Here is a 56495-nt window from a genome sequence, read left to right as displayed (position 1 = left end):
ACTGCTGACTCTAAAGCTGAAATCCGGATCGTCCCCAGATCCCTCCAGTTTGCGAAAGAGGCTGCGCGACAATATGCTGACTGGCCTTTTCGAGCGGCAGGCGGGACAGGTCGCAACCACCACAACCAACAGACTCTTAGAATCAGAAAACTCTTTAAAATAGATCTTTGGTTTAAGAGACAGCGCATGACCCCGAGCCGGAGGTTCGGAAAGGATCATGCGCCAGATGATAAGTGCTACAGCGTCCTTTGCGCGTCTTAGGACGCGCGGCGCTGTAGAGAGAGAGAGAGAGAGAGAGAGAGAGAGAGGGCGAGCGCTGAATGCCTGGGAAACGGATCATGCTGGACGTCCTCAAGGGCAAGGCGCTCTCTCCGCCGCCGCTCTGGATGATGCGTCAGGCCGGTCGTTATCTTCCTGAGTATCGCGAGACCCGGAAGCGGGCCGGATCCTTCCTCGACCTCTGCTACGATCCAGACCTTGCCGTCGAAGTGACGCTGCAGCCGATCGAACGCTTCGGCTTCGATGCTTCCATCCTGTTCTCCGACATTCTTGTCGTGCCCAATGCGCTGGGACGCGAAGTCCGCTTCGAGGAAGGACACGGGCCGATCCTGAAGCCGATTGCGGCTGCCGAGATCCCGGCGCTGAACGGCGAAACGTTTCACGTGAATCTCGAACCGGTCTACGAGACGGTCCGCCGGCTGCGCGCGAAGCTGCCGGATGAAACGACATTGATCGGTTTCTGCGGCGCGCCCTGGACGGTGGCGACCTACATGATTGCCGGTCACGGCACGCCGGACCAGGGGCCGGCACGGCTTTTCGCCTATCGCGAGCCGGAGGCCTTCGCGCGGCTTCTGAAGATATTGGCCGACCGTTCGGCCGCCTATCTCATTCGACAGATCGAAGCCGGTGCCGATGCGGTGCAGATCTTCGATTCCTGGTCGGGCGTGCTCGACGAAGCGTCTTTTGACGCTTTCTGCATCGAGCCGGTGGCCGAGATCGTCCGGCAGGTGAAGGCGGCGCATCCCGATATTCCGGTAATCGGTTTTCCAAAGGGCGCCGGCGAGCGCTATCGCGACTACAGGAAGAAGACCGGGATCACCGGCCTTGGCCTCGACTGGACGGTGCCGCTGTCGATGGCGAGGGAACTGCAAGGCGAAGGCGCAGTGCAGGGCAACCTCGATCCGCTGCGGCTGGTTGCCGGCGGCAAGGCGCTGGCCGACGGCGTCGACGCCATCCTTCGGACCCTGGGCGACGGGCCACTGATTTTCAATCTCGGCCATGGCATCACGCCGGAAACGCCAGTGGCGCATGTCGAGGCCATGGTGAAAATGGTGAGGAGCCACCGATGACCGGCATGAGCAATGAAAACAGCATCGGCCAGGCGATGAAGCGCATGACGATCGGCATTGCCGTGCTCGTCGTGCTGACGGCGCTGCTCTTCTTCGTGGCGCCCGACAGTTTTTACCCTTGGGCAAAAGCCGTGCATGTGATTGCGGTCATCTCATGGATGGCCGGCATGCTCTATCTGCCGCGGCTCTTTGTTTATCATGCCGATGCCGAGAAGGGTTCCGCGCAGTCCGAGACCTTCAAGGTGATGGAGCGCAGGCTGCTGCGCGCAATCATCAATCCGGCGATGACGGTGACCTGGATTTTCGGGCTCTGGCTCGCCTGGAAGGGTTTCGGATTTCAGGGCGGCTGGCTGCACGCCAAGATCGCGGCGGTTCTTTTGCTTTCGGCGCTGCACGGCTACCTCGCCGGCGCGGTGAGAAAATTTGCCGAAGACCGCAATCAAAAGCCGGCCAGGCACTGGCGGATCGTCAATGAAATCCCCACATTGCTGATGGTCGTCATCGTCATCCTGGTGGTCGTGAAGCCCTTCTGAGGCTTCCGCGGATTCAGCCAGAAGGCCCAGCAAAAGGCGGCTTGCTCTTTCAGGCGACCGACGATAAAAGACGGGTCTTCCTTCCCGTCACGCGCCGCCCTTTTCTCGCTTCGGCCGCGCTCGGCATTTGTCGCATACCAGCCGATATTTTCTCCCCAAAGCCTACCCAGAGTCCATCTAATGCAAGAAATGAAACTCGCAGAGTTCAAGAACAAGAAGCCGCCGGAGCTGATCGCTTACGCCGAATCGCTCGAGGTGGAGAACGCCAGCGTCATGCGTAAGCAGGAGCTGATGTTCGCGATCCTGAAGAAGCTCGCCATCCAGGACGTCGAGATCATCGGCGAAGGCGTGGTCGAGGTGCTGCAGGACGGTTTCGGTTTCCTGCGCTCGGCCAACGCCAATTACCTGCCGGGTCCCGACGACATCTATATTTCGCCGTCGCAGATCAGGCGTTTTTCGCTCAAGACCGGCGATACGGTCGAAGGGCCGATCCGCAGCCCGAAGGAGGGTGAGCGCTATTTCGCGCTGCTCAAGGTCAACACCATCAATTTCGACGATCCGGAAAAGATCCGGCACAAGATCCACTTCGACAATCTGACGCCGCTCTACCCGACCTCGCGGTTGAAGATGGAGGTCGACAATTCGACCAGCAAAGACATCTCGCCGCGCGTTATCGACCTGGTCGCGCCGATCGGCAAGGGGCAGCGCGCGTTGATCAACGCGCAGCCGCGCACCGGCAAGACGGTGCTGTTGCAGAACATCGCGCACTCCATCACCGCCAATCATCCAGAATGCTATCTGATCGTGCTTCTGATCGACGAGCGTCCGGAAGAAGTCACCGATATGCAGCGCTCGGTTAAGGGCGAGGTGATTTCGTCGACCTTCGACGAGCCGGCGGCGCGCCATGTGCAAGTCGCCGAAATGGTGATCGAGAAGGCCAAGCGCCTGGTCGAGCACGGTCGCGACGTCGTCATCCTGCTCGATTCGATCACGCGTCTCGGCCGCGCCTACAACACCGTCGTGCCGTCATCCGGCAAGGTGCTGACCGGCGGTGTCGATGCCAACGCGCTGCAGCGCCCGAAGCGCTTCTTCGGCGCCGCCCGCAACATCGAGGAAGGCGGCTCGCTCACCATCATCGCGACCGCGCTGATCGATACCGGCAGCCGCATGGACGAAGTGATCTTCGAAGAGTTCAAGGGCACCGGCAACTGCGAAATCCAGCTCGACCGCAAGGTGGCCGACAAGCGCATCTACCCGGCGATCGACATCCTCAAGTCCGGTACCCGCAAGGAAGACCTTTTGGTGCCGCGTTCGGATCTGCAGAAGATCTTCGTGCTGCGCCGGATTCTCGCGCCGATGGGAACCACCGACGCGATCGAGTTCCTTATCGACAAGCTCAAACAGACCAAGACCAACGCCGACTTCTTCGATTCGATGAATACGTGATTGGAGGCGGTTGCCCTCCTCTTCGTCATCCTCGGGTCAAGCCAGGCTTGACCCGAGGATCCATGCCGTGGCCTACGCGAATGGCGCGGCGGAGCAGAATTCTGCACCGTTGGCGACGCTTCGATGTAACGGCATGGATCCCAGGGTCTGCGCCGCGTCGCTTCGCTTCTTGCTCCGCCATAGGATGACGAAGTTCGCTATGGCCGCCGCAACAGCTTCTCCAACTCCGCCGGCTCTGTAACCGCCGGCAAGCACACCTGCCCGCTGCAGAACCAGGCGCCCGGCTTGTCCGTCGGCGGCAGCGCGCCGCCGGGCAAAAGCGGTCGATTCGCCTCCGTTCCGATCGGCACGACAATATCGACCCGACGCGGGTCGGGATTTCGATTCGCCACCGGAACAAGACTTGAAGATGCCGGCTTGTCGACAAGGACGAGCTTCAGCGGCTCGAGCGACAGCGCGCAGGCGTTGACGATGCCGGCCTGACCATAGGCCTGGCGGGCGGCGCGGCCCATCGCGTGCTCGGCTGTCGTCCAGGCCTTTTCCCATAGATCGGGAACGCCGGTGAGTGAAGAGAACCGCACCAACGCCTCGACGATCTGACTGGTAGCCGACGGGATCGCCTCGTCGACGTCGCCGCGGATGCGGATCGGGACGTCGCCGCCGTCGGATGCCGTCAGATAATAGCCGGTCTTGTCGCTGTCCTGGTGCCAGCGGTCGAGTTCACCGATGAACTGCCGGGCGTGGTCCGAATAGGCCGAATCGCCGGTCGCCTCGAACAGCGCGATAGCGGCATTGGTCATGGCGGCATAGTCGCTGGACAGCGCCGGAAAGAGTTTTTTCTCGCCAAGCATGGAATGCGGCAGACGGCCGTCCTCGCCTGCGGTGACGATGTGGGCGAAGGCCCTTGCCGCGGCTCCGACCCAGTCGGGCCGCGCGAAGGAGCGGCCGGCTTCCGTGAGCGCGGCGATCATCAGCCCGTTCCAGTCGGTGAGAGCCTTGCCGTCGCGGCCGGGCCTGATGCGCTCTTCTCTGGTGGCCAGCAGTTTCGCCTTCAACGGCGTGAGCTGGGCGTAATCGGCGATTCCCTGGCGCTGCTGCGCCTCACTCTGGCGGATGATCGGCTTGCCTTCCCAGCCATGCGGCGCGGCAAGCTCGAAATATTGGAAGAACGCAGCCGCATCGCTGCCGAGCGCGGCTTCGACCTCGCCCCTGCTCCAGGTGTAGAACAGCCCCTCCTTGCCTTCGCTGTCGGCGTCGAGGCTGGCGGCAAAGGCGCCGCCTTCGACCCGCATCTCGCGCAGCAGCCAGGCGACCGTTTCCTCGATTCGCCTCCGGAACAAATCATTACCTGTCGCCGCATAAGCCCAATTGCAGATGCGGATGAGCTGGGCGTTGTCATAAAGCATCTTCTCGAAATGCGGCACCAGCCATTCGGCATCGGTCGAGTAGCGGCTGAGGCCGCCGCCGACATGATCGTAGATGCCGCCGGCGAGCATTTTTTCGAGGCTGAGCAGCACGGCATCGCGATGCGCGGTGTGGCCGTCGCGCAGCCAGGACAGCCACAAGGTCTGCATGAAGGGCGCATTGGGGAATTTCGGTGCGCCGCGCAGGCCGCCGGCATCGCGGTCGATCGTGCTGTCGATGCGGTCGGCGAGGTCGGCAAGCGCGCCGCGGTCGAGCACCGCCCTCCCTTGCGCGCCGGCCAGCTGCGATTCGACATGGGTGGTCAGCCCGTCGGCGCTTTCGGCGAGGCTTTGCTGCTTCTCCCGCCACGCCTTGTCAACCGCTTCCAGCACCTGGATAAAGCCCGGCCGGCCATAGCGCGGCTCACGCGGGAAATAGGTGCCGCCCCAGAAAGGCTTGCCTTCCGGCGTCAGGAACATGGTCAGCGGCCAGCCGCCCTGCTCGCCCATCGCCTGCAGCGCCGCCATATAGATCTGGTCGATGTCGGGGCGCTCCTCGCGATCGACCTTGATATTGACGAAGAGCCGGTTCATGACGGCGGCGACGGCGTCGTTCTCGAAGCTCTCATGCGCCATGACATGGCACCAGTGGCAGGCGGCATAGCCGATGGAGAGAAGGATCGGCCGTTCGAACTCCTTCGCTTCGGCGAGTGCGGCCGGCGACCACGCCCGCCAGTGCACGGGGTTTTCGCTGTGCTGCTGCAGATAGGGGCTGGCCTCTTCGGCAAGCAGGTTTCGCGCGGGCAGGGTCACGATGAACGGCTCGGCTTGATCGTTGATTAGCAAGGCAATTCCGGGAAAGCTCCGCAGCGGTGTTTCCGTCTGGAATTGGTGGAAGAAAAATACCTAGGGCGGTTCGGCAGGTCCGGCAAATGGTAACTTCGAAGGATTCGATCGTCGCGCTCTCGAGCGGCCGCCTGCCGGCAGGCATTGCGGTGATCCGCATTTCCGGGCCGAAGACTCGATTCGTGGTCGAAACGATCGCCGGTGGCGGCGTTAAGGATCGATTCACCACGTTGCGCAAGCTGACGGCGCCAGACGGTTCGGTTGTCGACCAAGGCCTTGTGCTGTTCTTCCCTGGGCCTGGCAGCTTTACCGGCGAGGATGTTGCCGAGTTCCACGTCCACGGCAGCAGCGCCGTGGCCGCCAAGCTGCTGGAGACGATCACCGGCATTGCGGGCGTCAGGCACGCCGAACCCGGCGAGTTCACCCGGCGCGCCTTTCTGAACGGCAAGCTCGACCTGGTCGAGACCGAGGCGCTGGCGGACCTCGTCAACGCCGAGACGGAGGCGCAGCGCCGCTTCGCCGTGCGCAATGCGGAAGGCGCGCAGAGCGAACTCTATTCTAGCTGGCGACGTCGGCTGGTCCATGCGCGGGCAATGATCGAAGCTGAAATCGACTTTGCCGACGAGGAGGATGTGCCGGGTTCGGTCTCGGAGATGGTCTGGTCGGACGTTGCGGCGATGATCGATGAGATCGAGCAACACATCCAAGGGTTCAAGGCTGCCGAGATCATCCGCGACGGTTTTGAGGTCGTCATCCTCGGCGCGCCGAATGCCGGCAAGTCCAGCCTGTTCAACGCGCTGGCCAAACGCGAGGCGGCGATCGTCACCGATGAGCCGGGCACGACGCGCGATCTGCTTGAAGTGGTGTTCGATCTCAACGGGATGAAGGTGCGCATTGTCGATACCGCAGGCCTGCGCGAGAGAGCCGGCAAGGTGGAGACGATCGGCATCGAAAGGGCACGCGCCAAAGCCGGCAGGGCCGACCTTGTCCTGCTGCTGGAGGACATGGTGGACCCGCAGCCCATCGGCGCGGTTCCGGCAAGCGTTCCGCTGCTGAGGATCGGGACGAAGGCCGATCTCAAGGACGCGCGCGAGGGTGCCTATGATTGGATCATTTCGTCCAAGGACGGCACCGGACTTTCCGGGCTGCTTGATGAAATCGGCCGTCGTTCAGCCTTGGCGATCGGAGACGTGGGCGACGTGCTGCCCTCGCGGCTCCGTCATGTCGAGCTTTTGACGGAAGCGAAGGACTTTCTGGCCTCGGCTCTGTCGGGGCAGAGCCAGGAACTGCGGGCAGAGGAGTTGCGGTTGGCAACGGACCGCCTCGGGCGAATCGTCGGCGCGGTCGATGTCGAGGACATGCTCGACGTCATTTTCTCGCAGTTCTGCATCGGCAAGTGATTCACGTGAAACAGCGCGCCGGCGACGAGAAGCGATGATTCACGTGAAACACGGGTGTTTCGGATGGATGTTTCACGTGAAACGAGCTTGGCTCCAAGGCAAAGATACTGACATGCGTAATCAGGCGCCAAACTATCAGAGGCTGGCGCTGCCCCTCATCCCCTGCCAAGACCTTTCTCCCCGTAGAACGGGGAGAAGAGAGCTGACCGCAGCCTCGGCACCATTTTTGCAACGCTTGAGATTGGCGAAACCGCCGATGAGAGCGCCCCTCTCCCGTCATGACGGGGAGAGGATGCCGGCAGGCAGGTGAGGGGCAGCGCCGACGTTCGGGAGGCGTGGGCTGAAACCACGGTGATCCTTTATAATGCGCCAACCTCTCCTTGACAGCGAAAGCCGTCGGGGACATGTGTCGGACAATCTCTGAAACCGGATTCTTGAAATGACCAATCACTATGATGTGGTGGTGGTGGGCGGCGGCCATGCCGGGTGCGAAGCGGCCAGTGCTGCTGCGCGCGCGGGGGCCAGGACCGCGCTGGTGACGCTGCGCTTCGACACGATCGGCGTCATGTCGTGCAACCCGGCCATCGGCGGGCTGGGCAAGGGGCATCTCGTGCGTGAGATCGACGCCATGGACGGGCTGATGGGACGGATTGCCGACGCCGCTGGAATCCAGTTCCGCCTGCTCAACCGCCGCAAGGGTCCGGCCGTGCGCGGGCCGCGCACCCAGGCCGATCGCAAGCTCTATCGGCTCGCCATGCAGGCCGCGATCAGCGAGCAGACCAATCTCGACGTGATCGAGGGCGAAGTCCTGGATCTCGAGATCGAGAACGGGTGCGTTGCTGCCGTGCTGGTTTCGGACAACAGGCGCCTCGCCTGCGGCGCCGTGGTGCTGACCACCGGCACCTTCCTGCGCGGGCTGATCCATATCGGCGAGAAAAAGATCGTCGCTGGCCGCATGAACGAGCAGGCGAGCCATGGGCTTTCGGCTACGATGGCTCGTGCGGGCTTCAAGCTCGGGCGGCTGAAGACCGGGACGCCCCCTCGCCTCGATGGCCGCACGATCGACTGGGGCTCGCTGGAAAGCCAGGCGGCAGACGAGACTCCGGTGCCATTCTCGTTGATGACTGACCGGATCGTGAATCCGCAGATCGATTGCGGAATCACCCGCACGACGACGGCGACGCATGAGTTGATTCGCCTCAATTTGAAGCGCTCAGCGATGTATTCGGGCTCGATCGAAGGTATAGGACCGCGCTATTGCCCCTCGATCGAGGACAAGATCGTCAAATTCGGCGACCGGGAAGGCCATCAGATCTTCCTCGAGCCGGAAGGGCTCGACGACGACACCGTCTATCCAAACGGCATCTCGACGTCGCTGCCGGAGGAGGTTCAGCTCGAGATCCTAAAGACGATCCCCGGGCTCGAAAAGGCTACCATGCTGCAGCCGGGTTACGCCATCGAATACGACCACGTCGATCCGCGCGAGCTCAAGACGACGCTGGAGACGAAGCGTGTGGCCGGCCTGTTCCTGGCCGGGCAGATCAACGGCACCACCGGCTACGAAGAAGCCGGCGCGCAAGGCCTGCTGGCCGGCATCAACGCCGCGCGCAAGGCGTCAGCCAGCGAGCCGGTCGTGCTCAGCCGCACCGAGGCCTATATCGGCGTGATGATCGACGACCTTACCAGCCGCGGCATCGCCGAGCCCTACCGCATGTTCACCTCTCGCGCCGAATTCCGGCTTTCGCTGCGCGCCGACAATGCCGACGAACGGCTTACCCCGCTGGCCGGCCGGCTTGGGATTGCCTCCTCCGCGCGGATGCAGCGTTTCGGCGCGATCAGCAAGAAGCTCGACGATGCCCGTACGCTGGCAAAGTCGATCAGCTTCACGCCGAATGAGGCCGCCCGGCATGGGCTGGAAATCAACAGAGATGGCGTGCGGCGCTCGGCTTATGAGCTGCTTGCGTATCCGGGCGTCGATATGGCCTGGCTGACGCGGATCGAGCCGCGCTTTGGCGAACTCGATCCGAATACGGGGGAGCGGCTTGAGACGGAGGCGAAATATTCCGTCTATCTGGAGCGCCAGCAGGCTGACGTGGCGCAGATCAGGCACGAGGAATCACGGCTCATTCCGGAGACCGTCGACTTCGCGGACGTGCCGGGCCTCTCCAATGAGCTGAAGCAGAAGATGAAGGCGCGCCGGCCGCGCTCGATCGCCGACGCGCAGCGCATGGAAGGCATGACGCCGGCGGCGCTGGCAATCATCGTTGCGCATGTCCGTAATGCGGAGCTCGCTGCGCGCAGGTCCGTGGCGTGAGCGTCGACGCCTGGGATGAGCTGCAGAAGGCAGCGGGTCCGGTTTCACGTGAAACATTCGAGCGCCTCCAGGCCTTCGAACAGCTCTTCTTGAAATGGAACCGCAGCATCAACCTGGCGGCGCCGTCGACGCTGGACGACGTCTGGCATCGCCATATCCTGGACAGCGCGCAGCTGGCGCGAATCGCCCCGGCTGCCAAGCGCTGGGTCGATCTCGGCTCAGGCGGCGGCTTTCCCGGACTGGTGCTCGGTTTCCTGCTCTCGGAGCGGCCGGGCGCATCGATCGATCTGGTTGAAAGCAACCGCAAGAAAGCCTCGTTCCTGCAGTCCGTCATCGGCCAGTTCGGTCTGCCGGCGCGAGTCCTGGCGCGGCGCATCGACGACAGCTATCCCTTTGTTTCCGCGCCGGAAATCGTCACCGCGCGGGCGCTGGCAGCGCTTCCGGACCTGCTCGATCTAGCTGCGCCGTGGTTGACCAAAGGGGCGCGAGCGCTTTTCCACAAAGGCCGGGATTACCGCGCCGAAGTGGAAGAAAGCACTCACCGCTGGGCCTTCGATCTGGTAGAACATCCAAGCATGACCGACCCTCACGGCATCATCCTGGAAATCACCGATCTGCGCCCGGCGACCCCGCAATGAATTACTGGCATCGACCCATGAAAACTGGACCGCGTATCATCACTGTTGCCAACCAGAAGGGCGGCGTCGGCAAGACGACGACGGCCATCAACCTGGCCACGGCGCTGGCCGCGATCGGCGAGCGCGTTCTGATCGTCGATCTCGACCCGCAGGGCAATGCCAGCACCGGCCTCGGCATCGACCGCAAGGATCGCACCGTCTCGTCCTATGACGTGCTCACCGGCGAGCTGGATCTCGAAGCTGCCTCGGTGCCCACGGCGGTGCCGGGCTTGTCCATCGTCCCTTCGACGCTCGACCTGCTCGGCATCGAGATGGAGATCGCCTCGGCCCCCGACCGTGTGCTCAGGCTGCGCAATGCGCTGCGCGCCGCCGCCGAGCGGGCGGCGCCGTTCGGCTATGTGCTGATCGACTGCCCGCCCTCGCTCAATCTTTTGACTTTGAATTCGATGGCTGCGGCCGATTCCGTCCTCGTGCCGCTGCAATGCGAATTCTTCGCGCTGGAAGGTCTCAGCCAATTGCTTGAGACGGTCGAACAGGTGCGCGGCACGATCAACCCGGACCTCACCATCCAGGGTATCGTTCTCACCATGTATGACGGGCGCAACAACCTCGCCAATCAGGTGGTGCAGGACGTTCGCACTCATATGGGCGACAAGGTCTACGAGACCATCATCCCGCGCAATGTGCGCGTTTCCGAAGCGCCCTCCTACGGCAAGCCGGCGATCCTTTACGATCTCAAATGTTCCGGCAGCCAGGCGTATCTGCAGCTCGCTTCCGAGGTTATCCGCCGGGAACGCAAGCTGCGCGCCGCCTGAGCCTGCGCCGGCCCATCATCCCATTAACGAATAGCCGATTCGATTCCGAAACGATCTGGACAGAATAATGAGTGAAGACCAATCAAGAAAAAGACTGGGCCGCGGCCTCGCGGCGCTGATCGGCGAGATCGACCGTCCGGCGGCGCCGGAAAAGCCGAGCGCGGCGGTCGCGGCCGACGGCAAGGTGCCGATCGAATTCGTCAGCCCGAATCCGAAGAATCCGCGCCGGCATTTCGGCGACGCCGAGCTCATCGACCTGGCCCAGTCGATCCGCGAGCATGGCGTGGTGCAGCCGGTGGTGGCGCGACCCTCGCCGTCGCAGCCCGGCCGTTACGAGATCATCGCCGGCGAACGGCGCTGGCGGGCGGCGCAGCGCGCCGGCTTGACCGAAATCCCGCTCATCGTGCGCGATGTCAATGACCGCACGGCGCTGGAGCTGGCGATCATCGAGAACGTGCAGCGCGCCGACCTCAATCCGGTCGAGGAGGCGCAAGGCTACCAGCAGCTCATCGACGAACACGGCTATACCCAGGCCAACCTCGGCCAGGTGATCGGCAAGAGCCGCAGCCATGTCGCCAACACGCTCAGGCTGCTCAAGCTGCCCAATGTCATCCAAAGCATGCTGGTCGACGGCGATCTGTCGGCCGGCCATGCCCGCACGCTGGTCACCGCGGAAGACCCGGCCGGGCTCGCCAAGCGCATCGTCAAGGAGGGGCTTTCGGTGCGGCAGGCCGAGGCGCTGGCGCAGATGCCGGCCGGCCCGACGCCGACCAAGGTGAAGTCCGCGCCGAGCAAGCCGGACAAGGATCCCGACACGCTGGCGCTGGAGAAGCTGATGACCGACACGACCGGCATGATCGTGACCATCGAGCACAAGGCCAAAGGCGGCACGCTGCGGGTCGATTATCGCACGCTGGATCAGCTCGACGAGCTCTGCCGACGCTTGAAGGACGAGCGGTAGGTGATTGAGTCCGCACAGCAATTAGCCGGCTAATGAAGTTTTGGCGGAAGATGAAGTTGGCGCCTTGGGCGCTTGCCAAAGATATATCAAAGGGCCGGCCGCTGCGCCGGCCTTTTCTCTTTGCGGCGTCGGCGATGTCGCGAGATGGGCGAAGATTGCCAATCTCACCCCTTGTGTGAGCCCGCTTTGGGGGAGATCAGCAGCCGCACATCACCGATCGATCCTTGTCGACAGAATAATCGACGACGACGTCCGCTCCACGCCGTCCATCGCCCCGATCTGGTCGAGCAGCGCGTCGAGATCCCTGATCGACGGCGCGTCGACGATGACGATCATGTCGAAATTGCCGCTCACCGAATGCAGCGTCCTGACCGGCGGCAGCGCCTCCAGGCTGCGCACCACCTTGTCGGCGAGCTTCGGCGTGACGGTGAGCAGCACATGCGCCTTGACCAGCCCCTGCTCATAGTCGGGTGACAGCCGCACGCCATAGCCGGTGATGATGCCGCGCTGTTCCAGCCGCTCGATCCGGCTCTGCACCGTGGTGCGCGATACGCCGAGCATTCTCGCCAGCTCAGCGGTCGAGGCGCGCGCGTTGGCGCGCAGCAGGGAAAGCAGCGCTTGTTCGGCATCGGTGAGCATTATGACGAATTCCTTCGGCAGATTGCTTAAACTTATACTTCATTTCGCTAGATTCCACGCTTCCTTTCGACGGGCAAGCTGCGATGATTCCGGTCAACTCGGAAATTGGCAGGGGAATTGACCATGAAGAACATCGTTGTCGTCGGCGCCGGCAAGATCGGCTCGACCATCGCCGAAATGCTAAGCGCCACGGGCGACTATCGCGTCACGCTCGTCGACCGTTCGGCGACCCAGCTTGCCGCGGCCGAATTGCCGGCCGGCGTTGCGACGCAGGAGCTCGACATCGCAGCGCCCGGCGCGCTGGAGAAGGTCCTCGCCGGCAAGTTCGCTGTGCTGAGCGCAGCGCCCTTCCACCTCACCACCCGCATCGCCGAGGCGGCCGCCGCTACCGGCGTGCATTATCTCGACCTCACCGAGGATGTCGTCTCGACCCGGCGGGTGAAGGAGCTAGCGCGCGACGCCAAGAGCGCCTTCATTCCGCAATGCGGCCTGGCGCCCGGTTTTATCTCGATCGTCGCCAACGACCTCGCCAGCCGTTTCGACACGCTGGAAAGCGTGCGCATGCGCGTCGGCGCGCTGCCGCAATATCCATCCAACGCGCTGAACTACAACCTCACCTGGAGCACCGACGGCGTCATCAACGAATATTGCGAGCCCTGCGAGGCGATCGTCGAGGGCGAGCTGGTCGAGGCGCCGCCGCTGGAAGAGCGCGAGGAGTTCTCGCTCGACGGCGTCACCTATGAGGCCTTCAACACCTCCGGCGGGCTGGGCACGCTGGCCGAGACGCTGAAGGGCAAGGTGCGCACGCTGAACTACCGCACCATCCGCTACCCCGGCCACGCCGCGATCATGAAGGCGCTGCTCAACGACCTGGGACTGCGACACCGCCGCGACGTGCTGAAGGACATTTTCGAAAGCGCGCTGCCGGCGACGCTGCAGGACGTGGTCATCGTCTTCGTCACCGTTTCGGGCCGCAGGAACGGCCGCCTGCTGCAGGAGACCTACGCCAACAAGATCTATTCGCACCGCGTTGGCTCTGTCGTGCGCAGCGCCATCCAGATCACCACCGCCTCCGGCATCTGCGCCGTGCTCGACATGCTGGCCGACCGCACCCTGCCGACGAAAGGCTTCATCAAGCAGGAAGACATCGCCCTCGACGCATTCCTAGCCAACCGCTTCGGCCGCGCCTACGCGCAGCACGAGATGGTGAGCCGGCTGGCGAGCTGAGGTGCACCCTCTCCTTCTCCCCTTGTGGGCCTTGTGGGAGAAGGTGGCCGCGAAGCGGCCGGATGAGGGGTGTTGGAAGGAACGAGGCTTGGGAGATGAAGACGCGGGCAGCCAATGGCCAGCGTCTCACTCCGCTGGAACACCCCTCATCCGTCGCCTTCGGCGACACCTTCTCCCACAGGGGGAGAAGGGGAAACTAGATATGCAGGGCGTGCCCCAGCGCTTTGAGCGCTGCTTCCTGAAAACCCTCGCCCTGCGTCGGATGCGCATGAATGGTGCCGGCGATGTCCTCCAGCCGCGCGCCCATTTCGAGCGCAAGACCGAACGCCGCCGACAGTTCCGACACGCCCTGCCCAACCGCCTGGATGCCCAGCACCAGGTGATTGTCGGCACGGGCAACGACGCGGACGAAGCCATCCTCGCCCTGCTTGGTCATGGCGCGGCCGTTGGCGGCGAAGGGAAAGTGCCCGATCTTGATCTCGCCGGCGAGCGCCTTCGCCTCCTCCGGCGACAGGCCGGCCGTGACCAGTTCCGGATCGGTGAAGCAGATCGCCGGGATCGCACGCTTGTCCCAGCTTCTTTTGTGGCCGGCGACGATCTCGGCCACCATCTCCGCCTGCGCCATGGCGCGATGCGCCAGCATCGGCTCGCCGGTAACGTCCCCGATGGCATAGATGCCGCGCATCGAGGTTCGGCACTGGTCGTCGATGCGGATGAATTTTCCGGCCGTATCGAGATCGATCTGCTCCAGCCCCCAGCCCTCGGTCAGCGGCCTGCGGCCGACCGTGACCAGGATCCTGTCGGCGGCGACCTTGGCGTTCTTGCCGTCCGCCGTCTCGACCAGCAGCGCATCGCCCTTGGTCGACAGTCCCTTGGCCTTGGCGCCAGTCATCACCTCGACGCCGAGCTCACCAAGACGTTTGAGCACCGGCCGCGCGAGTTCGGCATCATACTGGGTCAGGATACGCGGCAAGGCTTCGACCACGGTCACCCTGGAACCCATCTTGGCGAAGGCCATGCCAAGCTCGAGCCCGATATAGCCGCCGCCGATGACGGCGAGCTTTTCTGGCACCTCGCTCAGCGCCAGCGCCTCGGTGGATGAGATTACCGGGCCGCCGAAGGGCAGGAACGGCAATTCGACCGGCACGGAGCCGGTGGCGATCACCACCGCCTCGGCGCGGATGACCTGGCTTCCGGTCTCGGTCTCGACCTCGACGGTCTTGCCGTCGCGGAACGTCGCCCAGCCCTGCACTGTCTTGACCCTGGCCTTCTTCAGCAGGCCCGCTACACCGCTGTTCAGCCGGCTAACGATACCGTCCTTCCAGCTGATCGTTCGCGCCAGATCGATTGTCGGCGCGGCGACCACGATGCCGAGCGGGTTCTTGCCGCCGGCCATATGCGCGACCTTATCGAACTCTTCCGCCGCATGGATCAGCGCCTTGGATGGGATACAGCCGACATTGAGGCAGGTGCCGCCCGGCTTGCCGAACTCGACGATCACCGTGTCGACGCCGAGTTGGCCGGCGCGGATGGCGCACACATAGCCGCCCGGACCGGCGCCGATGACGAGCAGCTTGCAGGAGATTTCTTTCATGTCAGCTGCATCCTTTCGGAGATGAACGCGGCGCCTCTCCTTCTCCCCTTGTGGGAGAAGGTGGATCGGCGCGATAGCGCCGAGACGGATGAGGGGTGTTCCAGCGGAGTGAGACGCTGGTGTTCCCTGGAGCACCCCTCATCCGTCGCCTTCGGCGACACCTTCTCCCACAAGGGGAGAAGGGGGAGCCCGCATCCGGCCTCCGCGCGCTGATGCCCGTTCGAGATCGACCGCATCCCGCTCAATCCACAAAGATCAGCGCAGGCGTCTCAAGCAACGCCTTGATCCGCTGCACAAACACCGCGGCGTCCCAGCCGTCGATGACGCGATGGTCGAAGCTGGACGACAGGTTCATCATCTTGCGCGGGATGAACTGCGTGCCGTCCCACACCGGCCGGATCATGATCTTGTTGACGCCGACGATCGCCACTTCCGGATAGTTGATGACCGGGGTGGTCGCCACGCCGCCCATCGCGCCGAGCGAGGTGATTGTGATGGTCGAGCCGGAAAGCTCGTCGCGCGTTGCCGTGCCGGTCTTGGCCGCATCTGCCAACCGATTGATCTCGGCGGCACTGTCCCAGATGTCGCGCGCCTCGGCATGCTTGACCACCGGCACCACGAGCCCGGTGGGCGTCTGCGCGGCGATGCCGATATGGATGCCTTCGTGCTGGTGGATGACGCCGGCCTCGTCGTCGAACAGCGCGTTGAGATTGGGCTGGTCGGCGATCGCCTTGACCATCGCCCGCATCAGGAAAGGCAGCAGCGTCAGCTTCGGCCTTTCCGCCCCCTTGGCGCCGCGCTTCTCCTTGTTGAGCGTAGCGCGCAGCTCCTCCAGCGCCGTGACGTCGATCTCTTCGACATAGGTGATATGCGGGATGCGCGATTTGGCGAGCGCCATCTTCTCGGCGATCTTGCGCCGCAGGCCGACGACCTTGATTTCCTCGACGCCGTCCTTGCGTGCGAGGCCGGTCGCGCGGCCAAGCTGCGGCCCGCGCGCCAGGAAGGCGTCGATGTCCTCATGGCTGATGCGCCCGGCCGAGCCGCTGCCTGCAACCTGGCGGAGATCGATGCCGGCCTCTTTCGCGCGCAGCCGAACGGCGGGCGAGGCCAGCGGCTTTTCGCCTTCGGGCCGCGGCGCGCCGCGGGCAACCGCCGGGCGCGTGCCATTCGTGGCTGCGACGGAAGACTGCGCCGGGACTTTCGCCGGCTTTGGCGTCGCTTTCAAATCGTTCGCCGCGGATTCGGGCTTTGCCTTGGCAGGCTCGGCCGGCGCCTCGGCTTTCGGCGGAGCCTTGGCGGTGCTGTCCGCTTTCACATTCCCTTCGCCGGCAACCTTCAACCGCACGATCGGCGAGCCGATTGCCACTGTGTCGCCGATCTCGGCGCCGAGCCAGAGGATCTCGCCATCGACCGGCGACGGAATCTCGACCGTCGCCTTGTCGGTCATGACCGCTGCCAGCACCGTGTCCTCGCGCACCAGGTCGCCGATCTTGACGTGCCATTCGACGAGCTCGGCCTCGGCGACGCCTTCGCCGACATCGGGAAGCTTGATCACATATTCGCCCATCGTCAGGTCCTCAGGCTTCCATGGTCTCGACGAGCGCGCGCCCGACCCGCGCCGGGCCGGGGAAATAGTCCCATTCCTGCGCATGCGGATAGGGCGTGTCCCAGCCGGCGACCCGCGTCACCGGGGCCTCCAGATGGTAGAAGCAGTTCTCCTGCACCAGCGCGACCAGCTCGGCGCCGAAACCGGAGGTCAGCGTCGCCTCATGCACCACGACGCAGCGCCCGGTCTTCTTCACCGAGGCGACGATTGTGTCGAGGTCGAGCGGCAGAAGCGTCCTGAGGTCGATGATTTCGGCATCGATGCCGGTTTCTGCGGCAGCCGCCTCGGCGACATAGACCATGGTGCCGTAAGCGAGCACGGTGACCGCCGAGCCGGGCCTTCGGATCGCCGCCTTGCCGAGCGGGATCGTGTAGTGGCCGTCCGCCACCTCGCCGAGCGCGTGCTTCGACCAGGGCGTCACCGGCTTGTCATGATGGCCGTCGAACGGGCCGTTATAGAGCCGCTTCGGCTCCAGGAAGATCACCGGATCGGGATCCTCAATCGCCGCGATCAGCAGCCCCTTGGCGTCATGCGGATTGGACGGCACTACCGTCTTCAGGCCGGACACATGCGTGAACAGCGCTTCCGGGCTCTGGCTGTGCGTCTGGCCGCCGAAGATGCCGCCGCCGGTCGGCATCCTGACGACGATCGGGCAGGTGAAATCGTTGTTGGAGCGGTAGCGCAGCCGCGCCGCCTCCGACACGATCTGGTCATAGGCCGGATAGACATAGTCGGCAAACTGCACCTCCACGCAGGGCCTGAGCCCGTAGGCGGCCATGCCGATTGCCGAGCCGACGATGCCGGATTCGCTGATCGGCGCGTCGAAGCAGCGGTTCTTGCCGTATTTGGCCTGCAGGCCTTGTGTGCAGCGGAACACGCCGCCGAAGAAGCCGACATCCTCGCCATAGACGATGACGCGCTCGTCGCGCGCCATCGACACGTCCATGGCGTCGCGAATCGCCTCGATCATGGTGCGTCTGGGCATGGTCAGACCCCCGCCTGCTGGCGCTGGCGCCTGAGATGCGGCGGCATCTCGGCATAGACGCCTTCGAACATATCGCGCGTCGACGGCTTGCCGCCGGCATGCAGCGTGCCGTGGCTTTCGGCTTCCTTCTGCGCCGCGATCACGGTTTCGAGGATCTCAGCCTCCGCCTGCGTGTGACGCTGTTCCGACCAGACGCCCTTGTGGATGATATGGTTCTTCAGCCGGATGACCGGGTCGCCGAGCGGCCAGGCGTCCGATTCCGCCTTCGGCCGGTAGGCTGACGGATCGTCCGAGCTCGAATGCGCGCCGACGCGGTAGGTGACATATTCGACCAGCGTCGGCCCGAGATTGCGGCGCGCCCGATCGATCGCCCATTTGGCCACCGCATGGACGGCGAGATAGTCGTTGCCGTCGACGCGCAGCGACGGGATGCCGAAGCCGAGGCCACGCGCGGCAAAGGTGCCGGAGCCGCCGCGCGCGATGCCCTGGAAAGTGGAGATCGCCCACTGGTTGTTGACGACATTGAGCACGACCGGCGCCTTGTAGGTGGAGGCGAAGACCAGCGCCGCGTGGAAATCGGATTCCGCCGTCGAGCCGTCGCCGATCCAGGCCGCGGCGATGCGCGAATCCTTCGAGATCGCCGAAGCCATCGCCCAGCCGACCGCCTGGATGTACTGCGTCGCCAGATTGCCGGAGATCGAGAAGAAGCCGTGCTCCTTCGACGAATACATGATCGGCAGCTGCCGGCCCTTCAGCGGATCGGCCTCGTTGGAATAGATCTGGTTCATCATTATGACCATCGGGTAGCCGTCGGCGATCAGCAGCCCGGCTTGCCGGTAGGTCGGGAAATTCATGTCGCCCGGCTGCAGCGCCTTGCGGAAGGCGCAGCTCACTGCCTCCTCGCCGAGATGCTGCATGTAGAAGGAGGTCTTGCCCTGGCGCTGCGCCATCTGCATGCGCGCGTCGAAGGTCCTGAGCGTCATCATGTGGCGCAGGCCTTCCAGCAATTCCTCGTCGGTGAGCAGCCCGGCCCATGGCCCGACGGCTTCGCCGGCGCGGTTGAGCACCCGGATGATGGAGAAGGCCATGTCGCGGATGGTGCGCGGATCGACATCGATCTCCGGCCGCGGCACCGAGCCGGCCTTGGGAATGGTCACATTCGAGAAGTCGGGCGTGCCGCCGGGCCGAACCTCGGGCTCGGGCACATGAAAGCGCAACATTCCAGCATCGGCCATGACCCTTCGTCCTCCAATGTTGCCGGTGCGATATTTGCACATCCGCGCCGCCATTTCATCGGGCGAGATGGCGGCCGTCCTCCGGTCATCAGCCTCGTGGAGCCGATGCGGCACATTGCCGACAAGATGCAGATATGGCGGCGAAATTTCTTGTCGATCTTTTCAGGCTGCGCGCAATTTGGCGGAAGATTGCGCATGGTTTCCCGCCAGATAGAGCAATTAAAGGGCTGAGAGGCCGTGCGCAGTCTTCCCTTCTCCCCTTGTGGGACCCACAAGGGGAGAAGGAGAAGACGCTGGTTCCCTCGCCCCAGCCCATGCTAACTCACCCCGCATGGCACAGAAGAAGGGATACGAGGTCGATTCGTGGCTGGCGCGGCCGGATCCGGCCATGGGGATCGTCCTGCTCTACGGCCCCGATCGCGGGCTGGTGGCCGAGCGGGCGAAGGCCTTCGCCGCGAAGACCGGCCTGCCGCTCGACGATCCGTTCTCGGTGGTCAAGCTGGATGGCGCGGAAGTCGACCGCGACGAGGGCCGTCTGCTCGACGAGGCGCGCACCGTGCCGATGTTTTCAGACCGGCGGCTGCTTTGGGTGCGCAATGCCAGCGGCCAGAAGGCGCTGGCCGACGATATCAAGGCGCTGACAGCGGAGCCCGCGCGGGATGCGATCATCCTCATCGAAGCGGGCGACCTGAAGAAGGGCACCGGCTTGAGGGCTATCGTCGAGGCCGCCGGCAACGCCATCGCCTTGCCCTGTTATGCCGATGAGGCCCGCGATCTCGATTCGGTGATCGACGACGAACTGCGCAAGGCCGGCATGTCGATGACGCTCGACGCCCGGCAGGCGCTGCGCCGCAATCTCGGCGGCGACCGGCTGGCCTCGCGCGGCGAGATCGAGAAGCTGGTGCTCTACGCTCACGGCCAGAAGGAAATCGACCTCGACGACGTCAATGCGCTGTCCGGCGATGTCTCCGGCGCCTCCTTCGACGACGCGGTCGACGCCATGCTCGACGGCAAGGTCGGCGATTTCGACGTTGCCTTCACACGCCACTGCCAGTCGGGCGGCCACCCTTTCCTTGTGCTGTCCTCGGCGATGCGCCAGCTGCAAGCGATCCAGGCGATGCGCGGCCAGATGGAATCCGGCGGCCGCAATGCCGCTTCGGTCGTGGCTAGCGCCCGCCCGCCGGTCTTCTTCTCGCGCCGCAAGCTGGTGGAAAAGACGCTGGATCGCTGGAACAGCGAAGCGCTCGGCCGGGCGCTGAACCGCCTCCAGGCCGCAGTGCTGCAGACCCGCAAGCGGCCCGATTTGTCGGAGGCGCTGGCCCGCCAGGCGCTGCTCGGCATCGCGGTGGAAAGCGCGAGGCTAGGGCAGCGGTAGGCGAGCAGGCCAGAGGGGATCTGAGGGAATGCTTTGTTTTTCGCGCCCGAAGTTTAGGCCCTTCTTCTCTCCGGCCCATTGTCCAGCCACTGCAGATCCTCCGGCGTTAGCGCAATGTCCAACGCCTTGAGGCTGTCCTCCAGCTCGTCCAGCGTGCGCGGGCCAATCAGCGGCACCGAAGGGAAGGGCTGCGCCAGGACGTAAGCCAGCGCGACATGGATTGGGCTCTTGCCGAGCTTGCGGGCCAGCTCGATGGCGCGGTCACGGCGGCCGAAGTTCTTTTCCGAATACCAGACCCGCACCAGCTCCTCATTGTCGGTCCGGTCGCGGCCGGCGCGGTCGGTGAAGAAGCCGCGACCCTGGCTCGACCAGGCGAAGTTCGGCATCTGGCGTGCCGTCAGCCAGGCTTTCCAGACGTCGGTCGAAGAGGTGATGCAGCCGGCCCAGATCGGTTCCAGCATCTCGGCCAGCGAGAAATTGTTGGAGAGCGCGCCGGGCTTCTGCTTGCCGGTACGTTCGGCATAGGCGATCGCTTCATCCATGCGCTCCATCGTCCAGTTGGAGCCGCCGAACAGGCCGCGGATGCGGCCGGCCTTCGCCTCTTGATCCATTGCATCGACGAACTCGCCGACCGGCACGTCGGGATTGTCGCGGTGCATGAAATAGATGTCGACATGGTCGGTCTGCAGGCGATCGAGCGACTGGGCGAGCTGCTTGCCGATCACGTCGGGGTAGCAGAGCGGTGAATGCGCGCCCTTGGCGATGATGACCGACTGCTCGCGCACGCCGCGATTTTTCAGCCATTGCCCAAGCAGGGTCTCGGTGTAGCCGGCGCCATAGACGAAGCCGGTATCGAACAGATTGCCGCCGGCCTCGAAATAGGCGTCGAGCAGGATCGAGCCGGAGGAAAATGTCCGGAAATCCTCGAAGCCGAGCGCCAGCCGCGAGGCCTGGCGCGGCAGGCCCGGGATGGCGCGCTTGCCGATGGCGGTGCCGCCGGTGCGAAGCGGCCGGCCGGAGATGGTGTTGACGCGCTTAGCCGGCTTCTCGATCTCATATTCCAGCCCGACCGCGGCGCGCCATCTGTCGAGCACACGCAGTGTGCCGAGGCTGTCGGCCCAGTCCATGCCCGGCCAGGCGAATTCCTGCCGGCCGGCGAGGATCGCTTCGCCGGCGGCATCGACCTCGAAGGAATAGAGGTGGCGCGTCTCGTTGAGGCTGATCACCTCGCGCTCGGCCCCGGACCGGATCACGTCGATCCGGCCCGGGCCGATATCGCGGTTGCCGCCGGCGAACCAGAAATCAGGCACTTCGATCTGACCCTTGGTGCCGAAAATGCGCAGCACATTGTCCTGGTTGAGCGAAATGCTGCAGGAGACCTCGGCGACGATCCCGTTGGCGAAGGTGAGCAGCGCCGAGGCCCATTCGTCGACGCCGGACTGGCCGAGATGGGCCGCACCCACCACCTTGTCCGGCTCGAGGAAGAGTTTTCCCGCCGTGGCGCCGGCGATCAGCCTGGCCATCGAGACCGGATAGCCACCGACATCGAGGATGCCGCCGCCGGCCAGCTCGTTGGCATAGAGCCGGTGCTGCGGCATGAAGCCCGGCATGGCGAAGCCGAAGCTCGACTTGATCATGCGGACCTCGCCGATGACGCCCGATTTGACCAGCTCGACCAGCTTCAGCGTCTGTGGGTGCAGCCGATACATGAAGGCTTCGCCAAGAAAGGTGCCGGCCTTGCGCGCCGCATGCATCATCGCGTCGGCCTCGAAGGCGGTCAGCGCCAGCGGCTTTTCGCACAGCACATGTTTGCCGGCTTCCGCGGCCTTGATCGCCCATTCGGCGTGGCCCGGATGCGGCGTCGAGATGTAGACGGCGTCAACACCATCGTCGGCCAGCAGCGCGTCATAACCATCAAGGATGCGGGCGCCCGGAAACATCTCGGCAAGGCCCGGCTTGCCGGGATTGCGGGCGCCGAGAGCGACCAGCTCGCCGTTGCGCGACTGCGCCAGGCCGCCGGCAAAAGATTTTGCAATGTTTCCGGGGCCGAGGATGCCCCAGCGGATTTTTTTCGATGTGGATGTCATGTCGGAAATTCTCCATGCGGTCGCCGCCACGCCTTCGCGATCGGGCAGAAAAGAAAAGTCAGCGGATCCTTGCGCCTGTCTTGTCGAAGAGCAGCGCGCGCTCCGCCTTGATCGAGACCGTGAAATGGTCGCTGCTGGCGCGCTGCCTCGCCGCCTCGCGCTCGATGATCAGCTCCTCGGGCCCGGCATCGGCGTAGACGTAGCTCACCGAGCCCAGATGCTCGGCGACGTCGGCCTTGACCGGAATGTCGCAGTCGCCCTCGCCGGCTTCGAAGAAATGCTCCGGTCGAACGCCCAGCACGACCTCGGTGCCTACGGCCGGCAAGGCTTTACAAAGCGGTTTGCGCAATTTGGCCCCGCCATGATTGACGAGCTCGACGATTGCCGCGCTGTTGGAGATTTCGACGACCTTGGCTGCGATGAAATTCATCTTCGGCGAGCCGATGAAGCCGGCGACGAAACGGTTGGCCGGGTCGTCATAAAGATCGAGCGGCGCACCGATCTGCTCGACATTGCCGGCCTTGAGCACGACGATGCGGTCGGCAAGCGTCATGGCTTCCGTCTGGTCATGCGTCACATAGACCATGGTGACGCCGAGCTCCTTGTGCAGGCGGGAAATCTCGACCCGCATCTGGACCCTGAGCTCCGCGTCGAGATTGCTCAGCGGCTCGTCGAACAGGAACACTTGCGGCTCGCGCACGATGGCGCGGCCGATGGCGACGCGCTGGCGCTGGCCGCCGGACAATTGCTTCGGCCGCCGCTGCATCAGCTCCTCGATGCACAGGATCTCGGCGGCGCGCTTCACCCGGCGGTCGGTATCGGCCTTCGGGTTGCCGTTCATCCTCAGCCCGAAGCTCAGATTCTGCTCCACCGTCATGTGCGGATAGAGCGCGTAGGACTGGAACACCATGGCGATGCCGCGGTCTGCCGGCTCGACATCGTTGACCAGCTTGCCGCCGATGGCGATCTCGCCGCCACTGATGTCCTCCAGCCCGGCGATCATCCGCAGAAGCGTTGACTTGCCGCAGCCGGACGGCCCGACGAAGACGACGAACTCGCCATCGGCGATGTCGATGTTGGCGCCATGGACGACCTCGAAGGTGCCGAAGCGCTTGACGACATTGGTGAGTGTGACCGCGGCCATCTCGCTCCTATCCTACTTGACCGCGCCGGCGGCGATGCCGGCGATGAAATGGCGCTGCAACAGCACGAAGACGATAAGCATCGGCACGGTCAGCAGCACGGCGCCGGCCATGATGCCGCCCCAGGACACCTTGGTGAGGCCGATCAGCGTGCCGAGCGCCACCGGCGCCGTCATCGCGCCGGGCTGGCTGTTGATCAAAAGCGGCCAGAGATAGTTGTTCCACGAGGCGAGGAAGAGGATGATGGCCAAGGCCGCCAGCATCGGCCGCGCCAGCGGCAGCGCCACGAACAGGAAGATGCGCCATTCCTTCACGCCTTCGACCCTTGCCGCATCGAACAGCTCGGCCGGCATCATCGAAAAAGCCTGGCGCATGAAAAGCACGCCCAGCGAATTGAACAGAGGCGGCACGATCAGCGCGATCCAGGTGTTTGCAAGCGCAAAATCGCGCGCCACCATGATGAATTGCGGGATCAGCACCACCGCATAGGGTAGCGTGATCGTGCCGAAGATGATCGCCACAACCAGGCCCTTGCCGAGGAACTCGTAGCGGGCCAGCGCCCAGCCGGCCATCGAGGTGAGCAGCACCGAAAGAAACGTGTAAGTCACCGCGACCGATACCGAGATGCCGATGGCGCCGACGAAATTGGTGTCGCGCTGCAGATTGTTGAAATTGTCGAGGAAATTGCCGTGCGGCAGAAGCTCGATGCCCGGGCTGAAGATGCCGTTGTCGGGCATGGTGGAAAACACCACCATCATCCACAGCGGGAACAGCCAGACCAGCGCCAGCGGCGTCAGGACAAGATGCAGCGCGATCGTCCGCCCGAGCCGTCTTTGGGAGCGCGAGGTCATTTCGGCTCCCTCATCAGCCAGAGCTGCACCAGCGTGATGGCGATGGCCAGCCCCGCCATCGTGTAGGCGATCGCCGAGGCATAGCCGAAATTGAGCGAGCGGAAGCCCTGGCGGTAAAGCAGGAGACCCAGCGTCTCGGTGCCGCCGCCCGGCCCGCCGCGCTCGGTGATCAGGAACGGCTCGGTGAAGAGTTGCATGGTGCCGATGATCGACAGCACGGCGCAGAAGACGATGACCGGCTTCAGGAGCGGCAAGGTGATGTGGAAGAACTGCTTCACCTTGCTGACGCGGTCGAGCGTTGCGGCCTCGTAGACATCGTCCGGAATGGACTGCAGGCCGGCAAGAATAATGATGGCGTTGTAACCGGCCCAGCGCCAGGTGACCGCGATCATGATCAGCGCCATGGCCGGCGTGACGTTGGAGAACCAGTCGATCTTGGGCAGACCGACGCTGTTGAGCAGCTTGTTGATGATGCCGAAATCGAGGCTGAACATCAGCCGGAACACCGCCGAATAGGCCACCTCGCCGACCACGACCGGGGCGAAGAAGGCAAAGCGGTAGAGGCCGCGCGCCTTGAGCAGCGGCGAATTCAAAAGTACCGCCATCACGATGGCCAGCGAGATCATCACCGGCACCTGGATGACGAGGATCAGCAGCGTGTTCTTCAGCGCGTTGAAGAAGGCGGGGTCGCCGATCAGGCGGCCCCAGTTGAAGGTCGGCGCGAAGCGCCACGGCACGGTGCGGGTCGCCTGGAAGGAGATGAGGAACGAGCTGATGATCGGCCAGATCCAGAAGACGGCGAAGACCAGGAGATAGGGCGTGAGGAAGCGATACGCGGTGGTGTTGCGGTAGCGCATCGACTTCCTCCTCCTTTCACGGTGGCGCCTTCTTGACGGGCGCGGTGTTGATCATGCTTTGAATTGCTGGAGCAGCGCCAATTGTCGAGGCGGCGCTGCCCTGTCTTGCCTTCTCCCCTTGTGGGAGGGTGGCCGCGAAGCGGCCGGATGAGGGGTGTTCCAGCTTGGCAACGACGGCATTCCGTCCAACACCCCTCATCCGTCTTGGCGCTGCGCGCCAATCCACCTTCTCCCACAAGGGGAGAAGGAAACTGTCGCTCACTTGACCGGCAGGCCGGTCGCCGAGGCGATCTGGCTGGCGGCGTCGTCGAGCGCGGCCTTGGCATCCGCGTAGCCGCCGCCGAGATATTTGGTCTGCACGGCACGGACGATGATCTCGGCGTCGCTCTGGAACTGCGTGCCGCGGCTCGGCACGACCTTCGGCAAGGTGGCGAGGATGTCCTTCCACACCGCCTGGCCGCCCCAGTAGTCGAGGCCCTTTGCGACGTAAGGATCGTCGAGCGCCGAGACCAGCGAGGGGACCAGGCCGAAATCCTTCAGCATGGTGATCTGGCCCTCGTTCGTCTCAAGCGTGTATTTCAGATAGGCGTAGGCGGCTTCCTTGTTCTTCGAGGCCGAGGTGATGGCCAGCGAGGAGCCGCCGAGATTGGCGGCGCGCGGGCCGTCGGCGGTGAGGCTCGGCATCAGATAGACGCCCCATTTGCCGCTTTCCTTCGGTGATTCGGTGCGGACTGTGCCCTCGTACCAGCCGCCATAGACCTGGGTGGCGACGGTGCCGGCGGTGTTGTTGGTGATCTTGGTGCCCCAGTCGGCCGAGGAGACGATGCCGGCGTCCTTCATCTCCTTGACCTTGGTCATGGCGTCGACGCATTTCGGCTGGTTGACCGTGATCGACTGGCCGTCCTCGGCGAAATAGGCGCAACCCTGCTCGTTGGAGATCATGCGGAAGAATTCGGTGTCGCCGTTGAAGTCGGCGTTGGTCATGGTGACGCCCGGATTGGCGGCCTGGATCTTCTTGCCGGCGGCGATGAAATCATCCCAGGTCTTGATCGAGGCGGGGTCGACGCCGGCCTTCTCATAGAAGTCGCGGCGGTAGAAGACGGCGACCGGGCCGGAATCCCAAGGCATCGCGTAGGCCTTGTCGCCGACCTCGAGCTCGGTGCGCTTGAAGTCCGGGAATTTCTTCTGGTCTTCCGCCGTGTAGCCCAGCGTGTGCAGGTCGACGAAGCAGTCGGGGAACTGGCTCCAGTAGTTCTCGGCCTCGCCGTTCTCGATCGAGACGATGTCGGGCAGGCCGACGCCGCCGGCGGCGCAGCCGGCGATCGACTTGTCATAGGTCGGCTGGTTGCCGAGGTCCTGAACCGTGACCTTGATGTCGGGGTACTTCTTGTTGAAGCCCTCGACGGTGGCCTTCAGCGACGAAGCGGCGATGTTCCAGCTCCAGATCGTGATTTCGCCGGATTGTGCCATAGCCGGGCCGGAGCCAAGGGCGAGCGCCAGCGCGGCGCAGGTCAGTGTGGTGCGCATTGAAATCCTCCCATTTCATTTGCTCTCTCACCGTGAGCCTGGCTAGATTATGCGTCGCGGAAGGCTTGTCCCCGTCAAAGGGAAAAAGAAATTGGCGGAAAGTAAGATGCCGGAGCGTCCGTTCTACCAGCCAGGCGCGAGCAGTGTCGAAGGCTTGCCGCTGGCTTTGCAGATGTTCCACAACCACCCGCTGGTGATGCTGAAGCCGCATTGGCACGCCCAGGTGGAAGTGAACTTCATCGTGCGCGGCAGCGTGCATTATCGCATGGCCGAGCATGAAATTGCGCTCTCGGCCGGCGAGATGTGCCTGTTCTGGGGCGGCCTGCCGCACCAGATGGACGATCTGACGGACGATGCGATCTATGCCGGCGCGCATCTGCCGCTGGTGCACTTCTTCAGGCTGCACCTGCCGGCCGATGTCAGGCACCGGCTGATGACCGGGGCGACGCTGGTCACGAATGCCACCGACCAATCCGACAACGATAATTTCAAACGCTGGAACGACTATGCGCGCTCGGGCGACGCGGCAAAGGCCGAGCATGCCGTCAACGAACTGCTGCTGCGGCTGGAGCGGGTCCGCTTCGAAGTGTACCAGCTGGTGCCGGAAACCGCGTCCGGACACGGGGCCGGCAGTCCCTTCGACCAGCAGTCGTCGCGCAATGTCGGGCGCATGTGCGATTTCATCGCCGAGAATTTCCTCTACGACATCGACTGCGTGAACATAGCGGCCGCCGCCGACATCCATCCGAAATACGCCATGAGCCTGTTCAAGAAATCGACGGGCATGACGCTCAACGAATATGTCAATCTGCTGCGGCTGAGCTACGCGCAGGCGCTTTTGATGCATGAGGGCGCCAATGTGCTGAAGGTCGCGATGGACTCCGGCTTCGGCTCGCTCAGCGCCTTCAACAAGTCGTTCCGCAAGCTTGCCGGCATGTCGCCCTCCGATTTCCGCAAGGCGGGCGTCAGGTAGCCGCCGGGTCTGTCGGTCAGGCCGCGGGCGACCGCACCGCCGGGAAGCGGACGATCACGGCGAGCCCCGGATTGTTGTCCTCCAGCGTAATGGTGGCGCCATGCAGGTCGGCCACCGCCTTGACAAGGCTCAGCCCAAGGCCGCTGCCGGGTGTGGTGCGGCTGGAATCCAGCCGGTAAAGCCGCTGGAAGACTTTTTCGCGCTCCTCGGGCGGAATACCGGGGCCGTTGTCGCGGACGTGGACGAGGATGCGGTCGTCCCGCCTGGTCGCCGACAGTTCGATCGCCGTGCCCGGCGGGCAATGCCTAAGCGCGTTCTCGACCAGATTGGCGAGCATCTGCATCAGCAGGTCGCGATCACCGTGGATATACCATTTCGTACCCGGAACGAGCTTTGCCGACAATGACTTTCCATCATCCTCGGCGACATCGGCATAGACTTCGCCGATGGTGTCGACCACGCCGCCGATGTCGAGATCGACGAAGCGGGCCTTGCGCGCGCCGGCCTCGATCTGGGCGATGCGCAGCAGCGCGTCGAAGGTCTCGTTGATCTGCAGGCTTTCGGCGCGGGCATCGGTCAGCTCAGTCGAAACATCCTCGCCCGAGGCCACCTTGTCGGCGGCCTGCTCCAGGATCATCTGCAAGCGGTTGAGCGGTGTCTTCAGGTCATGCGCGATGTTGGCGCTAACCTCCCGCATGCCGTCGACCAGCGCCGAGAGGCGGTCGAGCGCGGCGTTCACCTGGGCGGAGACGGCGTCTATGTCGTCGCCATTGCCGATCAGGGGAATGCGCGCGTCGAGCCGTCCGTGCGAAACGTCGATCATGGTGGCGGCAATGCCGTCGAGGCGCCGCTGGACGCGCAAGGCAAGGACGGCCCCGCCGGCGATCGCGAGGCCGGTGATGAACAGCGTGCCCCAGCCGAAGCTCATCAACACGATGGTCTCCAGCTCGTCGGTCTCTGCGAGCGAGAAGGCGACCGTCAGACTGTTGCCGCCGACCTCGCCCGTATAGGCGCGATACATCGTGTCTGGCGGCACGCCCGGCAATCTGGCGGCGAACATCGAGAAACCGTCGGGCAGGCCTGACGCGGTAAAGTTTCCGGCCAGGCGGTTGCCGTCGGGATCGGTCAGCGAGAAAAGCTGATCCTTGTTCGGGCTGAGGTCGGCATTGTTGTTGACCGCGGTAATCAGGTCTTCCTCGTCGTTCTCCGAATAGGTCAGGGCGACGACCGAATAGGTTTCCTTGATCGATTCATCGAGCCGTTTCGCCAGGTCGCCGCTCATCAGCTGGTAGACGATCGCGCCTGACAGGATGAAGGCGAGCACGAACAGGAAGGCAAAGGTCAGCGCCAGCCGGAACGGCGTGCTGCGCAGCAGGCTGGGGCGCGTCTGTTTCATCGCTCCAGGGGCATCGGCCAGAACAGCCAAAGCAGCGCCAGCGCCAACAACATCCAGACAACAATCATGAAGACCAGCCCTGCCTTGCTGACCGGCTTGGAGTGGCGCGTGGCCGCCTCCCGGAACTCCTGCATGAGACCGGCCGGCACCAGCTTGACCGCAAGCATGATGCCGAGCGGGACGATCAAGAGGTCATCCAGATAGCCGATGACCGGGATGAAGTCCGGAATGAGATCGATGGGGCTGAAGGCATAGGCCGCGACGGCGCCGGCCGTGGCCTTCGCATACCAGGGCACGCGAGGATCGCGGGCGGCAAGCCATAACGCCACCGTGTCGCGCTTGATGCCGCGCGCCCATCGCTTTGCAGTGTCCAGCATCGGCATGTCGTTTATATACGGACAGCCTGGCGGAAGCGCGAGGTCCGATCAAACACGTCAGCCCGGCGCATGCAGGCTGTAGCCGGTGTTGCGCACGGTGTGGATGAGCGGCACGTCGAACGGCCTGTCGACCTTGGCCCTGAGCCGGCTGATATGGGTCTCGACGACGCTGGTCTTGGGATCGAAATGGAAGTCCCAGACGCGCTCCAGCAGCATGGTGCGGGTGATCACGCGGCCCTCGCCGCGCATCAGCACTTCGAGCAGGCTGAACTCCCGCGGCTGCAGGTCGATCGCCTGGCCCTGCCTGGTTACGCGCCGCATGATCAGGTCCATTTCGAGATCGGCGACGCGCAGGCTGGTCTTCTGCTCCTGCGCCGCCGGTCGGCGGCCGAGCGCGTTGACGCGGGCAAGCAGCTCGGAAAAGGCAAAGGGCTTGACGAGATAGTCGTCGCCGCCGGCCTCCAGTCCTTCGACGCGGTCGTCGACGCCGCCGATCGAGGTCAGGAATATGGCCGGCGTCTTCACCCCTGCTGCGCGTGCGGCCTTGATCATCGACAGGCCGTCGAGGCCGGGGACCATGCGGTCGGCAATGATGACGTCGTAGGCATTGCGGGTCGCGGCGAAGAGCGCGTCCTGGCCATCGCGCAGGAGATCGCAGACATGGCCGGCCTCCGTCAGTCCCCTGACGACATAGTCGGCGGTTCTCGGATCGTCCTCAACCAGCAAAAGGCGCATCGCGTTATGTTGTCCCAGGTTTCCGCCAAGGGCAAATTTGTTCATGACACAGCTTCCTGGCTTTGGACCGGTCCTCGACGGCGCTCAACCAAGCCGCCTCGAATTTTCAGCGTGGTGGTAAACGTCACGGTAGGGAGATGACCTCACCTCAGCCTGTCCGCAGCCTTACAAATTCGTAAGAATGGCCGAAAATGCTCCCTTGCCCTCGCCATCGGGCGGGAGAAAGGCTAGTGGAGCCGTAACGTCTCTGCTCGGTGCAGGAGTGGCTGAATGGCCTACACATCGCTCAAGTCGGCGCCAAAAGCGTTCGACCAGCACAAGCGCCTGATCGTCGTCCAGGTCGCGGCCGTGCTCGCGATCGGCCTGCTATTGTTCTCCAAGCCGTTTCTCAGCGAGGGCTCGAACGGGCACGAGCTAATGGAGATGGCGGGCTTCGGCCTTGTGCTCACCTGCTTCCTCGGCCGGCTGTGGAGCATCCTCTATGTCGGCGGCAGGAAGAACGACGAGCTGGTCGTCTCGGGTCCGTTCTCGATGACCCGCAATCCGCTCTATTTCTTCTCGACCGTCGGCGCGGCCGGCATCGGGCTGATGTTCGGATCGGTGCTGGCGGCCGCGATGCTGGGGCTGGCAAGCTTCCTCGTCTTCCGGTTCACCGGCAATCGGGAGGCCGAGTTCCTGTTCGGTAAGTTCGGCGCCGCCTACACGGCCTATGCCGAGCGGACGCCGCGATTCTGGCCGAACCCGCTGCTTTACCGCGACCAGGACCACTGGGTCTTTTCCACCAGCGCGCTGAGAAGCACGTTCCGGGACGGGCTCTATTTCCTGGCCCTGTTTCCGGTCATCGAGGCGGTCGAGCATTTTCGCGTGATCGGCATGCTGCCGACCTTGTTCACAATCTACTGATCAGTCGCGCGGCGCGCCCTTTCCGGAAGGATCGCCAGGCCGCCCCGCGAGGAGCAGCACGGCGCCGATGAGTGGCAGGAGCGTAAGCCGCTTCACGGCTGTCGGCTCAATTCGTGCATGAGGATGCGCCGGCCTCCAGGCATTTCGCCGCCCGTCATCTGTTAGCGGCGAGCCCGGCCTTGTTCAATCGGCGACGAGACCCAAACTATGGCAGACCGGACATGCAGGTCGCCCGCTGCCCATCCGGCCATGGCCCGAACTTGCACCCCTATACAGGCCAGTGCGATAACGCCACGGTTCATCAGGGCCACTTCGTCGGGAATGTGTTTGAGATGACGAAACCGGTGAGAGACCTTTCCCTGCGCACCCCCATCGACGGCCGGCACCGGCAGATGCTGATCGGCGGCGAATGGCGCGATTCGGTGAGCGGGCGCACTTTCGAGACGCGCAACCCCGCCACCGGCGCGGTGATCGGTACCGTGCCGCTGTCGGACACCAAGGACATCGACCTGGCGGTGGCAGCCGCGCGGCGCGCCTTCGAAGGGCCGTGGAGCCGCTTCAAGCCCTATGAACGCCAGCTGCTGCTCTTGAAGATCGCCGATGTGATGGAGCGGCATTGGGAGGAGCTGGCGCTTTCCGACACCACCGATATGGGCATGCCGATCACCCGCACCTTGGCCAACAAGAACCGCGTGCTCGGCATGCTGCGCTTTTATGCCGGCATGGCAACGTCGATCCACGGCCACACCATCGGCAATTCGCTGCCGGGCGAGATCGTCTCCTACACGCGCAAGGAGCCGGTTGGCGTGGTCGGCGCGATCATTCCGTGGAATGCGCCGACCGCCGCCTCGATCTGGAAGATCGGCCCGGCCTTGGCCACCGGCTGCACCATCGTCTTGAAGCCGTCGGAAGAAGCGCCGCTGACGCCGCTCCTCATCGCCGACCTGATGCAGGAAGCGGGTGTGCCGCCCGGTGTCGTCAATGTCGTGACCGGCACGGGCGCGGAAGCCGGCGCGCCGCTCGCGGCGCATATGGATGTCGACAAGGTGGTCTTCACCGGCTCGACCGCCACCGGCCAGGCGATCCTGCGCGCCTCGGCCGCCAACATGAAGCGCGTGTCGCTGGAGCTCGGCGGCAAATCGCCGGTGATCGTCCTGGCCGACGCCGATATCGAGCGCGCCGTGCCGGTGGCGGCCATGTCGGTCTTCGCCAATTCCGGCCAGATCTGCATCGCCGGCTCGCGGCTCTTCGTCGAGCGGCCGATCTATGAGGAATTCGTCGAGCGGGTGGCGACTTTCGCGGCCAAGCTCAGGATCGGCGACGGCGCCGATCCGGAAACGGAGATCGGGCCGCTGATCTCGCAAACGCAGCTCGAGCGCGTCAGCGGCTTCATCGCGGACGGCGCGCGCGAGGGCGCGTGGCTGGTGACGGGCGGCACTCGCATCACCGAAGGCGCGCTGGCCGCCGGCAATTTCATGACGCCGGGCGTGTTTTCCGGCGTCACCGACGACATGCGCATCGCGCGCGAGGAAATCTTTGGACCGATCATCTCGGCGCTGCCCTTCGACACGCTGGACGAGGCGGCGCGGCGCGGCAACGACACGCCCTACGGGCTCGGCGCCGGCGTGTTCACGCGCGATGTCGGCAAGGCGCATCAGCTCGCCAACCGGCTGCGCGCCGGATCGGTCTGGGTCAACACCTATCACGCCATCGACCCGGCCGTGCCCTTCGGCGGCTACAAGATGAGCGGCTACGGCCGCGAGGGCGGGGCCGAGCATCTCGACGAATTTCTTAATACCAAGGGCGTCTGGATCCGGATCGATTGACGGTCTGTATCCGGTGGCGTTCCGTTGAACCGCCGCGCGGCTTTAACTATTTGCCTTGCGCAATTCCGAAGCGAGAGCCGTTGCACGCTTTTCCTGGTATTGCGCTGGAGCAACACAAGAGTTCGAGCGGCTCAGCGGGCTGCTCTGAAGCGGAATGGAGCGCATGAAAAAGATCGGTTTTCTTTCGTTCGGGCACTGGTCGCCCTCGCCGCAATCGGGGACGCGGTCGGGCGCGGACGCGCTGCTGCAGTCGATCGACCTTGCGGTCGCGGCCGAGGAACTGGGCGCCGACGGCGCCTATTTCCGCGTCCACCATTTTGCCCGCCAGCTCGGCTCACCCTTTCCGCTGCTTGCCGCGGCCGGCGCCAGGACCAAGCGTATTGAGCTTGGTACGGCCGTCATCGACATGCGCTACGAGAACCCGCTCTACATGGCTGAGGATGCGGGGGCGGCCGACCTCATCGCCGGCGGCCGGCTGCAGCTCGGCATCAGCCGCGGCTCGCCCGAGCAGGTGATCGATGGCTGGCGCTATTTCGGCTACGTGCCGGAAGAGGGCAAGACCGACGCCGACATGGCGCGCCGCCACGCCGAGATCTTCCTCGATGTGCTGCGCGGCGAAGGTTTCGCGCAACCGAACCCGCGGCCGATGTTTCCCAATCCGCCCGGGCTGCTCAGGCTCGAGCCGTTCTCGGAAGGCCTGCGCGAGCGCATCTGGTGGGGGGCGGCCACCAACGCCACCGCGGAATGGGCGGCCAAGCTCGGCATGAACCTGCAGAGCTCGACGCTGAAGTTCGACGAGAGCGGCGAGCCGCTGCATGTCCAGCAGGCCGAGCAGATCCGCGCCTACCGGGCCGCCTGGAAGGCGGCAGGCCACGGCCGCCAGCCGCGCGTCTCGGTCAGCCGCAGCATCTTCGCCTTAGTCAACGACATGGACCACGCCTATTTCGGCGGCAGCGAGGGCGAAGACCATTTCGGCTATATCGAGCCGGAGAAGCGCGCCGTGTTCGGCCGCACCTATGCCGCCGAGCCGGACGTGCTCATCGAGCAGCTGAAGGAGGACCAGGCGATCGCCGAGGCCGACACGCTGCTGCTGACCGTGCCCAACCAGCTCGGCGTCGACTACAACGCCCATGTCATCGAAGCGATCCTGAAGCACGTCGCACCGGCGCTGGGGTGGCGGTGAGCAAGCGCACGACTTTGGTGCCTCGGGCCGACCACGCTCAGCCATTGCCACAGCATAAAGCGAGCTGCCTTACCATCGATATTGACACCTGATAAAATGTCGCCCTACTTTGCGTAATCGGTTACGTAACCGATTACGGCTCATCAAAAGTGGAGGATAGCATGAGCAAGATTTCAAATACCCGCGGGCTCGACCTGGGCTCGTTCTCGCGCCGCCAGTTCCTGAAGACCAGCGCGCTGGCGGCCGGCGCGCTGGCTCTGCCGCTCGGTCCGGCCTTCGCCGCCGACAAGCCGAAGGTTGGCCTGGTCATGAAGTCCTTGGCCAACGAGTTCTTCAAGCAGATGCAGGCCGGCGCGGAGGCGTATGCGGCCAAGAACAAGGACAAGTTCGACTTCGCCGCCGTCGGCATGAAGGACGAGCGCGACTTCGCAGCCCAAGTCGACGCGATCGAGAACTTCATCACGCAGAACTACAACATCATCGTCGTTGCGCCGGCCGATTCGAAGGCCATGGTCACGCCGATCGCCAAGGCGCTGAAGGCCGGTATCAAGGTCATCAACATCGATGTCGCGCTCGACGAGAAAGCCAAGAAGAAGGCCGGCATCGACCTCGCCTTCTTCGGTCCGGACAACCGCGCCGGCGCCAAGCTTGCCGGCGATGCGCTCGGCAAGGCGCTGGGCAAGGGCGGCAAGGTCGTCATCCTCGAGGGCAATCCGGAGGCCGACAATGCCAAGCAGCGCAAGCTCGGCTTCGACGATTCGGTGAAGGAGTACAAGCTGAAGCTGCTCGACTCCAAGACGGCGCATTGGGAGACCGAGGAAGCCAACACGCTGATGACCAACTTCCTCACCCAGCACCCGGACATACAGGGCGTAATGGCGGCCAACGATTCGATGGCGCTCGGCGTCGTCAAGGCGATCGACGCGGCCGGCAAGTCGGGCCAGATCAAGGTCGTCGGCTTCGACAACATCCCGGCCGTCGGCCCGCTCTTGAAGAGCGGCAAGATGCTGGCCACCATCGAACAGTACGGCGCGCAGATGGCGGCGATGGGCATCGACTACGGCCTGCGCGAGCTTGCCGGCGAGAAGTTCTCCGGCTGGGTGAAGACCGACGTCAAGCTGATCACGGCGTGAGGCGAGCAAGGGCGCCGGCACTCCCTCTGGCGCCATCCATTCGCTTGTCTCATCATCGCCGCCGGCAAATTGTCGGCGGCGATGATCGCGCGTTCGCACCGCCGTTGCGGTAGAACAGCGCCATTCAGGATTGTTGCATGGACGATGCGATACTTTCCCTTGAAGGGGTCGGAAAGATCTTTCCCGGCGCCGTCGCGCTGAGCGATGTCTCGCTGTCGATCGCGCGCGGCGAAACCCACATCATCCTGGGCGAGAACGGCGCGGGAAAGTCGACGCTGATCAAGCTCTTAGCCGGTATCTACCAGCCGGACGCGGGTACCGTCGCTTTCAACGGCGCGCCCTATCAGCCGAAGACGCCGCATGATGCGCAGCAGAGCGGCATCCGCGTCGTGCATCAGGAACTGAACCTTTTGCCCTATCTCAGCATCGCCGAGAATTTGATGCTGGAAAGCCTGCCGCGGCGGCGTTTCGGCGTCGTCGACCGCAAGGCGCTCAACCGGCGCGCCGTGGCGCTGCTCAAGGAGGTCGGGCTTGATGTCGATCCGAGAACGCGCGTCGAGGCGCTCGGCGTCGCCCAGATGCAGCTGGTCGAAATCGCCAAGGCGCTGAGCTACGACAGCAAGCTTCTGGTCCTGGACGAGCCGACGGCGACGCTGACGCCGCCGGAGATCGAGCGTCTCTTTTCCATCATCAAGCGGCTCAAGGCCAAAGGCGTCACCATCATCTATATCTCGCACCGGCTGCATGAGGTGTTCGAGATCGGCGACCGGGTGACCATCTTACGCAACGGCCGGCTGGTCGCGACCCGCGACCTTCACGGCCTGTCCGTGCCGGATATCGTGCGCATGATGATCGGCCGCGACATCGCCGACGAATTCGGCTTCGATGCCTCGGTCGTGCCGGGCAAGGTCGCGCTCAGCGTGACCAATCTGAAGCGCGATGCTGCGACGCCGGAAATCTCCTTCGCGGTCAGGCATGGCGAGATCCTGGGCGTCGCCGGTCTTGTCGGCAGCGGGCGGACGGAGGCCATGCGGGCCCTGTTCGGGGCCGATCCCAAGCTCGACGGCGTCGTCGAGATCGACGGCAGGCCGGTGGCGATCACCGCGCCCAAGGATGCCGTGGGGCATGGGCTGAGCCTCCTCACCGAAGACCGCAAGGGCCAGGGCCTGCTCCTCGATCTGGCCGTCGACAAGAACATCACCATCACCGATCTCGGCAAGGTCTCGCGCCACGGGCTGGTCAACCGCCGGGCTGAGACTGCGGCAGCAAGCGATCTTGTCGGCCAGCTGCGCGTCAAGGCGAGCTCGATCGAGCAGGCGGTGCGCAATCTCTCTGGTGGCAACCAGCAGAAGGTGGTGTTGGCCAAATGGCTGTTCCGCGGCACCTCGACGCTGATCCTCGATGAGCCGACGCGCGGCGTCGACATCGGCGCGCGGCGCGAGATCTACCAGCTCTTGTGGATGCTGGCGGCGGCCCAAAAAGGTATCATCATGGTGTCGTCCGATCTGCCCGAGCTGATGGGCATGTGCCACCGCATCATCGTCTTTTCCAAGAACAAAATCGTCGGCGAGGTGCCGCGAGCCGAATTCGACCAGGAGCGCATCCTGTCGCTCGCCTATCAGGAGTATGTGCGACCATGACCGAGACGTCCGAAACCCTCGTGTCGGCGCCTGTTTCCCCCAGCCGGGCGAAGTTCCTGCGCTTTCTGATCCGCGACGCCGGCGTGCTGCTCGCGCTGGTGCTGATCACGCTGTTCTTCTCGCTTAGCGCGCCTTATTTCGCCACGCCCGGCAATGCGCTGAAGATCTTCGTGCAGATCGCCATCAACACCGTACTCGCGGCCGGCATGACCTTCGTCATCCTCACCGGTGGCATCGACCTTTCGGTCGGCTCGGTGCTGGCGCTCTGCACCGTGGTGGGGGCGACCATCATGATCGACGAGAGCCTGTCGCCGGCTGTCGCGATCACGCTGGCGCTGCTCGCCTGCATGGCGACGGGTGCCGCCTGCGGCCTGCTCAACGGCTGGATTTCGACGCGCTGGAAGATCCCCTCCTTCATCGTCACGCTCGGCATGCTCAACATGGCCGCGGGTGCGGCCCGCGTCGTCAGCGACAATTCGACCATCACCGGCCTGCCGCAAAGCTTCGTCGATTTCGGCAATCTGATCATCGGCGGCTTCCTGCCATCGATCTTCCTGGTCGCGGTGCTGGTGATCGCGGCCGGGTGGTTCGTGCTGCGCTTCACCGTCTTCGGCCGCATGATCTTCGCGGTCGGCACCAATGACGAGGCGGTGCGGCTCTCCGGCCACAATCCGGATTTCTACAAGGTCGCCGCTTTCACCATCAGCGGCCTGACCGCCGGCATCGCCGCCATGGTCTATCTCTTGCGCCTCAACATCGGCAGCCCGATCGCCGGGGTCGGCTACGAGCTCAACGCGATCGCCGCCGTCATCATCGGCGGCACCAGCCTCAGCGGCGGCAAGGGCTCGATCATCGGCACGCTGGTCGGCGCCTGCATCCTGCAGGTGCTCTCGACCGGGCTGCAGCTGCTCGGCGTGGGCGACAATTTCAAACCGATCGTAATTGGCCTTGTCATCGTGCTCGCCGTCATCCTAGACGCGTATCGGGAGAGGCTGCTGCGGAGGATCCGCTAAGAGGGAACCATGACGACGATCGCCGATGTCGCGCGCTATGCGGGGGTATCCGTCGCAACCGTCTCGCATGTGATGAACCACACGCGCCATGTCGAGCCGGAGACGGCCGAGCGCGTGCGCGCGGCGATCGCGGCCCTGCGCTACAGCCCGAATTCGCTGGCGCGGAGCCTGAGGCGAGGCGAGACCAAGACCATCGGCCTGCTGCTCCCCGACAATTCCAACCCGTTCTTCGCCGGCGTCGCGCGGCAGATCGAGGATGCCGGCTTCGTCGCCGGCTACACGGTGATCCTGTGCAACTCCGACGGCAACGCCGAGAAGGAAGAGCGCTATCTGTCGGTCTTGCTGGCAAAGCAGATCGATGGGCTGATCTTCGCCGGCTCGTCCGACCATGCGCGGGTGTTCGCGCGTCTTTCCGCCGCCGTGCCGGCGGTGCTGCTCGACCGTGAGATCCATTCCGTCAATGTCGATTCCGTGCTGGTCGACCACGACCACGGCGGCTATCTCGCCGGCCGCCATCTGGTCGGGCTCGGCCACGAACGGATCGGCGTCATCGGCGGCCCGCGCGATTCGAGCTCCAGCCCAGCCCGTGTGCGCGGCTTTACCCGGGCGCTCGCGGAAGCAGGGCTCGACCTGCCGGCTTCATCGGTGGTCGATTCCGACTATCATTTCGCCGGCGGCCGCCTGGCGATGGAGCGGCTGATGGCGCAGGCGCCGGAGATCACGGCGGTGTTCGCCTGCAACGACTTGATGGCCATGGGCGCGATCACCGCGCTGCGCTTGCGCGGATTGCGGGTTCCCGACGACATGTCGCTGGTCGGTTTCGACGACATCCCCTATGCGGTCACCACATGGCCGCCGCTGACGACGATCGCGCAGCCGGTCGAAAAGATCGGCACGCGGGCGGTGAGCCTGCTGCTCGAGCGACTTGGCGACCCCACGGCGCCGTCGCGCCGAGAGGTTCTGACGCCTGTGCTTGTCGAGCGCGAGAGCTGCGCGCGTCTGCGTGGGTAGTGTTGGCAATTGTCGACGTCGGCGCTCCCCCTCATCTGCCTGCCGGCATCTTCTCCCCGTTCACGGGGAGAAGGGGACTGGCCGCGGCCTCGGCGCTCATCCTGCAACGTTGGCAATTGGCGAAAGCGCCGATGCCAGCGTCTTTCTCCCCGTTACTATACGGGGAGAAATACCCGGCAGGGCAATGAGGGGCGGCGCTGACCTGGCAAGCAAAAAGCGGCGTCTTAGAAACTGCCGATAGGCCTGTGGCTCCTCCGCGAATTCCCTCAAGCGGCCGGCTGCATGGCGGCTCTCAGCAGCATGCCGAACAGGTCACGCGGCTCGTCCGGGTCGGCGAGTAGGTCGAGCTCTTCATAGAGGCCGGTGGCCTTGAGCTGGTCGCGGACATAGCGCAGCGCGGAAAAATCTTCCGTTGCGAAGCCGACGGAATCGAACAGCGTGATCTGCTTGGCCGACTTGCGGCCCTCGGCCTGGCCGGTGATCACCTGCCACAGCTCCGTCACCGGATGGTTGGGATCGAGCTGCTGGATCTCGCCCTCGATGCGCGTCTGCGGCGGGAACTCGACGAAGATGTCGGAGCGCAACAGGATGTCACGATGGAGTTCCGTCTTGCCCGGGCAGTCGCCGCCGACCGCATTGATGTGGACTCCGGAGCCCACCATGTTGTCGGTGAGGATGGTGGCGTACTGCTTGTCGGCCGTCACCGTGGTGATGATGTCGACGCCTTCCACCGCATCCTGCCCGGTCGAACAGATGGTGATGTCGAAACCTTTGCCGGCGAGGTTGCGCGCGCATTTTTCCGAGGCCGAGCGGTCGATGTCGTAGAGCCGCAGCCGGTCGATGCCGAGCAGCGCCTTGAAGGCAATGGCCTGGAACTCGGACTGGGCGCCGTTGCCGATGATGGCCATGGCGCGCGAGCCCTTCGGCGCCAGATACTTGGCCGCGAGCGCCGAGGTGGCGGCGGTGCGCAGCGCCGTCAGGATCGTCATCTCGGTGAGCAGCATCGGATAGCCGGAGCCGACATCGGCGAGCACGCCAAAGGCGGTGACCGTCTGGCGGCCCTCGCGCATGTTCTTCGGATGGCCGTTGACATATTTGAAGCCGTAGAGCCGCCCGTCGCTGGTCGGCATCAGCTCGATGACGCCGTCATGGCTGTGCGAGGCGATGCGCGGCGTCTTGTCGAACAGCTCCCAGCGGCGGAAATCCTCCTCGATATAGGCGGCGAGCTCGGTGAGAAACCGCTCGACCCCGATGGCGAGCACCAGCTTCATCATGCGGTCGACGCTGACGAAGGGGACGATGGCAAGGCGGGAAGGCTGGGTCATGGTCAGATGCTTCCGGAATGGCTGCGGGTCGGGCGGTCCATGATGCGGCGGCCCATCAGGCTGGCGGTGAGGTCGACCATCAGGGTGGCGGTGCGGCCGCGCTCGTCGAGGAACGGGTTCAGCTCGACCAGGTCAAGGCTGGAGACCAGGCCGCTGTCGGAGAGCATCTCCATCACCAGATGCGCCTCGCGGAAGGTGGCGCCGCCGGGCACGGTGGTGCCGACGGCCGGCGCGATCGATGGGTCGAGGAAATCGACATCGAGGCTGACATGCAGCAGTCCGTTTGCCTCCTCGACGCGCGCGAGGAAGGCGCGCAGCAGCGGGGCGATGCCGTGCTCGTCGATGGCGCGCATATCATGCACGGTCACGCCCGCTTCCTTCAGCGCGCGGCGCTCTGCCGGATCGACACTGCGCAGGCCCATGGTGCAGACGCGGGCAGGGTCGACCGCCGTCGGCAGATCCGGGAAATAGCCCGAAAAACCCGGCCGGCCGCTGGCATAGGCGAGCGGCACGCCATGCAGATTGCCGCTGGTGGTGGTGTCGAGCGTGTGGAAATCCGGATGCGCGTCGAGCCACAGCACGAAGAGCGGCCGGCCGCGTTCGGCGGCGCGACGCGCCACGCCGGATACCGTGCCGGCGGAGATCGAGTGGTCGCCGCCGAGGAAGATCGGCATGGCATCCTGCGACGCCGCGAAGGCGGTCTCGGAAATCGCCGCGGTCCAGGCGGAAATCTCGGGCAGGGCCTTCAATACGAGATTGCCGTGGACGACGGCGCGCACCTCGGCCGGCTGGACGGCGCCCCAGTCCTCGACCTCGTGGCCGAGTTCCGACAGCACCGAGACGAGCCCCGCGGTGCGCAGCGCGCTCGGCCCCATCTCGCATCCCATCCTGCCCGCGCCGTCCTGCACCGGCGCGCCGACGATCCTGCAGCGCATGATTCTTTCCGCCCTTGCGATTGATTGCGGCAGTGAACCACCGCCGCCCGGCGGTTTGAACAGGGTAAATTGGCATTTCGAGAAGTTCAGTCTATCATATTGAGCATAATAATTGACCAAAATGGAGGATCATGGACACGCTCGACGAAAGGCTGGTGACGCTTCTCAGGCACGATGCACGGCGCAGCGTCTCGGACCTCGCACTCGACCTCGGCGTTTCGCGCGCGACGGTCAGAGCGCGCATGGAGCGGCTGGAGAAATCCGGCGAGATCATCGGCTACACGGTGGTGCTGCGCGCCGACGCGGTCGACCAGCGGATACGCGGCGTGATGATGATCGAGATCGAGGGCCATGCCGCGGACCGCGTGATCAGGGCGCTCGGCGGCTTTCCGGAGGTTTCGACCATCCACACCACCAATGGCCGCTGGGACCTGGTGGTCGAGCTCGGCACCGCCTCGCTCACCGATTTCGACGCCGTGCTGCGGCGGATACGGCTGATCCCGGGTATCACGGGGAGCGAGACCAGCCTGCTGCTGGCGACTCCGCGGACGACCAGGGCAAGGCTGGGGTAGCCTTCGCGCAATCCGCCGCCCCCTGCACGCGAGGCTGCTCCTCGAGGCGGGCTCCGGTCAGACGGCCGAGATGCCCGCTACCCGAAAAGAGTATGGCCCGAAGCGATCGAGGGTATCTTTCCCGAGATGGCACGACATGGCTGCCGCAGAGCAATGCTTCGCACTGGAAAGGCGGCTTAGCCCGACACCTCGTGAAATTCGGCCAGTTGCCTGTTTAAGGGGACAAGCGATCTAGATTGATTTATGTCGGCTGGTCAGTCTGGGATATTTCGGACAGTTTCTGGCAAGCCAAAGTCATATGGGAGATGCAGTGGCGACCAAGGCAACAGCAGTCTGCATCTTGGGGATGCACCGCAGCGGAACCTCCAGCGTTACCCGCGCCATTAGCCTATTGGGATTTTATCTCGGTAGCGAAGCCAATTTAATGGGGCCCGGCGCGGACAATCCGGAAGGGTTCTGGGAGCATACGGAAATCTGCACCCTACAGGAGCGCCTGCTGCAGCAATTAAATCGCCGTTGGGATACGCCGTTGCCGCTGCCGGAAGGCTGGCAACAAACGGAAATGGTCCGGCCTTTTCGGGAGGAACTAAAACAACTCGTTGCAAGCAATTTTGCCGGGCATACGTCTTGGGCGTGGAAGGACCCGCGCTCCTGTTTGTTGATGCCGTTGTGGCGCGAAATCCTGGCCGAATTGCACGTTGATTTGCGTTGCCTGTTTGTTGTGCGCAGCCCGATCGAAGTAACAAACTCACTTGCTAGACGTGACCCGATCTCTGTCAACCATGCCATGGGTGTCTGGTTCAATTATTGCATCACCGCGCTCAAGGACACTATTGACGTGCCGACGGCTTTCTTAAGCTATGACACGTTTATAGCATCCTGGGAGACGGAATTGCGCCGCTGCGCCGACATCCTGAATCTTGACTGGCTCGACGACGAAAAAACGCTGCATGAAACGATGCAAGCGTTTATTCGCCCTGACCTCCGTCACAATAGGTCAAACCGGGCCGACTTGGCCGATGTGCCGCTGCCTGCGCGTAAACTCTACGAGACCCTGGTCGCCGCCTGCGCTCAGACTGCGTCACAGGGAAATTGTTTCAAACGAGAAGTCAGCGAACTCGCTGCGGATTTTCACGCTTATGCGCGCTTCTTTGAATCTGACCTGCAAGGTCAGGCACGACCGTCACCCATTAACCGCACATTTTCCCGCTGGAGAAAATCCTTCCGCAAACGTTTTAGCATTAACTGAAACGAGAGTTTAGCCCGATACTGGACTCGTGACGGGTCGCTAATCTGCCTTTAACGCCGTTTCGGGAATCGAAAGCAATTGCTCCGGCCAATCGTCCGGGAAGTCGCTCTATGGCGACTTGAAGTCGGTTTGTAGGCTGCCGGCGAGCAGCGACAAAGACGTCGAAAACCGGCTTGTTCTGGCCGATCTCTGGCTTGCTGACTTAACGATTGAGATAGCGGCCTCGCCACAGCCAGTCCCGGGCGACACTAGGGCGTGCGCATGGGTCATATGGAGAGATGATTGGTGGCGCATTCCGTCAGACGGGCACCAATCTTTCTTGCGTCCCGCCAAGATATCGGTTCCAGATATCCGCCTGACCTACAGCAATTGGCCATCGATCTCGTGATGGAACAGGCCAACGTCGTGTGTGAGAAGTGGGTGGACCACTAGTCCGCAGTAACTCCCCTGCCCGCTCCCCGGCCCCAGACAGCAAAAGGCCCGGATACCCGGGCCCTTTAAGCTTTTCAAATCAAAGAAGACTTGGAGCGGGTGAGGCGATTCGAACGCCCGACCCCAACCTTGGCAAGGTTGTGCTCTACCCCTGAGCTACACCCGCTCGCGCGGCCTTGGGCCGCAAGCCGCGCCTATATGGCCGAAGAGCGCGGCGATTGCAACAGGGAAATGACGGTCTTTTTGGCCGCACCCCGCAGACGCCGACGAGGGCGCCCGGGAACGTGCGGATTGCTTCGCCGCGCTGGGGGCCGCGGCCTCGCCCTGGAGCAGTTCACCGTTCGTGGAAACGCAGAACCGCTCCCTCTCTTTGTTCTTGGCGCAATTCCGGACGGAAAACCGTTTCATACTTTCCTGGAATTGCTCTGGGGCGCCATTGGCCGTAAACGGCATCACCATGCCAGCTGGACGAAGTGAGGACCGATGCCGAAGACCGAAGCCGAGCTCTATGCCTTTCTTGCCGATCTCGGCATCTCCGTTTCGACGGTGCGGCATCCGCCGCTGTTCACGGTGGCCGATTCGCAGGCGCTGCGCGGCGAGATCCCGGGCGGGCACACCAAGAACCTCTTCCTCAAGGACAAGAAGGACAATTTCTTCCTCGTCACCGTCGGCGAGGAGGCGGAGGTCGATCTCAAGCAGATCCATCATCTGATCGGTGCCGCCAGCCGCGTGTCCTTCGGCAAGCCGGAAATGCTGATGGAACTGCTCGGCGTCATTCCGGGCGCGGTCACCGTCTTCGGCCTGATCAACGACACAACCGGGCGGGTGAAGGTGGTTCTCGACCAGGAGTTGATGAGCCACGAGGTCATCAACGGTCATCCGCTGACCAACGAGGCGACGACGACCATCGCCGCCGCCGATCTCATCAGATTCGTCAAGGCAACCGGCCACGATCCTGTTATCTTGAAAGTCTCGGCCTGATCGCCACATGGAGGGCGAAACCGAAATCCGACAATGACGCGCCGCGCCTTCATGCCGGCGGCGGCGCGACCGAAAGGGCGACGACATGAGTGACAACAACCCGTTCAGCGGCTCATTTGGCGGCAATTCCGGCCAGTACGACCAATCCGTCCAGTATGGCGGGGCCGACCGCGCCAAGGTACCGCTCCGCGAAGCACCGGCCGCCGCCGACCTGGTCAAGGACACCACGACCGCGACATTCGCGGCCGACGTCATCCAGGAATCGCGCCGCCAGCCGGTGCTGGTCGACTTCTGGGCGCCCTGGTGCGGCCCTTGCAAGCAGCTGACGCCGCAGCTCGAAAAGGCGGTGAAGGCCGCCGGCGGCAAGGTCAAGCTGGTCAAGATGAACATCGACGACCATCCCTCGGTCGCCGGCCAGCTCGGCATCCAGTCTATCCCCGCCGTCATCGCCTTCAAGGACGGCCAGCCGGTCGATGGCTTCATGGGCGCCATTCCCGAAAGCCAGATCACGCAGTTCATCCAGAAGGTCGGCGGCAAGGGCGGCGGGGCGCCGCAGATCACCGAGGCGCTTGCCGCGGCCCGCGAGGCGCGTGAGGCCGGCGACGTCCAGACCGCGGCTGACATCTACGACGCGATCCTCGAGCAGGCACCCGAAACCATCGAGGCGATCGCCGGGCTTGGCGAGATCCTGTTCGACGCCGGCGACAGCCAAGGCGCCGAGGCGGTGCTTGCGAAGGCGCCGGAGGACAAGAAGGACGCGCCGCCGCTTGCCGCTCTGCGCGCCAAGATGGCGCTCGCCGCGCAGGCCGCCGCGCTCGGCAATCCGGCCGAGCTCGAGCGCCGGCTCGCGGCCAATCCGAACGATCATCAGGCGCGGTTCGACCTGGCGATGGTGCAGAATGCGCGCGGCGACCGGATGCAGGCCGCCGACAATCTTCTGGCGATCGTCAAGGCCGACCGGACGTGGAACGACGACGGCGCGCGGGCGCAGCTCTTGAAGTTCTTCGAGGCATGGGGGATGACCGACGAGGCGACGCTTGCGGCGCGGCGCAAGCTGTCGTCGTTGTTGTTCTCCTGAGCGATTTGCCGGCTCTGTTTGCCGGTAAAGGGCTTGCGCAACGCGGCAACTGCGCCAGATAGGGCGATGGCCGGAGTGGCCTTGCCCTGTCGATGAGACGAGTTGGATAAGCCGGGCTGCGTCGGAGGAGATCGCAGGTTTGACACGCTGGCCGGCGATGCTTTCGGAGGGTTGAAGTGCAGGTTGGAAACGCCCGCTATCGGCTCGCGAGGGATCTGCCGTCGACGATCCCGGTGTTTCCGCTCGCCGGCGCGCTGCTCCTGCCGGGCGGCCGCATGCCGCTCAACATCTTCGAGCCGCGCTATCTGCAGATGATCGACCAGGCGATGGCGGGGCCGCGGCTGATCGGCATGATCCAGCCCAGCCTCGATGGCGCGCTGCGCGACGACGGCGAGCCGGAGCTGTGCAGCGTCGGCTGCGCGGGGCGCATCATCTCGCTCGCCGAGAGCGGCGACGGGCGCTACCTGATCTCGCTGCAGGGCGTCTGCCGCTTCCGCGTCACGCAGGAGCTGGCGGTAAAGACGCCGTTCCGGCAGTGCCGGATCGCGCCGTTCCTTGCCGATCTCGAGGAGGATCAGGCGGCAGCCGAGGTCGACCGGCCGGCGCTGCTCAAAGCGTTCCGCGCCTATCTGCAGGCCAACGACCTCGAGGCCGACTGGGAAAGCGTCAGCCGCGCCGAGAACGCCATGCTGGTCAATGCGCTGTCGATGATGGCGCCCTATGGGCCGGCCGAGAAACAGGCGCTGCTCGAGGCGGCGGACCTGAAGACGCGCGCCGAGACGCTGATCGCCATCACCGAAATAACGCTGGCGCGCGAGGATGAGGATTTTGGCTCGAGCCTGCAGTAAGTGTATTGATATTCAGGTGAGGCCGGCCTGCAAGTGGCGGGTTCCTGCGCTTCCGGTGCTCACGTACTTCAAGTACGCTCCGCTCCGGTTCTCGGAACCCATCACTTTCGGCTCGGCCTGACCTGAATCTCAACACACTTAAGCCCGTGGCAATTGGACAATGGAAAAGTGCGATGGCGGCGGACGGACGTGATGGGCGGAAAGCCACGGTCGACCCGAAACTGCTGGAACTGCTCGCCTGCCCGCTGACCAAGGGGCCGTTGACCTGGGACCCGGAGCGCAGCGAGCTGATCTCGCGCGTGGCGAAGCTCGCCTATCCGGTGCGCGACGGCATCCCGATCATGCTGCCGTCGGAAGCGCGCACGATCTCGCCCGAAGATGTGCTGCCGCCGCAGCCGCGGCTCGGCGGGCCGTCGTGAAGGCCTTTCGTTGACGACGCTTCCGGAAGGATGCCGCAAGCCATCGAGATTGGCAGAGGGCGTCCCTTCCGTCGTCATCCCAGGGTCTGCGCTGCGTCGCTACCTCCTTGCTACGCCCGAGGATGACGAAAGCGCTCCACGCCCTCGGCCCATTCCATATCCTACTGAAAATTCCGCCCCTTGGGCATGACCTGTTGTGCGGCACCCGATAGGACCTCGATGTCCTGGCGAACCGGCAGGCCGCGGTTCGCGGAGCGCTCCGGTCCATTCGATGGCTCAGAGGGCTGATGCTCAATGGTGGGCGTCTCCTGCAGCAGCACGCTCAGCCAGGATGTCAGGTCCTCGATCCTGTCGGCGACGATGTGGATCACGTCCGATTCCTGCTGCAGCTTGCCGGTGACGCGGATGAAGCGCGCGCCCATCACCGCCGAGCGGAAGCGGTCGAAGACGCGCGGCCAGATGATGACGTTGGCGATCGCCTTTTCATCCTCGAGGGTGATGAAGATCGCATTGCCTTTGCCGGGGCGCTGGCGCACCAGAACCAGGCCGGCGACGGAGACGCGGCGGCCGTCGCGCACAGACGGCAGACGGGCATTGGGGGTGATGCCGGCGCGGGTGAGCCGCTCGCGCAGGAAGGCGACGGGATGCTCCTTCAGCGATAGGCCGAGCGAGCGGTAGTCATGGACGACATGCTCGCCGAGCGGCATTTTTGGCAGCCTGGTCTCCGGCTCCAGCTCGCGCAGGCGCAGCATCGGCCGGTCGAACAGCGGCAGCTTCTCGGCGGCGCTCCTGCCGTCGAGCGCGCGCACCTCCCAGAGCGCCGCGCGACGGTCGAGGCCGAGCGAGCGGAAGGCGTCGGCCTCGGCCAGCCTTTCGATCTCGCCGACATCGAGGCCTGAACGCAGCCAGACGTCCCTGACCGATCGGTAACCGCCGCCGCGCCGGGCGACGGCGGCATCCATCCGCTCCTCGGAAAGCCCCTTGATCTGGCGAAAGCCAAGCCGCACGGCATGAGCCGTCTCGATGACGCCGCGCATCGAGGCATGGCGTTCGAGGATGCGGGACGGATCGAAACCGGACTTCTCCAGCGTGCAGTCCCAGACGGAATGATTGATGTCGACCTCGCGCACTTCGACGCCGTGGTCGCGCGCATCGCGGACGAGCTGGGCGGGCTGGTAAAAACCCATCGGCTGCGAATTTAGGATCGCGGCACAGAAGACGTCGGGATAGAAGGTCTTGAACCAGCAGGAGGCATAGACCAGCAGCGCGAAGGACGCGGCATGGCTTTCGGGAAAGCCATATTCGCCGAATCCTTCGATCTGCTTGAAGCAACGCTCGGCGAATTCCTTTTCGTAGCCCTTGTTGACCATGCCGTCGATCATCCGCTGGCGGTAGTTGCCGATCGTGCCGGTGCGCTTGAAGGTGGCCATGGCGCGGCGCAGCTCGTCGGCCTCGCCCGGCTGGAAGCCGCCGGCGACGATGGCGATCTTCATCGCCTGCTCCTGGAACAGCGGCACGCCAAGCGTCTTGCCGAGAATCTCCTTCAGCTCCGGCTTCGGGTATTCAGGTTTCTCCTTGCCTTGCCGGCGGCGCAGATAGGGATGCACCATGTCGCCCTGGATCGGGCCGGGCCGTACGATCGCCACCTCGATGACAAGATCGTAGAAGGTGCGCGGCCGAAGACGCGGCAGCATCGACATCTGGGCGCGCGACTCGATCTGGAAGACACCGAGCGTATCGGCCCGGCAGATCATGTCGTAGACCCTGTCGTCCTTTTCGGGGATCGTCGCCAATCCCAGCGGGCGATCATAAGCGTCTCGCACATCGTAATGACGCTCAAGCAGGGTCAGAGCGCGCTTCAGGCAGGTCAGCATGCCGAGCGCCAGCACGTCCACCTTGAGGATCTTCACCGCGTCGAGGTCGTCCTTGTCCCACTCGACCATCTTGCGCTCGTCCATCGCCGTCTTGACGATGGGCACGACCTCGTCGAGCCGGTCGCGGGTGATGACGAAGCCGCCGACATGCTGGGAGAGGTGGCGGGGAAAGCCCATGATCTCATTGGCGCGTTCCAGCACCTGCCGCGCCAGCGGGTCGGTGCGGTCGAGGCCGCCGGCATTGGCTTCCCTGTCGCCGATCTCCGAGGTCGACCAGCCCCAGATGCTGCTCGACAAAGCGCTCCTGACATCCTCGGAGAGGCCCATGGCCTTGGCCACCTCGCGCAAGGCCGAGCGGCCGCGATAGCTGATGACGGCGGCGGCAAGCGCGGTGCGCTTGGCGCTGTATTTCTCGTAGATATAGGCGATGACCTCGTCGCGCCGCTCATGCTCGAAATCGACGTCGATATCGGGCGGCTCGTTGCGCTTCTCGGAGATGAAGCGCTCGAACAGCGTGTCGATGCGCTCGGGGCCGACTTCGGTGATGCCGATGCAGAAGCAGACGATCGAATTGGCGGCGGAGCCGCGGCCCTGGCAAAGGATGTTCTGGCTGCGGGCGAATTTCACGATGTCGTAGACGGTCAGGAAATAGCGCGCATAGTTCAGGCGCTCGATGAGGGCGAGCTCCTCCCCGATGCGCTGCGTGACATAGGCGGGAACACCGGCCGGATAGCGTCTTGCAGCCCCTTCCCGCGCCAGGCGTTCGAGCTCGGCCTGCGGCCCCAGGCCGGATTCGGTCGGTTCGTCCGGATAATTGTATTCAAGGTCGCTGAGCGAGAAGGAGAGCTCCTCGGCGAAGCGCAGCGTCTCCGCCAGCGCTTGCGGATGCCGGCGGAAAAGGCGCGCCATTTCCAGCGGCGGCTTCAGATGGCGCTCGGCGTTTGCTGTTAGCTCCAGCCCGACCTCGGAGACCGGCGTGTTGAGGCGGATTGCGGTCAGCACGTCCTGCAGCGGCCGGCGGTCGGCGGCATGATAGAGCACGTCGTTGGTCGCCATCAGCGGCACGCGCGCAAGTTCGGCCATCGCCGCCGCCTGCTCGATGCGGAAGCGGTCGTTGCCGCCATAGTCCGGCGCGACGGCAAGCCGGAGCGCGGCGCCAAAGCGGTCCCTAAGCCGGCTAATGAGTGAGAGATTGTCTTCCGTGCGCGCCGACAGGTTGGGCAGGATCGCCAGCGACATCAGATCGCCCCATTCGAGAAGGTCGCTCAATTCGAGCAACGTCGCGCCCTTCTCGTTCTCGTCGCGCAGATTGGCCTGGGTCAGCATGCGGCAGAGATGGCCCCAGCCCGTGCGGTCGCGGGGATAGGCGAGGATGTCCGGGGTGCCGTCGCGGAAAACCAGGCGGCAGCCGGGATGATAGGCAAGCTTTTCCACCTTGGCCTGCTGCCAGGCGCGCACCACGCCGGCGACAGTGTTCCTGTCGGCAAGCCCGATCGAGGAAAAGCCGTAGAACTTTGCCGTGACCACCAGCTCCTCGGGCTTCGAGGCGCCGCGCAGGAAGGAAAAATTCGACTGGATGCCGAACTCGGCATAGGGGACGGCGGCCAGCGCGTTCATGCGAACACCCCGTGCATGAACCAGCGCGGCGCGGCTTGCGAAGCGCCGCTGTAGAGGCCCTGGCGGTAGAGCCAGTAGCGGCGTCCCTCGCTGTCCTCGATGCGGTAATAGTCGCGGGTCGGCGCCTCTTCCTCGCCGGGTCGCCACCATTCCGCGGCGATGCGTTCCGGTCCTTCGGCGCGGGCGACGCGGTAAAGCGCGCGGCGCCAGCGGAAGTTCATCGGCGGCCCCTCGGGGATTTCGGTCGCCGGCACCTCGATCGGCTCGGGCGAGCGGAACAGCCGCACCGGCCGCTCCGGCGGGTAGATGATCATCGGCGGCACCGACCGGTCGGGCTGTCTCGGCGGCATGCGCCTTTGCGGCGCTTCCGCGAAAGGAACCGTGGTGACGGCGCGCTCCGGCAGATGGCTTTCAACGACGACCGGCTTCAGCACGGCGGCGTCGCCGAGGCGGGCGCGGATGCGGTCGGCGAATAAAGCGATGTCGGCATCATCGTCGGCAACCTCGCCTGCGAGATCGCCCTGCAGCATGTCGAAGGCGGCGACCGAAAGCACGGAAAGCCGCACGAGGTCGAAGCCGAAGCCGGCATCGATGCTCTGCTCAAGTGCGGCGAGCCGTTCGTGGAACAGTTTTCGGATCAACTGCGGCTCGCGCATCGGGCGCGAGGTGCCGACGGCGATGCGGCTGACGGCGCCGTCGACGCGGAAGAGGAGAAGGGCAAGCGCCCGCGCGCCCTCGCCGCGGCGTTCGAGGTCGCTCTTCAGGGCGACGGCAAGCCGGCTCACCAGCCGCTCGATGTCGTCGGTCAATACGACCGGCTCGGCAAGATGGCGCTCGACCGAGAGCGGCGCGACGGGAAGGCGCGGCGACACCGCCTCGTCGAGGCGGCCGAGCGCCTGGTCGAGGCGCAGCAGAAGAGAGGCGCCGAAGCGGCGGGCGAGCGGCGCGCGCGGCGTGGCCATCACCGCGCCCGCCGTGCGCAGGCCGACGCTTTCCAGGCTGATGCGGGTCTCCGGCGCGATGCGCAGCGCCGAAAGCGGCAGGGGCGCAAGCAGCGCTTCCTCCTCGCCGCCGGCGACGATGCGGTCGCCATGGAAGCGCGCCGCCGCCCAGGCGGCCCCTGGCGTGGAGGCGAGGCCAGCGCGGACATCGAAACCCTGCTCGAAGAAGCGGGTGAGGATCTCGTCCTGCATGGCGCGCTCGCCGCCGAAGAGATGCGTGCAGCCGGTGACGTCGAGAAACAGCCCGTCCTCGCCGTCGATCGCCACCAGCGGCGTGTAGCGGTCGCACCAGTCGGCAAGGCCTTCGAGCAGGCGGCGGTCGGCCTCCGGGTCGGCTTCCACCACATCAATCGCGGGGTGCATGGCGCGCGCGTCGGCAATGCCCATGCCGCGCTTCAGCTTCAGCGCCTCAGCCCGTTCGTCGAGGGCCGCGATGCGCTGGGTGTTGTTGTCGCGATGACTGATCACAAGCGGTGGGTGAGGCGGGGGCAGGTGATGCGACGGCCGGGAACGCCAGGACCGCCCCAGACGCTGGCGCAGGATCCGCTCCGCGGGCAGATGTGGAAACCACAGCGACAGGATTCGTTGCCCGCTCTTCCTGGGGCTTTCTTTCCTCACCCCTTCTTCTTTCCTCAAAAGCGTGCTCATCGGGGTTCCATTCCAGTGTGAATTGTCCGGGCAGGGCCGTGCGGCTCTTGCCGATATCGACGGTGAAGGCAGGGCGGCCGATCGAACCGGCGAGCGGACCGGCGACCGTCTCGCGGCTCGCAGCAGGCGCGGCCGAAACGATGAGGCGCACGGGCGCCGCTGTGGGCTCGGCCTCGCCGGCCTGGCGCAGCAAAAGCACCGGGCGGCCGGCGCTCTGGGCGCGGGCGTGCAGCCGCCGCGTCGCAGTAAGGTCGAGCCGCTGTGGGCTGCCGCGGATCTCGAGCATGACGGCGGCGAAAGCCGTCATGCGGGCGGCTTCCTCGGCGATCCACAGCGCGTCGAGCAGTTTCGGCGCTTCGGAAAACAGCAATTGCTCGGGTTCGATGCCGAAGAGGGCATGCAGCCCCCTGGCATAGGGAAAGCCGGCCTCGCGGAAGATTTCCGCGGTGCCGATCCAGAGGATCGGCAGGCCCTGCCTTTCCTTGAGGATCAGGCTGGTAAGCGACAGCGCGAAGCCGGCGACGGCGCCGGCATCGCGGGTTTCCAGCCCATGGATTTCGCTGAGCGCGGCCTTGGGCAGGCCGCCGCCAAGCGCGGTGTCGAGGCGTTCGATGCCGGTGCGCAGGAAGGAATCCTGCGGCGCCACGGCGAGGCCGCGCCGGACGATGGTGGCGTCCGACTGGGCCGCATCGCTGTATATTTGTTTTTCCTCAATTCCGGACGGAAAACCGCTTCGCACTTTTTCTGGAATTGCTCCAGGCGCGCCGCGTGCCGGCGCTTCAAGGCGCTCGGGCAGCGTTCCCTCGATCTTCGCGATCTGGCGGCGCAGGGCAAAAACAGTGTCCCGCGCCACGGCGCTCATCGCCATGACGTTCACTTCCGGCAGCAATTGTTCCTGTTATGTTCTTATAGATTCCAGAGGGTCCCGGAAGAGTCAAGCGGCATGGGAAGGAATTTATTCCTCCGCCCTTTACCCACAGGGAAGCCCGCCAGCCGGCTCATTTGCCTCAATCGGCGCGAAAGCCTATATGCCGGGATCAAAGGAAACCTCATGGCCCGCATCTACAAGACCCGCACCTGGCACGACCAGCTCTCGCCGTCGATGGACGAAATGGAGCTTCTGGCGCTGGAGGCCTATGCCCATCTGCCGGAAGAGTTCCGCCAGCTAACCGGCGAGATCGTCATCCAGATCGCCGACTTCCCGACCGACGAGATCATGGACGACCTGTCGCTGGAAACGCCCTTCGACCTGCTCGGCCTGTTCGAGGGACGCGGCATCGCCGAGCGCTGGAACCCGCAGACCGGCGAGGGGCCGAACCGCATCACGCTATACCGCCGCGCCATACTCGACTACTGGGCCGAGAACGAGGAGACGCTGGGCGACATCGTCACCCATGTGCTGATCCACGAGATCGGCCACCATTTCGGCCTGTCGGACGACGACATGGAGCGGATCGAGGAAGCGGCCGAGCAGGCGGCGGCGGGGTGAGTGTTACGCCGTTTTGGTGGGCGCCAAGCCACCCCCCTCTGGCCTGCCGGCCATCTCCCCCTCAAGGGGGGAGATCGGCAGCTCCCCTCGACGGTACTCTTCCTCCAACGCTGGCGATTGGCGAAATCAAAGGCGACGATCTGATCTCCCCCCTTGAGGGGGAGATGCCCGGCAGGGCAGAGGGGGGTGCTGTCCCGCCAGCGTCGCGCGGCGCACCTACCAATCGCTGAGCTTGGTGTCGGGCGTGTATTCCTGGCCTTCGATATCCTTCACCACGGCCTGGCCGCAGCGCATCGATTTGGTCGTCTTGTCATAGGCATAGGTCGGCGAGCCGAACAGGTGCCAGCCCTTGTTCAGGGCCGCCGTCACCTTGTGGCAGAAAGTGGCGTCGTCCGGACCGGACAGAAAGCGGTAAAGTTTCATTTTTCGACCCTGTCATGACCAATGTCTATCTGTATGTCGCCCAAAACCGCTGCACAGTTTTGGGCGACATACAATAGAGCGGTTCACCGCTTCACGGAAACGCAGAACCGCTTTATCCCTTTGTTTTGAAGCAATTTCGGACGGAAAACCGCTACGCACTTTTCCTGGAATTGCTCCAGCGCATCATGCGCCGATGATTGCGGCCTTCGCCAGAAGTTTCTCGGCCTCGGCCAGATGCAGCCGTTCGACCATGCGGCCGTCCAGCGCGATGACGCTTTTGCCGGCATTTTCCGGCCGTGAGAAGGCGTCCCTGATCGCCCTTGCCGCGGAAAGCGCCTCGGGCGACGGCGCGAAGGCGCGGTTGGCCGGCTCGATCTGGGCGGGATGGATCAGCGACTTGCCATCGAAGCCCATGGCGGCCGCCTCGGCACATTCGCGGGCGAAGGCCTCCAGGTCGCGGAAGTCATTGGCAACGCCGTCGATCACGTCGAGGCCGCCGGCGCGGGCGGCGAGCACCAGCTGCATCAGCCACGGCATCAGATAGCGCCGGTCGGGGGTGGCCAGCACGCCCGTTGCCTTCAACAGATCGTTCGTTCCGGCAACGCAACAAGCGAGCCTGGAAGCCGGATCGCGGCCAAGCTCGGCGATGGCGCCGATGTTGAGCAGCGCCTTGGGCGTCTCGATCATCGCCCATAGCTTCACCGTATCGGGCGCAAGATTGTCGTCGAGCAGATCGCCGGCCTCGAGGATGTCGCGCGGCGTCGCGACCTTGGGCAGGAGAATGCCGTCCGACCCAGCCCTGGCGACGGCCAGGAGATCGTCGATGCCCCATTCGGATCCAAGCGGATTGATGCGCACTACCATCTCGCAGCGCCGCTTCGGCCGCGCGGCCAGGATGCCTGCCAGTTTTTCGCGCGCGGAAACCTTGTCGGCGGGCGCGACGCCATCCTCGAGATCGATGACGACGGCATCGCAGGCGAGCGAGGCGATCTTGGCGAGCGCCCGCTCGTTGGAGGCGGGCACGTAGAGCACAGAGCGGCGCGGGTGGTAGATTTCAACGGTCATGACCGATCTATGCCGGCTGGTGGCGACTGAGGCAAGACGCAACGGCCCTGCACGAAATCTGCACATCCGTGCGGAAAACCTCCTCCGATCCGCCCCGAGCTTTCCGCGCCCACCAGCGAAACAGGGCAGCATGCGAACACATCAAATGCCTCGCCTGCCCTACCGGCTGCGCTATGACGGCTGGTGGCTCGTCCAGCCGAAGAAGCCGCGCCCCGCAGCCAATCATCCTGCCCTTCGTCCCGAGATCGCGGCACGGGGTCCGGATAGCCGCGCCGAGGAAGGTCCGGAGATAACGCACTCCGCTAATCTTGCGCCGCACTCTCGACAAGCGCGGCGCGCTTGCTAATCCTGCCGTTACAGAACCTCCGGGCTATTGATCGATGCCGCACAATATCCTCGTCGCCGACGACGACCCGCATATCCGCGAGATCATCTGCTTCGCACTGGAGAAGGCCGGCATGACGACGGCTGCCGTCGCCGACGGCGCCGCTGCGCTGCAGGCGGTCGAACGCCGCACGCCCGACCTCGTCGTGCTCGACATCGGCATGCCGGAGATGGACGGGCTGGAGGTCTGCCGGCGGCTCAGGCAGCGCTCCGACGTGCCGGTGCTGTTCCTGTCGGCGCGCGATGAAGAGATCGACCGCATCCTCGGGCTGGAAATGGGCGGCGACGATTATGTGACTAAACCGTTCAGCCCGCGCGAGCTGGTCGCCCGCGTCAACGTCATCCTGCGCCGCGCCCGCCCGGTGGCGGCGGAGGAAGAAGCGGACGACCGGCAGTTCGCGCATGGTAGGCTCATGCTTGTTCCGGCAAGCCACGCGGCGAGCTTCGACGGCAAGCCGCTGCTCTTCACGGCAATCGAATTCGCCATCGTCAAAGGTTTTCTAGCCCGGCCGCAGCATGTGCTTGGCCGTGACGCGGTGATGGCCAATGCCTATCAATCGAACATCCATGTCTCCAATCGCACCGTCGACAGCCATATCCGCAATATCCGCGCCAAGCTGGCGGCGGTCGGCTGCGTGGACGCGATCGAAACCGTGCATGGCGTCGGCTTCCGGCTCGGCCGATGCGGTGGCTGAGCAAGGAAAGATGGCGGCCGCGGCTTGCCACCGTCGTCGTCGCCATCCTGATCGTGGTGATGGCGCTGCCGCTGGTCGGCCTGTTCTTCTTCCGGCTCTATGAGAACCAGCTGATCCGTCAGACCGAGGGCGAGCTCATCGCGCAGGGCGCGGTCGTTGCCGCCGTCTATGCCGCCGAGGTGCGCGCCGCCGGCATTGCGCCGGAAAAGCTCGGCGCCAAGATCCCCACGGCGCGCGACAACGCCAACCAACCCTATCAGCCGATCGAACCCAGCCTCGACCTTGCGTCCGACGATGTCATGCCGACGAGGCCGGCCGCCCTTCCCGCGACCGCCGATCCGGCCTTCGCGGCCATCGGCACGCGGCTCGACGGCATTCTCGACGAGACGCAGAAGACCACGCTCGCCGGTTTCCGGCTGCTCGATCCGCATGGCGTGGTG

Annotated in this window: 49 protein-coding genes and 1 tRNA gene (1 of these 50 running past the window's edge); 28 read left to right on the top strand and 22 right to left on the bottom strand. The window is 64.5% G+C overall.

Features of this window, described 5'->3' with window-relative positions; all coding sequences use genetic code 11:
* Positions 1–320: 320 nt before the first annotated feature.
* The 3 genes from hemE (at position 321) to rho (ending at position 3328) form a co-directional block, all read left to right on the top strand.
* Positions 321–1349, top strand: coding sequence for a uroporphyrinogen decarboxylase (hemE, locus tag RFN28_RS11930; protein WP_320287539.1), 1029 nt, complete (start codon positions 321–323; stop codon positions 1347–1349).
* Positions 1346–1882 (top strand): protoporphyrinogen oxidase HemJ, encoded by a 537-nt coding sequence (hemJ, locus tag RFN28_RS11925; RefSeq protein ID WP_320287538.1) that lies wholly within the window; start codon positions 1346–1348, stop codon positions 1880–1882. The genes hemE and hemJ overlap by 4 nt, the downstream gene beginning before the upstream one ends.
* 180 nt (positions 1883–2062) lie before the next feature.
* The gene (rho, locus tag RFN28_RS11920; protein ID WP_320287537.1) at positions 2063–3328 is read left to right on the top strand and encodes a transcription termination factor Rho; all 1266 of its coding nucleotides are present in this window, start codon (positions 2063–2065) and stop codon (positions 3326–3328) included.
* 197 nt (positions 3329–3525) lie between these two features.
* On the opposite strand, the gene RFN28_RS11915 is transcribed toward rho, so the two are convergent.
* Entirely contained in the window at positions 3526–5544 is a 2019-nt protein-coding gene (locus tag RFN28_RS11915; protein WP_320287594.1) for a thioredoxin domain-containing protein, read from the bottom strand.
* A 119-nt stretch (positions 5545–5663) separates the two neighbouring features.
* Here RFN28_RS11915 and mnmE point away from each other — a divergent pair, with 119 nt between their 5' ends.
* The 5 genes from mnmE (at position 5664) to RFN28_RS11890 (ending at position 11705) form a co-directional block, all read left to right on the top strand.
* Entirely contained in the window at positions 5664–6977 is a 1314-nt protein-coding gene (mnmE, locus tag RFN28_RS11910; protein WP_320287536.1) for a tRNA uridine-5-carboxymethylaminomethyl(34) synthesis GTPase MnmE, read from the top strand.
* 439 nt (positions 6978–7416) lie between these two features.
* Positions 7417–9291 (top strand): tRNA uridine-5-carboxymethylaminomethyl(34) synthesis enzyme MnmG, encoded by a 1875-nt coding sequence (gene mnmG / locus RFN28_RS11905; protein WP_320287535.1) that lies wholly within the window; start codon positions 7417–7419, stop codon positions 9289–9291.
* Complete coding sequence (rsmG, locus tag RFN28_RS11900; protein WP_320287534.1) at positions 9288–9929, top strand: 16S rRNA (guanine(527)-N(7))-methyltransferase RsmG; 642 nt, start codon at positions 9288–9290, stop codon at positions 9927–9929. The genes mnmG and rsmG overlap by 4 nt, the downstream gene beginning before the upstream one ends.
* Before the next feature lie 17 nt (positions 9930–9946).
* Positions 9947–10744, top strand: a complete 798-nt coding sequence (locus RFN28_RS11895; protein WP_320287533.1) for a ParA family protein — start codon at positions 9947–9949, stop codon at positions 10742–10744.
* Positions 10745–10811: 67 nt separating this feature from the next.
* Positions 10812–11705, top strand: a complete 894-nt coding sequence (locus RFN28_RS11890) for a ParB/RepB/Spo0J family partition protein (protein WP_320287532.1) — start codon at positions 10812–10814, stop codon at positions 11703–11705.
* 210 nt (positions 11706–11915) lie between these two features.
* Here the strand turns inward: RFN28_RS11890 and RFN28_RS11885 are convergent, their stop codons facing one another.
* Positions 11916–12344 carry an Lrp/AsnC family transcriptional regulator gene (locus RFN28_RS11885; RefSeq protein ID WP_320287531.1) on the bottom strand — a complete coding sequence of 143 codons (429 nt, stop codon included), beginning with the start codon at positions 12342–12344 and terminating at the stop codon, positions 11916–11918.
* A gap of 105 nt (positions 12345–12449) precedes the next feature.
* Here RFN28_RS11885 and RFN28_RS11880 point away from each other — a divergent pair, with 105 nt between their 5' ends.
* Positions 12450–13571 carry a saccharopine dehydrogenase family protein gene (locus tag RFN28_RS11880; RefSeq protein ID WP_320287530.1) on the top strand — a complete coding sequence of 374 codons (1122 nt, stop codon included), beginning with the start codon at positions 12450–12452 and terminating at the stop codon, positions 13569–13571.
* Between the two features lie 196 nt (positions 13572–13767).
* Here the strand turns inward: RFN28_RS11880 and lpdA are convergent, their stop codons facing one another.
* The 4 genes from lpdA to RFN28_RS11860 all read right to left on the bottom strand — a co-directional run bounded on the left by lpdA (position 13768) and on the right by RFN28_RS11860 (position 18991).
* Complete coding sequence (gene lpdA, locus RFN28_RS11875) at positions 13768–15165, bottom strand: dihydrolipoyl dehydrogenase (RefSeq protein WP_320287529.1); 1398 nt, start codon at positions 15163–15165, stop codon at positions 13768–13770.
* Between the two features lie 241 nt (positions 15166–15406).
* Positions 15407–16732 (bottom strand): dihydrolipoamide acetyltransferase family protein, encoded by a 1326-nt coding sequence (locus RFN28_RS11870; RefSeq protein WP_320287528.1) that lies wholly within the window; start codon positions 16730–16732, stop codon positions 15407–15409.
* 10 nt (positions 16733–16742) lie between these two features.
* A complete protein-coding gene (locus RFN28_RS11865) occupies positions 16743–17756 on the bottom strand; it encodes an alpha-ketoacid dehydrogenase subunit beta (RefSeq protein WP_320287527.1) in 1014 nt (337 codons plus the stop codon).
* Between the two features lie 2 nt (positions 17757–17758).
* Positions 17759–18991, bottom strand: a complete 1233-nt coding sequence (locus RFN28_RS11860) for a 3-methyl-2-oxobutanoate dehydrogenase (2-methylpropanoyl-transferring) subunit alpha (protein WP_320287526.1) — start codon at positions 18989–18991, stop codon at positions 17759–17761.
* On the opposite strand from RFN28_RS11860, the gene RFN28_RS11855 reads away from it, so the two are divergent.
* Together RFN28_RS11855 and holA are read left to right on the top strand one after the other, a co-directional pair.
* The gene (locus RFN28_RS11855; RefSeq protein ID WP_320287525.1) at positions 18962–19222 is read left to right on the top strand and encodes a hypothetical protein; all 261 of its coding nucleotides are present in this window, start codon (positions 18962–18964) and stop codon (positions 19220–19222) included. The two genes, RFN28_RS11860 and RFN28_RS11855, sit on opposite strands and share 30 nt — an antisense overlap.
* Positions 19223–19322: 100 nt before the next feature.
* Positions 19323–20366 (top strand): DNA polymerase III subunit delta, encoded by a 1044-nt coding sequence (gene holA / locus RFN28_RS11850; protein WP_320287524.1) that lies wholly within the window; start codon positions 19323–19325, stop codon positions 20364–20366.
* A 53-nt stretch (positions 20367–20419) separates the two neighbouring features.
* Here holA and RFN28_RS11845 read toward each other — a convergent pair whose 3' ends face one another.
* The 5 genes from RFN28_RS11845 to RFN28_RS11825 all read right to left on the bottom strand — a co-directional run bounded on the left by RFN28_RS11845 (position 20420) and on the right by RFN28_RS11825 (position 26830).
* Positions 20420–22453 (bottom strand): aldo/keto reductase, encoded by a 2034-nt coding sequence (locus RFN28_RS11845; RefSeq protein ID WP_320287523.1) that lies wholly within the window; start codon positions 22451–22453, stop codon positions 20420–20422.
* Between the two features lie 58 nt (positions 22454–22511).
* Positions 22512–23597 (bottom strand): ABC transporter ATP-binding protein, encoded by a 1086-nt coding sequence (locus RFN28_RS11840; protein WP_320287522.1) that lies wholly within the window; start codon positions 23595–23597, stop codon positions 22512–22514.
* Positions 23598–23609: 12 nt separating this feature from the next.
* Positions 23610–24446, bottom strand: coding sequence for a carbohydrate ABC transporter permease (locus RFN28_RS11835; RefSeq protein ID WP_320287521.1), 837 nt, complete (start codon positions 24444–24446; stop codon positions 23610–23612).
* On the bottom strand, positions 24443–25303 hold the full coding sequence (locus tag RFN28_RS11830; protein ID WP_320287520.1) for a carbohydrate ABC transporter permease: 861 nt from the start codon (positions 25301–25303) through the stop codon (positions 24443–24445). The genes RFN28_RS11835 and RFN28_RS11830 overlap by 4 nt, the downstream gene beginning before the upstream one ends.
* 258 nt (positions 25304–25561) lie before the next feature.
* Positions 25562–26830, bottom strand: a complete 1269-nt coding sequence (locus RFN28_RS11825; RefSeq protein WP_320287519.1) for an ABC transporter substrate-binding protein — start codon at positions 26828–26830, stop codon at positions 25562–25564.
* A gap of 106 nt (positions 26831–26936) precedes the next feature.
* Between RFN28_RS11825 and RFN28_RS11820 the strand changes: the two genes are divergently transcribed.
* Positions 26937–27803 (top strand): helix-turn-helix domain-containing protein, encoded by an 867-nt coding sequence (locus tag RFN28_RS11820; RefSeq protein ID WP_320287518.1) that lies wholly within the window; start codon positions 26937–26939, stop codon positions 27801–27803.
* A 16-nt stretch (positions 27804–27819) separates the two neighbouring features.
* On the opposite strand, the gene RFN28_RS11815 is transcribed toward RFN28_RS11820, so the two are convergent.
* The 3 genes from RFN28_RS11815 to RFN28_RS11805 are packed head-to-tail and all read right to left on the bottom strand — an operon-like array spanning position 27820 to position 30311.
* Positions 27820–29199, bottom strand: coding sequence for a sensor histidine kinase (locus RFN28_RS11815; protein WP_320287517.1), 1380 nt, complete (start codon positions 29197–29199; stop codon positions 27820–27822).
* The gene (locus RFN28_RS11810) at positions 29196–29582 is read right to left on the bottom strand and encodes a YkvA family protein (RefSeq protein ID WP_320287516.1); all 387 of its coding nucleotides are present in this window, start codon (positions 29580–29582) and stop codon (positions 29196–29198) included. The genes RFN28_RS11815 and RFN28_RS11810 overlap by 4 nt, the downstream gene beginning before the upstream one ends.
* Before the next feature lie 51 nt (positions 29583–29633).
* Positions 29634–30311 (bottom strand): winged helix-turn-helix domain-containing protein, encoded by a 678-nt coding sequence (locus RFN28_RS11805; protein ID WP_320287593.1) that lies wholly within the window; start codon positions 30309–30311, stop codon positions 29634–29636.
* 270 nt (positions 30312–30581) lie between these two features.
* On the opposite strand from RFN28_RS11805, the gene RFN28_RS11800 reads away from it, so the two are divergent.
* The 7 genes from RFN28_RS11800 to RFN28_RS11770 all read left to right on the top strand — a co-directional run bounded on the left by RFN28_RS11800 (position 30582) and on the right by RFN28_RS11770 (position 39020).
* The gene (locus RFN28_RS11800) at positions 30582–31214 is read left to right on the top strand and encodes a methyltransferase family protein (RefSeq protein ID WP_320287515.1); all 633 of its coding nucleotides are present in this window, start codon (positions 30582–30584) and stop codon (positions 31212–31214) included.
* A gap of 332 nt (positions 31215–31546) precedes the next feature.
* Positions 31547–33040, top strand: a complete 1494-nt coding sequence (locus RFN28_RS11795) for an aldehyde dehydrogenase family protein (RefSeq protein WP_320287514.1) — start codon at positions 31547–31549, stop codon at positions 33038–33040.
* 163 nt (positions 33041–33203) lie between these two features.
* Positions 33204–34223 carry an LLM class flavin-dependent oxidoreductase gene (locus tag RFN28_RS11790; RefSeq protein WP_320287513.1) on the top strand — a complete coding sequence of 340 codons (1020 nt, stop codon included), beginning with the start codon at positions 33204–33206 and terminating at the stop codon, positions 34221–34223.
* A 161-nt stretch (positions 34224–34384) separates the two neighbouring features.
* Positions 34385–35356 carry a sugar ABC transporter substrate-binding protein gene (locus tag RFN28_RS11785; protein WP_320287512.1) on the top strand — a complete coding sequence of 324 codons (972 nt, stop codon included), beginning with the start codon at positions 34385–34387 and terminating at the stop codon, positions 35354–35356.
* A 137-nt stretch (positions 35357–35493) separates the two neighbouring features.
* Positions 35494–36996, top strand: a complete 1503-nt coding sequence (locus RFN28_RS11780; RefSeq protein ID WP_320287511.1) for a sugar ABC transporter ATP-binding protein — start codon at positions 35494–35496, stop codon at positions 36994–36996.
* Positions 36993–38009, top strand: coding sequence for an ABC transporter permease (locus RFN28_RS11775; RefSeq protein ID WP_320287510.1), 1017 nt, complete (start codon positions 36993–36995; stop codon positions 38007–38009). Before RFN28_RS11780 ends, RFN28_RS11775 begins: the two co-directional genes overlap by 4 nt.
* Before the next feature lie 9 nt (positions 38010–38018).
* Positions 38019–39020, top strand: coding sequence for a LacI family DNA-binding transcriptional regulator (locus tag RFN28_RS11770; RefSeq protein ID WP_320287509.1), 1002 nt, complete (start codon positions 38019–38021; stop codon positions 39018–39020).
* Between the two features lie 266 nt (positions 39021–39286).
* On the opposite strand, the gene ocd is transcribed toward RFN28_RS11770, so the two are convergent.
* Both ocd and rocF read right to left on the bottom strand, forming a co-directional pair.
* Positions 39287–40345, bottom strand: coding sequence for an ornithine cyclodeaminase (gene ocd, locus RFN28_RS11765; protein WP_320287508.1), 1059 nt, complete (start codon positions 40343–40345; stop codon positions 39287–39289).
* A gap of 2 nt (positions 40346–40347) precedes the next feature.
* A complete protein-coding gene (gene rocF, locus RFN28_RS11760; protein WP_320287507.1) occupies positions 40348–41280 on the bottom strand; it encodes an arginase in 933 nt (310 codons plus the stop codon).
* Between the two features lie 131 nt (positions 41281–41411).
* Between rocF and RFN28_RS11755 the strand changes: the two genes are divergently transcribed.
* Both RFN28_RS11755 and RFN28_RS11750 read left to right on the top strand, forming a co-directional pair.
* Positions 41412–41852, top strand: a complete 441-nt coding sequence (locus RFN28_RS11755) for an Lrp/AsnC family transcriptional regulator (RefSeq protein WP_320287506.1) — start codon at positions 41412–41414, stop codon at positions 41850–41852.
* 310 nt (positions 41853–42162) lie between these two features.
* The gene (locus tag RFN28_RS11750) at positions 42163–43101 is read left to right on the top strand and encodes a sulfotransferase family protein (RefSeq protein ID WP_320287505.1); all 939 of its coding nucleotides are present in this window, start codon (positions 42163–42165) and stop codon (positions 43099–43101) included.
* A 523-nt stretch (positions 43102–43624) separates the two neighbouring features.
* On the opposite strand, the gene RFN28_RS11745 is transcribed toward RFN28_RS11750, so the two are convergent.
* Positions 43625–43699 (bottom strand) — tRNA-Gly (locus RFN28_RS11745).
* Positions 43700–44016: 317 nt separating this feature from the next.
* On the opposite strand from RFN28_RS11745, the gene RFN28_RS11740 reads away from it, so the two are divergent.
* From RFN28_RS11740 to RFN28_RS11725, 4 genes are all read left to right on the top strand, one after another.
* Entirely contained in the window at positions 44017–44514 is a 498-nt protein-coding gene (locus tag RFN28_RS11740) for a prolyl-tRNA synthetase associated domain-containing protein (RefSeq protein WP_320287504.1), read from the top strand.
* Between the two features lie 85 nt (positions 44515–44599).
* A complete protein-coding gene (gene trxA, locus RFN28_RS11735) occupies positions 44600–45592 on the top strand; it encodes a thioredoxin (RefSeq protein ID WP_320287503.1) in 993 nt (330 codons plus the stop codon).
* A 176-nt stretch (positions 45593–45768) separates the two neighbouring features.
* Complete coding sequence (locus RFN28_RS11730) at positions 45769–46440, top strand: LON peptidase substrate-binding domain-containing protein (RefSeq protein WP_320287502.1); 672 nt, start codon at positions 45769–45771, stop codon at positions 46438–46440.
* A gap of 173 nt (positions 46441–46613) precedes the next feature.
* The gene (locus tag RFN28_RS11725) at positions 46614–46859 is read left to right on the top strand and encodes a Trm112 family protein (protein ID WP_320287501.1); all 246 of its coding nucleotides are present in this window, start codon (positions 46614–46616) and stop codon (positions 46857–46859) included.
* Between the two features lie 161 nt (positions 46860–47020).
* Here RFN28_RS11725 and RFN28_RS11720 read toward each other — a convergent pair whose 3' ends face one another.
* From RFN28_RS11720 to RFN28_RS11710, 3 genes are read right to left on the bottom strand one after another with little or no spacing between them, the layout of a single operon-like run.
* A complete protein-coding gene (locus RFN28_RS11720; RefSeq protein WP_320287500.1) occupies positions 47021–50350 on the bottom strand; it encodes an error-prone DNA polymerase in 3330 nt (1109 codons plus the stop codon).
* Positions 50347–51819: a DUF6504 family protein gene (locus RFN28_RS11715; RefSeq protein ID WP_320287499.1), complete on the bottom strand. Its 1473-nt coding sequence runs from the start codon at positions 51817–51819 to the stop codon at positions 50347–50349. The genes RFN28_RS11720 and RFN28_RS11715 overlap by 4 nt, the downstream gene beginning before the upstream one ends.
* Positions 51761–52867: an ImuA family protein gene (locus tag RFN28_RS11710; protein WP_320287498.1), complete on the bottom strand. Its 1107-nt coding sequence runs from the start codon at positions 52865–52867 to the stop codon at positions 51761–51763. The genes RFN28_RS11715 and RFN28_RS11710 overlap by 59 nt, the downstream gene beginning before the upstream one ends.
* Before the next feature lie 183 nt (positions 52868–53050).
* Between RFN28_RS11710 and RFN28_RS11705 the strand changes: the two genes are divergently transcribed.
* Positions 53051–53488 carry a metallopeptidase family protein gene (locus RFN28_RS11705; protein ID WP_278078010.1) on the top strand — a complete coding sequence of 146 codons (438 nt, stop codon included), beginning with the start codon at positions 53051–53053 and terminating at the stop codon, positions 53486–53488.
* A gap of 216 nt (positions 53489–53704) precedes the next feature.
* On the opposite strand, the gene RFN28_RS11700 is transcribed toward RFN28_RS11705, so the two are convergent.
* Positions 53705–53911 carry a DUF1737 domain-containing protein gene (locus RFN28_RS11700; RefSeq protein WP_320287497.1) on the bottom strand — a complete coding sequence of 69 codons (207 nt, stop codon included), beginning with the start codon at positions 53909–53911 and terminating at the stop codon, positions 53705–53707.
* A 183-nt stretch (positions 53912–54094) separates the two neighbouring features.
* Positions 54095–54976 carry an HpcH/HpaI aldolase/citrate lyase family protein gene (locus RFN28_RS11695; RefSeq protein ID WP_320287496.1) on the bottom strand — a complete coding sequence of 294 codons (882 nt, stop codon included), beginning with the start codon at positions 54974–54976 and terminating at the stop codon, positions 54095–54097.
* 380 nt (positions 54977–55356) lie between these two features.
* On the opposite strand from RFN28_RS11695, the gene RFN28_RS11690 reads away from it, so the two are divergent.
* Entirely contained in the window at positions 55357–56055 is a 699-nt protein-coding gene (locus RFN28_RS11690; protein WP_320287495.1) for a response regulator, read from the top strand.
* Positions 56043–56495, top strand: partial view of a sensor histidine kinase gene (locus tag RFN28_RS11685; protein ID WP_320287494.1) — the 5' portion only. 1116 nt of this gene lie beyond the right edge of the window; 453 of the gene's 1569 nt are visible here — the first part of the coding sequence; it begins with the start codon at positions 56043–56045; its stop codon lies off the right edge, out of view. Before RFN28_RS11690 ends, RFN28_RS11685 begins: the two co-directional genes overlap by 13 nt.

The sequence above is a fragment of the Mesorhizobium album genome (genome assembly GCF_033977205.1).
Classification (GTDB): Bacteria; Pseudomonadota; Alphaproteobacteria; order Rhizobiales; family Rhizobiaceae; genus Mesorhizobium; species Mesorhizobium album.
The sequence above is the reverse complement of the archived record's forward strand: the minus strand, read 5'-3'. Positions and strand labels throughout refer to the sequence as shown.

What these genes read in the sequence shown, in the direction of transcription:
- RFN28_RS11840 (WP_320287522.1), bottom strand. Translation starts at nt 23,597, where the DNA reads ATGGCCGCGGTCACACTCACCAATGTCGTCAAGCGCTTCGGCACCTTC.
- RFN28_RS11895 (WP_320287533.1), top strand. Translation starts at nt 9,947, where the DNA reads ATGAAAACTGGACCGCGTATCATCACTGTTGCCAACCAGAAGGGCGGC.
- RFN28_RS11810 (WP_320287516.1), bottom strand. Translation starts at nt 29,582, where the DNA reads ATGCCGATGCTGGACACTGCAAAGCGATGGGCGCGCGGCATCAAGCGC.
- RFN28_RS11785 (WP_320287512.1), top strand. Translation starts at nt 34,385, where the DNA reads ATGAGCAAGATTTCAAATACCCGCGGGCTCGACCTGGGCTCGTTCTCG.
- RFN28_RS11855 (WP_320287525.1), top strand. Translation starts at nt 18,962, where the DNA reads ATGAAAGCGCAACATTCCAGCATCGGCCATGACCCTTCGTCCTCCAAT.
- mnmG (WP_320287535.1), top strand. Translation starts at nt 7,417, where the DNA reads ATGACCAATCACTATGATGTGGTGGTGGTGGGCGGCGGCCATGCCGGG.
- lpdA (WP_320287529.1), bottom strand. Translation starts at nt 15,165, where the DNA reads ATGAAAGAAATCTCCTGCAAGCTGCTCGTCATCGGCGCCGGTCCGGGC.
- RFN28_RS11740 (WP_320287504.1), top strand. Translation starts at nt 44,017, where the DNA reads ATGCCGAAGACCGAAGCCGAGCTCTATGCCTTTCTTGCCGATCTCGGC.
- rocF (WP_320287507.1), bottom strand. Translation starts at nt 41,280, where the DNA reads ATGCGCTGCAGGATCGTCGGCGCGCCGGTGCAGGACGGCGCGGGCAGG.
- RFN28_RS11800 (WP_320287515.1), top strand. Translation starts at nt 30,582, where the DNA reads ATGGCCTACACATCGCTCAAGTCGGCGCCAAAAGCGTTCGACCAGCAC.
- RFN28_RS11865 (WP_320287527.1), bottom strand. Translation starts at nt 17,756, where the DNA reads ATGCCCAGACGCACCATGATCGAGGCGATTCGCGACGCCATGGACGTG.
- RFN28_RS11885 (WP_320287531.1), bottom strand. Translation starts at nt 12,344, where the DNA reads ATGCTCACCGATGCCGAACAAGCGCTGCTTTCCCTGCTGCGCGCCAAC.
- RFN28_RS11705 (WP_278078010.1), top strand. Translation starts at nt 53,051, where the DNA reads ATGGCCCGCATCTACAAGACCCGCACCTGGCACGACCAGCTCTCGCCG.
- RFN28_RS11710 (WP_320287498.1), bottom strand. Translation starts at nt 52,867, where the DNA reads ATGGCGATGAGCGCCGTGGCGCGGGACACTGTTTTTGCCCTGCGCCGC.
- RFN28_RS11775 (WP_320287510.1), top strand. Translation starts at nt 36,993, where the DNA reads ATGACCGAGACGTCCGAAACCCTCGTGTCGGCGCCTGTTTCCCCCAGC.
- RFN28_RS11770 (WP_320287509.1), top strand. Translation starts at nt 38,019, where the DNA reads ATGACGACGATCGCCGATGTCGCGCGCTATGCGGGGGTATCCGTCGCA.
- RFN28_RS11890 (WP_320287532.1), top strand. Translation starts at nt 10,812, where the DNA reads ATGAGTGAAGACCAATCAAGAAAAAGACTGGGCCGCGGCCTCGCGGCG.
- RFN28_RS11830 (WP_320287520.1), bottom strand. Translation starts at nt 25,303, where the DNA reads ATGCGCTACCGCAACACCACCGCGTATCGCTTCCTCACGCCCTATCTC.
- RFN28_RS11820 (WP_320287518.1), top strand. Translation starts at nt 26,937, where the DNA reads ATGCCGGAGCGTCCGTTCTACCAGCCAGGCGCGAGCAGTGTCGAAGGC.
- RFN28_RS11720 (WP_320287500.1), bottom strand. Translation starts at nt 50,350, where the DNA reads ATGAACGCGCTGGCCGCCGTCCCCTATGCCGAGTTCGGCATCCAGTCG.
- RFN28_RS11835 (WP_320287521.1), bottom strand. Translation starts at nt 24,446, where the DNA reads ATGACCTCGCGCTCCCAAAGACGGCTCGGGCGGACGATCGCGCTGCAT.
- RFN28_RS11795 (WP_320287514.1), top strand. Translation starts at nt 31,547, where the DNA reads ATGACGAAACCGGTGAGAGACCTTTCCCTGCGCACCCCCATCGACGGC.
- RFN28_RS11790 (WP_320287513.1), top strand. Translation starts at nt 33,204, where the DNA reads ATGAAAAAGATCGGTTTTCTTTCGTTCGGGCACTGGTCGCCCTCGCCG.
- RFN28_RS11870 (WP_320287528.1), bottom strand. Translation starts at nt 16,732, where the DNA reads ATGGGCGAATATGTGATCAAGCTTCCCGATGTCGGCGAAGGCGTCGCC.
- RFN28_RS11780 (WP_320287511.1), top strand. Translation starts at nt 35,494, where the DNA reads ATGGACGATGCGATACTTTCCCTTGAAGGGGTCGGAAAGATCTTTCCC.
- RFN28_RS11805 (WP_320287593.1), bottom strand. Translation starts at nt 30,311, where the DNA reads ATGCGCCTTTTGCTGGTTGAGGACGATCCGAGAACCGCCGACTATGTC.
- RFN28_RS11695 (WP_320287496.1), bottom strand. Translation starts at nt 54,976, where the DNA reads ATGACCGTTGAAATCTACCACCCGCGCCGCTCTGTGCTCTACGTGCCC.
- trxA (WP_320287503.1), top strand. Translation starts at nt 44,600, where the DNA reads ATGAGTGACAACAACCCGTTCAGCGGCTCATTTGGCGGCAATTCCGGC.
- RFN28_RS11690 (WP_320287495.1), top strand. Translation starts at nt 55,357, where the DNA reads ATGCCGCACAATATCCTCGTCGCCGACGACGACCCGCATATCCGCGAG.
- mnmE (WP_320287536.1), top strand. Translation starts at nt 5,664, where the DNA reads ATGGTAACTTCGAAGGATTCGATCGTCGCGCTCTCGAGCGGCCGCCTG.
- RFN28_RS11825 (WP_320287519.1), bottom strand. Translation starts at nt 26,830, where the DNA reads ATGCGCACCACACTGACCTGCGCCGCGCTGGCGCTCGCCCTTGGCTCC.
- RFN28_RS11860 (WP_320287526.1), bottom strand. Translation starts at nt 18,991, where the DNA reads ATGGCCGATGCTGGAATGTTGCGCTTTCATGTGCCCGAGCCCGAGGTT.
- ocd (WP_320287508.1), bottom strand. Translation starts at nt 40,345, where the DNA reads ATGACCCAGCCTTCCCGCCTTGCCATCGTCCCCTTCGTCAGCGTCGAC.
- RFN28_RS11725 (WP_320287501.1), top strand. Translation starts at nt 46,614, where the DNA reads ATGGCGGCGGACGGACGTGATGGGCGGAAAGCCACGGTCGACCCGAAA.
- rho (WP_320287537.1), top strand. Translation starts at nt 2,063, where the DNA reads ATGCAAGAAATGAAACTCGCAGAGTTCAAGAACAAGAAGCCGCCGGAG.
- RFN28_RS11815 (WP_320287517.1), bottom strand. Translation starts at nt 29,199, where the DNA reads ATGAAACAGACGCGCCCCAGCCTGCTGCGCAGCACGCCGTTCCGGCTG.
- RFN28_RS11755 (WP_320287506.1), top strand. Translation starts at nt 41,412, where the DNA reads ATGGACACGCTCGACGAAAGGCTGGTGACGCTTCTCAGGCACGATGCA.
- RFN28_RS11845 (WP_320287523.1), bottom strand. Translation starts at nt 22,453, where the DNA reads ATGACATCCACATCGAAAAAAATCCGCTGGGGCATCCTCGGCCCCGGA.
- hemE (WP_320287539.1), top strand. Translation starts at nt 321, where the DNA reads ATGCCTGGGAAACGGATCATGCTGGACGTCCTCAAGGGCAAGGCGCTC.
- hemJ (WP_320287538.1), top strand. Translation starts at nt 1,346, where the DNA reads ATGACCGGCATGAGCAATGAAAACAGCATCGGCCAGGCGATGAAGCGC.
- RFN28_RS11700 (WP_320287497.1), bottom strand. Translation starts at nt 53,911, where the DNA reads ATGAAACTTTACCGCTTTCTGTCCGGTCCGGACGACGCCACTTTCTGC.
- holA (WP_320287524.1), top strand. Translation starts at nt 19,323, where the DNA reads ATGGCACAGAAGAAGGGATACGAGGTCGATTCGTGGCTGGCGCGGCCG.